We start from the raw sequence: 57,324 nt of genomic DNA, 5'->3' as shown, positions 1-57,324 counted from the left end.
CGCGGATCGACCTCGACATCGTCTCGCGCGACGACGGCCGTGCGCTCTCTCACGAGGCACTCATCGAGCTCGACGACGACCGCGCGCTCAACCTGATGCGTTACTGGATGCGCTCGCAGGGCTTCGTCGCCGCATCGAGCGCGCGTCTTGGCGACGCGCTGCGTCAACTGCGTGAAGTAGGCGCGGGCGGCGACGGACACCGCTTGCGTATCGACCACGCAGGGCACGCGTTGCGCAGCTATCGAGGACTCGTGTACTGGGAAGCCGGCGATAGCGGCGACCCCGCCGACGAGTCCGCGCTTGTCGAACGCGAGGTTAGCGAACTTGCCTGGCACGGCGAAGCGACGTGGCACTTGCCGCAATGGCGCGGCACATTCGTGTTCGAAGCGGTAGAGGCGGCTTCATCGGCTACCACTGCTTTATCCGATGCGATTCCCGTTAGCGTCTTACAGCGCGAGTTGCTCAGCGCGCGTGCGCGCAGCGGCGGCGAACGCATGCGCATGAGCGATGCGCCCGGCGCGCCCAGTCGGACGCTGAAGAACCTGTTCCAGGAACGCGGCATTCCCGCATGGAAGCGTGAAGTGCCGCTGCTGTATATCGGCGAAGAACTGCTCTTCGTGCCGTTGCTCGGCGTGAATCGCGCAGCGTTGCCGTCAACAGTGCCGCCCGACGAGGCCTGCGTAAGGATCGTCTGGCGCGAGGATCTGCTGATCGCCTGACCGGCCGGTCGGTCGCAAGGTGATCACCGTTGAGTCTCAAATAGGGCGCGAGTACCGGTTCGAACGAGGCGACGAAAAAAGGTGCTGAGGTGCGCGCTGCAAGCGTTTGCCGGCGGCGTTGCAAGCGGCGCCGCGGGCTGTGCGGCTTGTCTTTTTGCGTACGATCGGGTACGTTAACTTGTTTGCCCGACCCGCTTTTGCCGTCGCTTTTGTCGGTTTTCCGATCGTGATCCGAATTTTCCGGTAAGCCATTAGCGATCAATCACGGGCAAATCCGCGCGTGCTGCACGCGCGCTGCATTTACGCCGCCACACACTTTGCCGCCGTTCACGAGACGTTGCGCCCCTGTGCTTTTGTGCGGTCGTCGCGAGCGCGCCAGCGCGGTTTCTCCTCCAGTTCAGAACGACAATGGCACTCATCGTACATAAATACGGCGGCACTTCGATGGGCTCGGTCGAGCGCATCAAGAACGTCGCCAAGCGCGTCGCGAAATGGCATAAGGCCGGTCACAAGATGGTAGTCGTGCCGTCGGCAATGTCCGGCGAAACGAACCGTCTGCTCGGCCTCGCGAAAGAGATCACGACCCAGCCGAGCCCGCGCGAACTCGACATGATCGCCGCCACGGGCGAGCAGGTCAGTTCGGGTCTGCTCGCCATCGCGTTGCAGGAAGCCGGCGTCGACGCGGTCAGTTACGCCGGCTGGCAAGTGCCGGTCAGGACAGACAGTGCGTTCACTAAAGCGCGCATCAGCGAGATCGACGGCGAACGCGTGCTGCGCGATCTCGACGCGGGCAAGGTAGTGGTGATCACGGGCTTCCAGGGTATCGATCCTGACGGCAACATCACCACGCTCGGCCGCGGCGGTTCCGATACCTCGGCGGTCGCGGTTGCGGCTGCGTTGAAGGCGGACGAGTGCCTGATTTATACGGACGTCGACGGCGTGTACACGACCGACCCGCGCGTGGTCGAAGAGGCGCGCCGCCTCGACCGCGTGACGTTCGAAGAAATGCTGGAAATGGCAAGCCTGGGTTCCAAGGTGTTGCAGATCCGCTCGGTGGAATTCGCCGGCAAATATCAGGTCAAGACGCGCGTGCTGTCGAGCCTGACCGATCCGCTCATCCCGCTCGACGCTGAAATGAAGTCGGGCACCCTGATTACTTTTGAAGAAGACGAGACCATGGAAAAAGCAGTCATCTCGGGTATCGCGTTTCAGCGCGACGAAGCTCGCATCGCCGTGATGGGTGTGCCCGACAAGCCGGGCATTGCGTATCAGATTCTCGGCCCGGTGGCGGACGCGAACATCGACGTCGACATGATCATCCAGAACCAGAGCGTCGAAGGCAAAACGGCTTTCACGTTCACGGTGGGCCGCGGCGATTATCAGCGCGCCATGGACATTCTCACGAACCAGGTGAAGGGCCATGTTCAGGCCGAGCAGGTGCTGGGCGATCCGAAGGTGTCGAAGGTCTCGGTGGTAGGCGTGGGTATGCGTTCGCACGTGGGCATCGCGAGCACGATGTTCCGCACGCTGTCGGAAGAGGGCATCAATATCCAGATGATCTCCACGTCCGAAATCAAGATTTCGGTGCTGATCGACGAGAAGTATATGGAGCTCGCGGTGCGCGCGCTGCATAAGGCGTTCGAACTGGATCAGGCGTAGTTCGACGCAAACGGCGGGGCGTACACAAGCGCTACGGTCGTTGATGTCTGTTTGTGCGGCTGCGCGAACAAAATGGCAATTCAATGACGAGATTGGCACAAAAAGCGTTCGTCAGACATTGACCTTGGCTGTTCGGCCCGCTATTATCTTGGCTTCGTCGCGCTGACTCCCTGCGCGACCGAAAGTTTGGGAGACGTGGCCGAGAGGTCGAAGGCACTCCCCTGCTAAGGGAGCATCTGGGCCAAAACCTGGATCGAGGGTTCGAATCCCTCCGTCTCCGCCAGTGATGGTGGCGAAACCCCGTAAGTCGGAAGACTTACGGGGTTTTTGTTTTGTCGGTCGCATAATGCGCGGCTTATCGTAAGAGACGTACCCGTATGCGTTATGCCAACGTTTCGCAAGCTCGTGCATGCCACGCCAGCGTGAAGAGCGCAAAATAAGCATCCACGGGTGCCTGCATTCCAGGTGTGAAGGTCCGCATCACTCGCCAGCGTATGGTCGGAGAAATCGCCCGACACAGTGGCGCGGACATAGCAGCCGGTGTAACGCCCGGCCGCCCGTGGCACGTTCCCGGCCTCGCGTCATATAACCGCGCGAATACGGCGCCCAAAAGCCGCTTTTGGCTAGATGCGCCTGCTTGGATCCAGCACAAAGGCAAGGCAGACGATCTGGCAAACCCGTCGAAACAAGGCACTGTCAATGCTCGTCAAGGTCAGTGGCACTGAAGGCTATGCGCATGAAGCGGAAAGTCTTATCCGGCGATGGCAGAGCATCTCGTTCGCCGATCAGCACTCTCAGGTTGTACATCTGTTGCCGGACGCCCCGTCGCGCGTCCTCGACATCGGTGCGGGAATCGGAACGGATGCGGCTGCGCTAGCGGCGATGGGGCACACGGTGGTAGCCGTCGAACCGGTCGGCGAACTGCGCACTGCAGCCATCAATTTGCATCGGTCATCGCGCATCGAATGGATTGACGACAGTCTTCCCGATCTGCGCATTATTACTTCGATCAACGAAACGTTTGACGTGGTAATGCTGACCGCGGTGTGGATGCACCTCGATTATGAACAGCGGTGCCGCGCTATGCCCAACGTAAGTTCTCTTCTGCGAGACGATGGCGTGTTGATCATGTCGCTGCGTCATGGGCCCATTCCACGCGGGCGACGCATGTTTGACGTCGCGCCAGAAGAAACCATTGAGCTTGCAGGCGTTGCGGGTTTGCAAGTTTTGCTTCGTGTTGCCGCTCCGTCGATCCAACAGACGAACCGCAATAGCGGAGTGACATGGACGCGACTCGCCTTCAGGAAATGCGTCACGCCTACGAAATAGATGTGTGAGAGGCTTTTCTCCCATACACCACGACCGCGCAGTTCAACGTGCTCAGCGAAGTCGCCGCATTGCAGGCCAATCGCAAAGCGCCGGGTGGCAAGTCAACGCCTGCGCGCGCGTTCGCTCAATGCTGCACATAGAGCACCGCAGGCACCCTTTTCGCGACACGCCGCAAGCGTTGCGGACAGCGCTTGTTCGCCCAGAGGATGCATGTAGTTGGCTGTCAGAAGATCGTCGAATCGGTGTGGTGATTGCAAGTAGTCGTCCGCAGTGGCCTGGTTGTCGGATAGTCTCGTTGCAATCTGCAGAACCTCACGTTCGATCTCCTGAAGCAACGCTTCCGAACACTCGAGTTCAGGTGCATGACGCGAGAGCCAAAGCTGCACCGACTCTGTGAAATGCGCAAACGAGAGCCACTTCTGATCGATCTGCATGGACACCAGTTCGTGAGCGACGAGGTCGCTCAACAAAAACACTTTCATTGCCTGTCTCGTCTTTATGTGCGCCGGTGCGCCTGTCTGATCGACGAGTATCTGCGCGCGAGTGCGTCGCAAAAATGGGAGGATTCTCATTTAACCGAGTGCGCTCGCTATAGCGTTCTCGACTCCTGATGATCCGCCGCAGTCTGTTGATCCCTTGCGAGCCGCTTCAGATAAATCCACGGGAAGATTCCGCGGTCATGTCCGTCGTCGAACACCAGTTGCAGACCGTAGCCCGACGGCCGCGCGTCGACCAGCCTCACGTCGGGTGACGATAACGGCGTCTCTCCATCGAGCTTGCGCTTGCGACACTGTGCACACATGCATGCCGAGCGCAGCAACGCAAACGGCAACTCGCAGACCGCACCGTCCGGCCAGCGCATGGACAAGCTCGCGCTAGCCGCGTCGATCGCCACCAGCTCGGGCGCGTTCATCATCGGCGCCCGGTGATCTGGGTCAGCGCGATACGCACTGCCTTGCGTACTTCCGGGTCCGCGTCGGTTCCTGCGGCTTCAAGTGCGGTGAGCATCTGTGCATCGCTCATTTCGCCGATTTCACCGAGCGCAAGCGCGGCTTCCTTGCGCACGTTGCTAATCGGATGAGAGAGCAGGGCGGCGACGTGCGTCGCACTGGCGGCATCGCCGATCTGACCCAACGCGCGCAGCGCTCGCAAACGTACTTGCCAGTAGGCGTCGTCGAGTGCTTCGATCAGCGCATCGCGCGATTCGGCGACACGCAGTTTGCCGAGCGTCGTGGCAGCTTCTTCGCGCACCTGCCAGGCGTCGTCGTGCAGGGCGATGAGGAGCGCTGCGGTTGTCTCGGCGTGGGCCGGCGGCGCGAAGCCGAGCGCTCCTGTCGCAGCGCGCCGGATCGATGCATCCGCGTCGCCGGTCGCAACGGATGCCAACGGGCTAAGCGCAATGGAATTCTTCAGCCATCCCAACACGCCGACGGCTTCGGCGCGCACGTTGGCGTCCGCGTCGGCGAGTGCCTGCAGCGCGGGTGCGAGCGCGTCCGTCACCCGAAGTTCGCGCAGCGCGCGCAACAACGCCGATCGCACGAATGGGTCAGGTTCCTTCAACCAGTCGAGCAGTATCGCGCCAGAGGACGCCTGCTTGAGTTCCGACAGGCTCTGTGCGGCGCTCGCGCGAACCTGTGTGTCACGATCGAGCAATGCGTTGCATAGGGCGTTCACCACGTCGTCGCGCTCCCATGAAGCGAGCAAACGGGCCGCCTCGGCGCGCACCTCGGGCGAGGTGTCGCGCTGCAATGCTGCGACGATGGGCGCTATCACGCAGGCATCCTCGAGATCGGCGAGTTCGATCAGCGCAATGCGGCGCACGACGGCATCGTTGTCGGCGAGCCGTGACAGCAGGGCGGCTGCTTCTCCGGCGATAGTATTCGGCGTATCGCCCAAGTGGATTGGGTCTGTCGGATCGGTCGCGTGGGACATGGATTGACGTGAATGAGGAGGAGGAGCTTCGCGCATCGCTCAACGCAGAAGATACGGAATGGACACTTTCACGGCGCCCGTCGGACAATCCTGTTCGCAAGGCATGCAGTACCAGCACTCGTCGAACTGCATATACGCCTTGCCCTTTTTCATGTCGATTGCAAGCAGATCGAGTGGGCAAACATCGACGCATACAGTGCAGCCTTTTTCAGCAATGCACTTGCTTTCATCGATCGTGACGGGGGCTGAACTGCGCTGGAAAATATCGTGCGGCGTAAAAGACATCGGGTTACTCCGTCAGGCTGTTGCGGGGTCGAGGGCGGGCTCGCCGATACGCAGGCTGCGATAGGCGTTGCGTTCGTTTTCGTCGAGCGCGACGATATACGGCTCGACCGCACGCTTTTCGCTCGTCATGCGGCCATTGGCGTCCTTGCGCAGATGCGTATGGCAGAACCATTGCTCATCGTCACGCTGCGGATAATCCACGCGATGGTGGTAAAGACCCCAGCGGCTCTCGGTTCGAAAAAGCGACGCACGTGCGGCCATTTCCGCGCAATCCCGTATGGCTCGAACTTCTGCCGCACGCATCAGTTCGTGCGGATGTGTGGCCGATATCGATTCGATATCCTCAGTGATTTCTGCAAAGCGTTGCAGGCCGATTTCCATCTTGCGTGTAACCTTCGGCGGTTGCAGGTAATCGTTGACCATACGGCGCAACTTGTATTCGACCTGCGCGGGCGCAATACCGTTCTCGCGCTTGAGCGGTGCATAAATGCGCGCGCGTTCGGCGTCGATCTGTTCTTCGTCGACGGCGCCGTGTTCGCGGCCCAATACGTATTCTGCCGCGTTGTGGCCCGCGAACCATCCGTAGGTAAACGCACCGAGCATGTAGTTGTGCGGCACTGCGGCCATGTCGCCGGCGGCATAGAGGCCCGGCACGGTCGTCTCCGCGCGCGCGTTGACGTACACGCCCGACGCGCTGTGTCCGCTGCAAAAGCCGATTTCAGAAATGTGCATCTCGATCATCTGTGTGCGGTAATCGGTGCCTCGTCCTTCATGAAAGCGGCCGCGGCTCGGACGCTCGTTCGTGTGCAGAATCTGTTCGATCGTCTGGATCGTTTCTTCCGCGAGATGGTCGAGTTTCAGAAACACAGGCCCGTTGCCGCTTTGCAGTTCCTGATAGAACTCCCACATCATCTGGCCGCTCCAGTAATCGCATTCGATGAAGCGTTCGCCCTTGCCATTCGCGGTAAACCCGCCAAGCGGGCCGGTCACATATGCGCAAGCGGGGCCGTTATAGTCCTTGATGAGCGGGTTGATCTGGAAGCACTCGAGGTTCGCGAGCGCGGCGCCTGCGTGATAGGCCATGGCGTAGCCGTCGCCGGCATTCGTCGGGTTTTCGTATGTGCCCATCAGATAGCCCGATGCCGGCAGCCCGAGCCTTCCGGCGGCGCCGCAGCTCAGAATGACGGCTTTGGCACGCACCACGTAGAAGTCGGCCGTGCGGCAATCGAAGCCCAGCACGCCGCAAACGCGTCCTTGTGAGTCGGTCAATAGCCGCGTGGCGACAATGCGGTTGGTGATCGCCACGCGTCCGCGTTTAAGCTGCCTGTACAGCACTTTCTTGATGTCGTGACCCTCGGGCATCGGCAGCACGTACGAACCCATGTGATGCACTTTCTTCACCGCATAGTCGCCATTGCCGTCCTTTTCGAACTTGACGCCCCAGCGGTCCAGTTCCTCGATGGTCGTGAAACTATGGCGCGCATATGCGTACACGGCTTCCTGATCCACGATGCCGTCGTTTGCGATCGTGATCTCGCGTGTGTACTGTTCAGGTGTCGCATGGCCCGGAATCACGGCGTTGTTCAGACCGTCCATTCCCATCGAGATCGCGCCGCTGCGCTTCACGTTGGCCTTCTCGAGCAGCAATACCTTTAACGACGGATCGCGCTCCTTCGCCTTGATCGCGGCCATCGGGCCCGCCGTTCCACCGCCGACCACTACGACGTCATAGTCGAGTACATGTGTGTTCATCGCGCCTCCATTGCGTTTCTGCTGCTCTTTTTCGGGTCTCTTTTCAGATCTTTTTTCAGGTCGTTTGCGCGGTCGATACGCAGCCGGTACTGGAAGGCGTCGCCGCGGAAGTACAGGTATTCAAAATCGACCGGCCGACCCGACGCGTCATGCGTGAGACGCTCGATACGCAACACGGGGCTGCCTTCTTCGACGCGCAATGCATCGACGATGTCGTCGTGGGCAAGTATTGCGTCGATGGACACATCGGCATGACCTAGCGGCACACCGCAGTCGTTCTCGAGGATCAGAAATATGTCGCGTGTCGTAAGGTCCGCGTTCGCGAGGCGCTTGCCGAGCGTCAGCGGAACCCAGGTCAGTTCGAGCGATACGGGCTCGCGATTGAGCAGCCGCACACGATGAATCTCGGTGACCGGCGCGCCCTCCGCGATGTTCAGGCGCGCGGCAATGTGGCGTCCGGCTTCGACGGTTCTGCAACTGCGCAGCTGGTTGACGATTTCATGGCCCATCGACGACATGGCTTCCGCAAAACCCTGCAGCGAAGCGACGTTCTGATACGCCTTGGGCTTCGAGACGAACGTGCCCTTGCCATGCACCTTGAACAGCAAGCCTTCCTTGTGCAGATCGCCGAGTGCCTGACGCACGGTAATGCGGCTCACGTCGAACATACGGCACAGTTCGTGTTCAGACGGCATCTGCGAATGCGGCGCATAGCTGCCGTCGAGAATGCGTTCGCGCAGCACGTCCTTGATCTGCGCGTAGAGCGGACGAGGCGCGGCAGATAAGGTTGGAGAATCTGCTTGCACCGGCACGAGGGTCGTTTGCGACATTGCTCAACTTGTTATTACAAGACGATGTGCAGTCTAGTAAGACGTCGTCTCGCTTCAAACCAAGTTTTTCTGCTATGTATTTCTGGCCGCGCGGCCAGGTTATCTCGTTGGTGCGGCAGAGAAGGCGGGAAGCCGCAAAGGGCGAGGGCGCTCTGTGCTTCCGACATTTCGACCTTTCGACCTTTGCGGCTCAGAAGCGTCCCGGATGTAACGACACGTAACGTCGTGCTGTGGCTGCGATCTTATGCATCAGTTATTACAAAGTTGAAATACGCCGCTGCCGAGCTTGCGTTATATTTCCGCCAACAACACATTCTTCCAAGGGTAATCCATGAAGTCCGCTCGTTTTGTTCCACTTGTGATCGGGGTTATCGCGTTGGGCGCGTCGAGTGCCGCCATGGCCGGCGGGGTCAACATCGGGGTCAATATCGGCATTCCCGCGCCGGTTTATGTAGCGCCGGCGCCTGTCTATGCGCCGCCGCCGCCCCCTCCGCCGCCCGTCGTGTATCAGCCCGCGCCCGTCTATTACGGCGCTCCGGCTGTCGTGATCGGCTGGCACGGGGACCGCTACTGGGACGGCCGTCGCTACTGGGCGCGCGACGACTGGTATCGTCATCATCCCCCCGGCCGTTACGACTACGGTCGCGATCACTACGATCATCGTCGCGGCTGGCATTGAACGCTGCGCGAACAGTAGTGACAACAGAAACCGCCCCAATGGGCGGTTTTTTCATGCTCGCGCGCATCGCTTGACCGGATCTGCGGAGTTGCCATAAGCGCACAACGCTGCGCATCAGACGACGCTCTGAGAAAGCGTCGCGCTTGCGCGGGAAAATACCGTCGCGAAGTAAATCGCGGCATATTCACAAATCGCGCGCCGGTCGCTCAAGGTGACAGTCGCGACGTCGGTTTGCGCAGGTTTATTGGGTAGAATTCCGTGACAACGCAATTGCCCACTGATCACTAAGGCGCTTATGACAACTGGCTCGCGACGGGTTTCATCGCCTCGTGCATCTGAATGCACGTTTTTCAGGCCCTCGTGTGTCGGTCCCGCGCTCGCGTCCCGTTCTTTGCGCAAGGCCCGTGTCGCGATTTTGTGTGGCGCGCTGGCCGCTGCCGGCTGGTTCGCAGCGCCAGAGGCGCACGCGGTGTATGCGATCGCTCAGTACGGCGAGCCGAAATATCCAGCCGACTTCAAGCATTTCGACTACGTCAATCCGGATGCGCCGAAGGGCGGCACACTCGTGCTGGCCAATCCGAGCCGCCTCACCAGCTTCGACAAATTCAATCCGTTCACTTTGCGCGGCAACACCGCGCCCGGCGTCGACCTGCTGTTCGAGAGTCTGACGACCGGCAGCAGCGACGAAGTGGCTTCCGCGTATGGGCTGCTCGCCGACGATATCAAGGTCGCGCCGGACGGCTTGTCGACCACGTTCCATATCAATCCGCACGCGCGGTTCGCGAACGGCGACCCGGTCACCGCGGACGACGTCAAGTATTCGCTGGACACACTGAAAAGCCCGCAGGCCGCGCCGCAATTCATGTCGATCTTCGGCCAGATCGTCCGCGCGGTGGTTGTCGATCCGCACACCGTGCGGTTCGAATTTCAACACCGCAATCGCGAGTTGCCGTTGCTCGCCGGCGGCATGCCGGTGTTCTCGCGCAAGTGGGGAATAAAGCCGGACGGCAGCCATATTCCGTTCGATCAGTTGGCGTTCGAAAAGCCGGTCACGAGCGGCCCGTATCTAATTGAGCGCTACGACAACGGACGCACGATCACATACCGGCGCAACCCCGAGTATTGGGGCGCGGCACTGCCGGTGCGTGCGGGCACATACAACTTCGATCGCATCGTCTACAAGCTGTATTCCGATAACGTCGCGCGGCTGGAGGCGTTCAAGGCCGGCGAATACGATGCACTCGTCGAGTATGTCGCACGAAACTGGGTTCGGCGTGACGTCGGCAAGAAGTTCGACAGCGGCGAGCTGATCAAGAAGGTGTTCGCGCAACACAACGGCACGGGCATGCAGGGCTTCATGTTGAACACGCGGCGACCGTTGTTCAAGGACGTGCGCGTGCGCAAAGCGCTCGATCTTGCACTCGACTTCCAATGGCTGAACCGGCAGTTGTTCTTCAATCAGTACACACGTATCGACAGTTTCTTTGCCAACACCGATCTGCAGGCCAAGGGCCTGCCCTCGCCTGGTGAACTGGCGCTGCTCGAACCGTGGCGCGCGAAGCTCGATCCGGCGGTTTTCGGGCCGCCGCCGGAGCAGCCCGACACTGACCCGCCAGGCTCTCTACGTGCGAATCTGCTGCAAGCCCGCGCATTGTTGCAGCAAGCGGGATGGACGTACCGCGACGGTGCGCTGCGCAACGCAAAGGGCGAGCCGTTCGAGTTCGAGATACTCGACGACTCGGGGTCGGCCGCGCAAATGGAGCCGATCGTCGCGACGTTCATTCGAAACCTGAAAAAGCTCGGCATTACCGCGACATTTCGCGTCGCCGACTATGCCGTGTACCAGAAGCGGCTCGATGCATACGACTTCGACACGACGACGATCCGCATGCCCGATGTACAGGTGCCCGGCTCCGAGCAGATCGAGCGCTTCGGCAGCAAGGCGGCGGACACGAACGGCTCTGACAACATGATCGGACTGAAGTCGCCCGCGGTCGACGCAATCCTGCGCGCCCTCGTGCAGGCGCAGACGCGCGAGCAACTGCTGGACGCGACGCATGCGCTCGATCGCGTTCTGATGCATGGTTACTACGTCGTGCCGCACTGGTACAGCGCGACGCATCGCGTGGCGTTCAAACGCGGGCTTGCGTGGCCGTCCACGCTGCCCCTGTACTATGGAGCCGAAGGCTGGATTACGTCGACGTGGTGGTTCGCGCAACCGCAAGCAGCAACGCCGGCGCCACCGCAGTAACGCAGCCGGTCGATCTGGTCATCCGGTTCCGGCTATCGCTATTCATACCTCGCCCTCGCAACGGAAACACCCGCCATGTGGAGCTACATCCTCAAACGCCTGCTGCTGATGATCCCGACACTGCTCGGCGTGCTGACGCTCACGTTCGTCGTGATCCAGTTCGTGCCCGGCGGCCCCGTCGAACAGATGCAGCACGAACTGCGCAAGGGCGCGGAGGGCGCTGTGCCGTTCGGTCTGCGCGCGCATAACGGTGTCGACGCGCAGCAGGTCGCGCAACTGAAAGCCTTATACGGTTTCGACAAACCGCCGCTCGAGCGCTACGTTTTGATGCTCAAGCGTTTCTCGACGTTCGACCTTGGACAGAGCTATTTCCGCCATCAGAGCGTGTGGTCGCTGATCGTATCGAAGCTGCCGGTGTCCATCAGCATCGGCTTATGGACGTTCTTTCTCACGTATCTGATCTCGGTGCCGCTCGGCATCGCGAAAGCGGTGCGCAACGGCTCGCGCTTCGACATTGCGACAAGCCTCGTGGTGCTGATCGGTTACGCGATTCCGGGCTTTGTGCTCGGCGTGTTGCTGCTCGTGCTGTTTGGCGGCGGCACATTCCTGCAGCTTTTTCCGTTGCGCAATCTCACGTCGGATAACTGGGCGCAACTGAGCGTCGTGGGCAAGATCCTCGACTATTTGTGGCATATCGCGTTGCCGATCACGGCATCGGTAGTCGGCAGTTTTGCGGTAATCACGATGCTCACGAAAAATGCGTTTCTGGACGAGATTCGCAAGCAGTACGTGCTGACCGCGCGGGCGAAGGGTCTCTCCGAAAAAAGCGTGCTGTGGAAGCATGTGTTTCGCAACGCGATGCTGCCGCTGATCGTCGGCTTTCCGGCTGCGTTTATCGGCGCTTTTTTCACCGGCAGTCTGCTGATCGAAACGCTTTTTTCGCTCGACGGTCTCGGCTTGCTGTCGTATGAATCGGTCGTGCGGCGCGATTACCCGGTCGTACTCGGCACGCTGTACCTGTTCACGTTGATCGGTCTCGCGACGAAGCTGGTGTCCGATCTTTGCTATGTGTGGGTCGATCCCCGCATCCAATTCGAACAACTGGAGCGCTGATGAATCGAGCCCGCCTTTCAGCCGATGCAGCGGCGCGCGTCGAACCCGCGCGTGCATTCGTCTCGCCTTCACCTGCGCGCCGTGTATGGCAGCGGTTCCGCCAGCAACGTCTGGGTTACTGGAGCCTCATCATCTTCGTGGTGGCCTTCGCCGCGAGCCTTGCGGGCCCGCTCTGGTCGAACGACAAGCCGCTCGTGGTGCGCTACGACGGCCACCTGTATTTCCCGCTCTTCAGGACCTACGCGGAGAGCACGTTCGGCGGCGATTTCCCAACGCCTGCCGACTATCTGGATCCGTACATCAAGCAGCGTTTCGACGCGCCGGGCAACTTCGCCGTGTATCCGCCGAATCATTACTACTACGACACGCTGAACTATTTCTCGAAGGCTCCGAACCCGGCGCCGCCTTCGCGTGAAAACTGGCTCGGCACCGACGACCGCGGCCGCGATGTTTTCGCGCGACTGCTGTACGGCTTTCGCGTTTCAGTGGAGTTCGGTCTCGTGCTCACTTTCATTGGAACGATACTCGGCATTGCTGCCGGCGCCGTGCAAGGATATTTCGGAGGACGTACCGATATCGTGGGGCAACGTCTGATCGAAGTCTGGAGCGCGTTGCCGGAGCTCTATCTGCTGATCATTTTTTCATCGATCTTCGAACCGGGTTTCATTCTGCTGATCGTGCTGCTTTCCCTGTTCGGCTGGATCGGCTTATCCGACTATGTGCGGGCGGAATTTCTACGTAACCGGCAGCAGGATTACGTGCGCGCGGCGAGGGCGATGGGTCTGTCGAACTGGCAAATCATGTGGCGGCATCTTTTGCCCAACAGTCTTACGCCGGTGATCACGTTCCTTCCGTTTCGCATGAGCGGTGCGATTCTCGCGCTAACCAGTCTCGACTTTCTCGGCCTCGGCGTGCCTTCGCCGACGCCGAGTCTCGGCGAGCTGCTCGCGCAGGGCAAGGCGAATCTCGACGCGTGGTGGATTTCGTTGTCCACTTTTGGCGTGCTGGTCGCGATGCTGTTGCTGCTCACGTTCATGGGCGACGCGCTGCGTAATGCGCTCGATACCCGCATCTCCGATGCAATGCGCGCTGGAGGCAATCAGTGACCGCTCAAACGCAAGCGCCAGGGCAGCGCAAGGGGCGAGGGCGCGACGGCGCTGAAGCACCGAATGCCGCGCCGCTGCTGGAACTCGATCATCTGCGTGTAAGTTTCGGCGATACGGTGGCGGTGAACGACGTCACGCTGGCGATCCAGCGCGGCGAACGCGTTGCGCTCGTCGGCGAATCGGGCTCGGGAAAAAGCGTCACCGCGCTGTCGATCTTGCGTCTGCTGAGCGACGCGCAGGTCAGCGGCTCGATCCGGTTCGACGGTGAGGATCTGCTTGCGAAAAGCGAGCGTGAGATGCGCGGCATGCGCGGCTCGGACATCGCGATGATCTTTCAGGAGCCGATGACCGCGCTCAATCCGCTCTACACGGTCGGCGCGCAGATCGCGGAGACGATCGTCGTGCACGACGGCGTGTCGCCGGCGGAAGCCCGCAAGCGCGCGGTCGCGTTGCTGGGCCGCACGGGCATTCCCGAGCCGGGCAAGCGCGTGAACAGCTACCCGCACCAGCTTTCGGGCGGACAGCGCCAGCGGGCGATGATCGCGATGGCGCTGGCGTGCCGTCCGCGTCTGCTGCTTGCCGACGAACCGACTACCGCGCTCGACGTGACGATTCGCGCGCAGATCGTGGAACTGCTCCTTGAACTGCAACGCGACGAAGCGCAAAAGCGCGGCATGGCGGTGCTGCTGATCACGCACGACCTGAATCTCGTGCGCCATTTCGCTCAGCGCATCGCGGTGATGGAGAAGGGCGTGCTCGTGGAAAGCGGGCCGGTCGAGCAGGTTTTCGAGTCGCCGCAACATCCTTACACACAACGGCTGCTGGAAAGCCGGCCTCAGCGCACGGTCGTGCCGGTGCTGCCCATTTCGCCGGTGCTGCTGCAGGCCCGCGACGTTTCCGTCGATTTCAGAACCAAGGTGCCGGGATTTGCGGGCTGGTTCCGGGCCGGGCGGTTCCGCGCGGTCGCAAACGCGAGCGTTTCGGTCCGTCAGGGCGAAACGCTCGGCATCGTTGGGGAATCGGGTTCGGGCAAGTCGACGCTCGCCATGGCCTTGCTCGGGCTGCAGCGGACCGCGCACGGCGAGATCGAGTTTCAGGGCAGGGCGCTCTCCACCTACCGCGGCGCGCAGCAGACCGCGTTGCGCTCGAACATGCAGGTTGTGTTCCAGGATCCGTTCAGTTCGCTTTCGCCTCGTCAGACGATCGAGCGAATCGTCGGCGAAGGGCTGGCGCTGCACCGGCCGCAAATGACGCCGCAAGCGCGGCGCGACAGAGTGGTTGCGGTGCTGCGCGAGGTCGGAATCGACCGGACCGCGCTGCTGCGCTATCCGCATGAGTTTTCCGGCGGGCAGCGCCAGCGCATCGCCATTGCGCGGGCGCTGGTGGTCGAGCCCCAGATTCTGATCCTCGATGAACCGACCAGCGCACTCGACGTTTCGATCCAGCAGCAAGTGCTCAAACTGCTCGCCGGGTTGCAACAGAAATACAACTTGGGCTTCGTTTTCATCAGCCACGATCTGGCGGTGATCGGGGCGATGGCGCACCGCGTGGCGGTGATGCAAAACGGTTCTATCGTGGAAAGTGGAGAGGTTGAGAGAATCTTTGCGACGCCTGAGCACCCCTACACTCGAAAGCTCCTGAAAGCAGCATTGGACCGCTGATTTTTCACCCTTTCACCAATTGGGTGCGGGTCTCGATTGTATTTTTCTATTTGTTTTGACACGTGAATACTTACTGGCTAGTATCGACCAAACTTTTTTCCGTATCCCACTGATTCTTTAGCAAAAAATACCGACCAATGCAGCACAGAAATTTGACCCAGGCTTGCACGCGCGCCGTCGCCGGGATGTTCATTGGCGTCTTGATCGCAGCAGCTCCCGGCGCTTTCGCCGACGAAGTCAGCAGTTTCAATCAGAATGCCTCATTTTCGCCGAGCAACCCGGCGAATTCCTCGTCCTCCTCCAATTCGCAAACGCTCAGCAGCAATACTGACGGCGGCGCCCGTTCGTTCCTTTCCGGCATGGCCGGCAAGGCAGGCGACGTGGTTGTCGGCGCGCTGAACATGATCGGCGTTCGTTACCGCTGGGGCGGCAATACGCCGGACTCCGGGCTGGATTGCAGCGGGTTCGTGCGTTATGTGTTCCAGGACACGCTGGGCATGGCGCTGCCGCGCCGCGCTGAGGAAATGAGCCGTGTGGGCGAAAAGGTCCGCGTAAGCGACCTGAAGCCGGGCGATCTGGTGTTTTTTAACACCATGCGCCGCACGTTCTCGCATGTCGGCATCTATATCGGCGACAACAAGTTCGTGCATTCGCCGTCCACGGGCAGCACGATCCGCGTGGACGACATGGATAGCGGCTACTGGGAAAAGCGTTTCACCGGTGCACGCCGGATCGAAACGTCGTACCAGGAGGGCGAAGATCTGCGCAAACGTGTGAATGCCACGCTTGGCGGCAACAACTAATTCAGTTGCAGCGGCGCTTCAGGCAATAACAAAAAAGCCTGCTTCGTTTGAAGCAGGCTTTTGCGTTTTGGCGGGTCTGATCTCTGAGCTTACTGCGCGTGAGTAACCCTAAGCCTGCGCGCGGCTCGCGGCCAGCTTGCGTTGCAACTCCGGCATGATCTTGGAGACGGCTTCCTCACCGGCCAGAATTGCGGCATTGCGCTGCGAGAAGTCGCTGCCGCTCATGGCCGCGAGATTCGGCCGGATGACGATGTCGGCGTATTTGTCGAGCTCGTATGCCTTGATGGTCTGGCCCATGATCGTGAAGGTTTGCATGAGCACGTCGAACGAGCTGGCCGTCAGGCCGCTTTCGGGGCGCTGCGAGATATCCACGGCGATCACGAAGTCCGCGCCCATCTTGCGTGCGAACGACGCCGGCACCGGGCTCACCAACCCGCCGTCCACATACTCATGCCCGCCGATTCTGACCGGCTCGAAGATCGACGGCACGCTGCACGACGCCCGGACTGCGACGCCGGTATTGCCGCGCTGAAAGAGGATCGGCTGGCCGGTTTTCAGGTCGGTCGCGACTACGCCGAGCGGCTTCGCCATCTTCTCGATCGGGCGATTGTTGAGCGTTGTGTTCAGATAATTTTGCAGCGCGATGCCTTGCAGAAAACCGCGCGTGCGAAACGGCATGGCCCAGTCGCTAATGGAGGCTTCGTCCATGTTCAGCGCCAGTTTGTTGAGCGCGAACCCGTTCATGCCTGACGCGTAGAGCGCGCCGACCACCGACCCGGCGCTCGTGCCGGCCACCAGATCGACTTGGACATTGCGCGCTTCCAGCGCCTTGATCACGCCGATATGCGCGAAGCCGCGCGCAGCGCCGCCGCCTAGCGCAAGGGCGACCCGAATGGGCCGCTGCGGCTTGTCGAGCGGCGGCGTGTTCGTGGTGGGCGTGGCTGTGGCCGGGCTCGACGACGACACGCCGTCGATTTTGCTGCCCGCGGTGGTACAGGCGGCGAGTACCGCGGAGGCGGCCGCAAGCGAAAAATTGCGACGGCCGTAACGAGGCGACGAGGGTTTCAACGAGTTCTCCAGCAACGGCGCGTGGGGCACGTGGGGCGCGTACGGCGCGAGTAGCCACTTTTCGCCGCGCTCAGGCAAAGGTCAGGGCAAATGCAAATAGCGGTTCAATGCGCGGATGGCGGCGTCTCCGCTCCAGCGCGCGCACATCATAAATCAAAGCGGCGCGCGCGCGGCGACCGGTAATGAAACGTTGCACAGCCACTGGCCGTGGCCGTCAATAGCCCGTTCGGACGAGGGCGGGCCCCGCGCTCACGAAAGGTATAATTCGACATTCGCTTCAATTCCTTCGTGTCCATGCACGGCAGCTGTCCTGCCGTATGGGCGCGGTTCGCTGCCGCGCTTTACGGGCGATGCTTGTCCTGCGTCGGCGCCAGTTTTCGAGTAACCGCTAATGACCACCTCCGTTCGTACCCGTTTCGCACCGAGTCCCACCGGCTTCATTCACCTCGGCAACATTCGCTCCGCGCTCTACCCGTGGGCGTTCGCGCGCAAGATGAAAGGGACCTTCGTGCTGCGGATCGAGGACACCGACGTGGAGCGTTCCACGAGCGAATCCGTGGATGCGATTCTCGAAGGCATGGAATGGCTCGGCCTCGATTTCGACGAAGGTCCGTACTACCAGATGCAGCGCATGGACCGTTATCGCGAAGTGCTGAAACAGATGCAGGACGCGGGGCTCGTCTACCCGTGCTACATGTCGACGGAAGAACTCGACGCGTTGCGTGAGCGTCAGCGCGAAGCCGGCGAAAAGCCGCGCTACGACGGCACATGGCGCCCGGAGCCGGGCAAGGTGTTGCCTGAGCCGCCGGCCGGCGTGCAGCCGGTGCTGCGCTTCCGCAATCCGCTCACTGGCGTGGTGGCCTGGGACGATGCGGTGAAAGGGCGCATCGAGATATCGAACGAGGAACTGGACGACCTCGTCATCGCGCGGCCGGACGGCACGCCGACCTATAACTTCTGTGTGGTGGTCGACGATCTGGACATGCGCATTACGCATGTGATTCGCGGCGACGACCACGTGAATAACACGCCGCGGCAGATCAACATTCTGCGGGCGCTCGGCGGCGAAACGCCGGTGTACGCGCACTTGCCGACCGTGCTCAATGAGCAGGGCGAGAAGATGAGCAAGCGCCATGGCGCGATGAGTGTGATGGGTTACCGCGACGCCGGCTATCTGCCGGAGGCGGTGGTCAATTATCTGGCGCGCCTTGGCTGGTCGCACGGCGACGCGGAAATATTCTCGCGCGAGCAGTTCGTCGAATGGTTCGATCTCGAGCATCTGGGCAAGTCGCCGGCGCAATACGACCACGACAAGCTGAATTGGCTGAACGCGCATTACATCAAGGAAGCGGATAATGCCCGCCTCGCCGGACTCGCGCGGCCGTTCCTCGCGGAACTGGGCATCGACGAGGCCACCATCGCTCAAGGCGCCGATCTGACGGCAGTCGTGGGCTTGTTGAAGGACCGCGCGTCGACAGTCAAGGAGATCGCGGAGAACGCCGCGATGTTCTATCGCACGCCCGCTCCCGACGCCGACGCATTAGCACAGCATGTGACGGACGCAGTGCGCCCGGCGCTCGCCGACCTTGCCGCCGCGCTGAAGACGGTGGAGTGGACCAAGGAGGCAATCGCCGCTGCGCTCAAAACGACGCTCGGCACGCACAAGCTGAAAATGCCCCAACTGGCAATGCCGGTCCGACTGCTCGTGGCCGGCACGACGCATACACCGTCGATTGACATGGTTCTGATGCTGTTCGGTCGCGACGTGGTCGTCAGTCGTATCGAAAAGGCGTTGGCATGAGGCACGGAAGGGCCAACAAGTGGTCCTGAGTGCTTTCCCGGACGCATTGAGATTGTTTGCATGCGACTTCGGAAAAAAGTCGCATGCAATTGCTCAAAGGGTATTTACAAAGCGCAGAATGGCCTCTAGAATCTCGTTTCTGTTCTGCAAGGGGGTATAGCTCAGCTGGGAGAGCGCTTGCATGGCATGCAAGAGGTCAGCGGTTCGATCCCGCTTACCTCCACCATCAGAGCAGAAGAGCAGAGTGAAGTCGTTCCGAAGCATGGAACCTGTAGCAAAAAAGACTTCACAAGCAGCAGTATCGTAGTTAAAATAGCGGTCTTCGCAGTTGACGGAACAACTATCTAGCAGTTAGCGTTGCGCTAGTTACTCCGAATCAGCGGCGAGTAAAAGACATGTCTGAAAAGATTATGTCCCCTTCGTCTAGAGGCCTAGGACATCACCCTTTCACGGTGAGTACAGGGGTTCGAATCCCCTAGGGGACGCCAAACATCAGCGTCGCTTTAGTGTTCGGGTTAATCCCCGATTTGCAGTAAAGCAGCGCAGCTTGCAGAGAAATAACCGACGCTCGCAAGCCAGGGTGTGAAGACTGGAGTGGTAGTTCAGTCGGTTAGAATACCGGCCTGTCACGCCGGGGGTCGCGGGTTCGAGTCCCGTCCACTCCGCCAGACAAAGCCCGTTCATAAACACTTGAACGGGCTTTTTCATTAAAGGTGTAAGCAGTACGTTGTCCCCTTCGTCTAGAGGCCTAGGACATCACCCTTTCACGGTGAGTACAGGGGTTCGAATCCCCTAGGGGACGCCAGAAAATCGGCGTCGTTCGGTTGGAAGTTGAACGGTGCTGCCGGTAAGCAAGCGCAGCTTGTTTGCCTGGTGTCAAAATCTGGAGCGGTAGTTCAGTTGGTTAGAATACCGGCCTGTCACGCCGGGGGTCGCGGGTTCGAGTCCCGTCCGCTCCGCCAGATTCAAAAAGCCCACTTCGTAAGAAGTGGGCTTTTTTGTTTCCGCTGACGGTCCCGCCTGGATATGCTCGGGACAAACAGCCATTGCCAGCGTGCGCGGCCTGTTTTACCGTTGATCCGACTTCTCTTCGCCGTGCCGCCATGTTCGATCCAACCGAAGCTCCGTCATCGTTCCATCTGCGTAAAGCCAGCATGGATGATTTCGAGTTCGCCGAGGCGCTGACTCACAGCAACATGGGTGGCTATTATCAGCGCCATCATCTCGTCTGGCGCGGCGATCTGTTTCTGGGCAGTTGGCGCGAGTCGGAGAATTTCATCCTCGAAATGGATGGCAAGCCGATTGGCGTGCTGCGCATCACGCAGGAAGGCGATTCGCTTCATATCCGGGACGTGCAGATTGCCGAGGGATACCGGCGGCTCGGCGCGGGCACCTATCTGCTGGATATGTCGCACCAATGGGCGCGCGAGCGCGGACTGCGCGAACTGCAATTGCGTGTGTTCGTCGACAATCCCGCGGCGCGGCTCTATCAGCGCAAAGGCTACAAGTTGGCCGGCCCGCGGCTTGCCCAGTTGGGCGCGATCCGTCATCTCGCTCGGCGAGTTTGAGCCGCCAGGCGGCGGTTTAGCGACCCGCGTCGCTCGCCGCGTCCGCGTGGTTCCGTGCGACCGGACCGTCTACGTCGTTGATTTGCGGATCGTCACGGTCTCCTCCGTTTTCCAGTCGATGCTTCGAGCCCCGCTCGATAAACGCGCGCGGGCTTTCGCCAAACGCACGCCGGAACATCGCGGAAAAGGCGCTCTGGCTCTGATAGCCCAACTCCTGCGCGACATGCGACAGTGGCCGTCCCTGACTCAGCAGCGGAATCGCCCGCGCGAGAATCGCCTGTTGCCGCCATTGAGAGAAACTCACGCCAAGCTCCTGACGAAAGAGACGCGCGATCGTTCGCGTACTCGCTCCTACGCTCGCCGCCCACTGTTCGAGTGATTCGCCCGGCGTCGGATCCGCGATTACCGCCTCGCATAGCGCGCGCAGCCGCTTTTCGTTCGGCATCGGCACCGATAGCGGCAGTGGCTCCGAACGGGTTAGCTCATCTATCGCAAGCGCGCCAAGCAACTGCTCGCGGGCGGGCGAGATGCCTGGTGTGTCGAGCGCGGCTATCACTTCGCGCAGCAGATTCGAGACTTCGACCACGCGTGGGGCGTCTAGCCCGGCAGGCGCCGTGCTTTCGGTGATGTACAACGTGCGCAGGAACGCGTCTTCGACGGCCACGACTTCATGCGTGACATGCGGCGGCACCCAGATCGCGCGAGAGGGCGGCACCATCCACGTCGTGCCAGTTGTCGCCACCCGCAGCACGCCGCGCGATGCATACGCAACCTGCGCCCACGCATGCGTATGACGCGCGAAGTGAGAACCCATCGGCATGGGTCGCGAGCGCACGCGAATGGGATGCGTGTCGTTCGGCTGAAACTCTGGCGGAGTGTCGGTCAAGCTGACGAAGCTGGACCGGTCCGAGCCGGCGTACGGAGTCATGGCAAAAGTCGATCCACGGAACAAAACGCTGCGGGTACGAGGCCCGAACCCGAGCGGATTCTCATTGTAGAGCGTGCATGGTGTTGGACGTTGCATAATGTCCGATCGACCGACGACCTATTCGAGGAGCACCAACCACGATGCAAACCGTCTTTGTATATGGCACGCTGCGGGCGGGCGAAGTGAACGACATCCGCGAAGCCGCGGCTCGCAACGAAATAGCGGAGCCGAATCTGCTTGGCACGGCCACGGTTCGCGGGCATCTGTTCGACTTCGGTTCGTACCCGGGACTCGTTGTCGACGAACAGGGCGTAGACGTGACCGGCGATGTCTACGAAATTGACGACGAACTCGTCGCCGTGCTCGACGAGATCGAAGCGGTGTATCCCGGCGTCGAAGATCGCTTTCTGGCCCGGGAAGTGATGGTGAAAGTGGACGGCAACGTCGTGAACTGTCGCTTCTATCCGGTCACGCCTAACGCGGTGAAGGGGCTGCCGGAAATCAAGTCCGGCGATTGGGTCGAGTATCGCGCCACGCGCTGACGCGGCCGCCGCGCTTTCGTATGTGCTGATGCGCCCGTATGCGTTCCCGCGCATAAGAAACGGCCCGCCAGGCATGCGCCTGACGGGCCGTTCGCTCGATCAATCGTCGCACGCACTCGTCGTTACAACACGACAAGCGTTCGCGTTCAGATCTCTTCGTAAAGCGGCAGCGTCAGAAAGTCGGTGAACTGCTCGGCCGTCGACATCTCTTCGAAGATCTGAGCCGCGCGTTCATACGGTTTCGTATCGCCGCCGACCGCCTGCTTCACCTTGTCGAGTTCTTGCACGGCGAGTTCACGCACCAGCTCGGCCGTTACCTTGCGGCCATCGTCGAGCGTGCCCTTCGGCGAGCGAATCCACTGCCACACCTGCGAGCGCGAAATTTCCGCGGTAGCGGCATCTTCCATCAGATTGTGGATCGGCACGCAGCCGTTGCCCGCGAGCCACGAGCCCAGGTAGTGAATGCCGACGTTGATGTTGTTGCGCAGACCGGCTTCTGTGATCGGCGCTTCCGGACGGAAGTCCATCAGGTCCGTGGCAGTGACGAGCACGTCGACGCGTTGCTTGCCGATCTGGTTCGGCTTGTCGCCGAGCACCTTGACGAATTCTTCCATTGCTATCGGCACGAGGCCCGGGTGCGCAACCCAGCCGCCGTCATAGCCGTCGCCGGCATCGCGTGCCTTGTCCGAGCGCACGCCGGCCATTGCCTTCTCGTTCGCGGCCGCATCGTTCTTGATCGGAATCAGCGCGCTCATGCCGCCAATGGCCGGCGCATTGCGGCGATGGCACGTCTTCAGCAGCAACAGCGCATACGCGCGCATGAACGGCGCGGTCATCGTGATCTGCGAGCGGTCGGCCAGACAGAAGTCGCGGTCGGACTTGAACTTCTTGATCGCGGAGAAGATGTAGTCCCAGCGGCCTGCGTTCAGCCCCGAACTATGTTCCCGCAGCTCGTACAGAATTTCGTCCATCTCGAACGCGGCAAGAATGGTTTCGATCAGCACCGTCGCGCGAATCGTGCCGCGCGGCACGCCGACCGCTTCCTGCGCCGCGACGAAAATGTCGTTCCACAGGCGCGCTTCGAGATGGCTCTCCATCTTCGGCAAATAGAAGTACGGGCCCGAGCCGCGCGCGACCAGTTCCTTTGCGTTGTGCACCATGAAGAGCGCGAAATCGAAGATGCCGCCCGACACGCGCTTGCCGTCCACCTTCACGTGCTTTTCGTCGAGATGCCAGCCGCGCGGACGCACGATCAGCGTGGCAACCTTGTCGTTCAACTTATAGCTCTTGCCGTTCTGCTCGAGCGAGATGGTGCGGCGCACGGCATCTTTCAGGTTCACATGGCCGGTGATCTGGTTGTCCCAGCTGGGCGCGTTCGAATCCTCGAAATCGGTCATGTACGAATCCGCGCCCGAGTTCAGCGCGTTGATGATCATCTTGCGCTCGACCGGACCGGTGATTTCCACGCGGCGGCATTTCAGATCTTCAGGCAGCGGCGCAATGGTCCAGTCGCCGTCGCGTACGCTCTTCGTCGCGGCGAGAAAGTCGGGACGCTCGCCGGCGTCGAGCCGCTTCGTGCGTTCCGTCCGCGCCTGCAACAACTGCTGACGACGCGGCTCGAATGTGCGATGCAGTGCGGCGACGAGTTCGAGCGCTTCGCGCGTGAGGATCGCTTCATAGCCCGGCTTGATTTCAGCGGTGATTTCCATGCCCTGCGGCAGCGACAACGATGACAGCGGATTCGCCATGTTTTCTCCTTGGTCGGTCAAATTGCAAAATGCAAAGTTGAAATGCAGCGGTAGTTGATTCAGTTGATTCAGTTGATTCAGTTGATTCAGTTGATTCAGTTGATTCAGTTGATTCAATGAGTTGCGAGAAGGAGCTTCATGCGCCGGGGCTGTGGCGTATGCGGCTCGCTGTGGTGTGCGCGCGTCCGGCAGATGTGACGGTCTTCAAAAAAGCCAACAGATCGCTCATGCCCGCGCCCGTGCCGTGCGGCGTCACGCCCAGTTCTTCGAGCGGAGCGTTTTGCCGGTTGAGCCAGAACGTCGTCAAGCCGAACCACGTTGCGCCGGCGATGTCCCAGCCATTCGACGACACGAAGACGATCTCGCGCGGAAGGACGTCGAACGCCTGAGTGCCGAGCGCATAGGCGGCGGGCGCGGGTTTGTATGCGCGTACGGCATCGACGGAAAGCACATGGTCGAACAGGCCGCTCATGCCCGCGCTCTTCACCGCGACGTCGAGCATTTGAGGGTTACCGTTCGACAGAATCGCGAGGCCGGGGCGCGAACCGCCTGACGTGCCTACTGCAGAGGCCGGCCCGCGTGAGGCTCGGGAAGCTGATGCCGGCGACAGCCCGGCGGCAAGCCCGGACGCAGACACAGACGCCAAGTCCCTTAGCAAACGCAGCGTTGGCACCGCGTCGGGGAACGCGGACAGGCACGCGTATTCATCCATCAGACGCTTTTCAGCGGAACGGCCGAGGGTGAGCTGAAGTTTTTTCGCAGAGAAGCGCAGCGCGTCGAGCGTGATGTCCCAGAACGGCCGGTAGTGCGCAGCGTCGCCGCCGGCATCGGCCAGCGTGCGCAACTGCGTGTATTCGATCTGTTTCTGACGCCACAACTGCGAGAGTGCGTCGCCGTGTCCGGGGAACAACTGCTCCGCGGCAGCGATCACCGAATGCACGTCGAAAAGCGTGCCGTAGGCGTCGAAAATCACTGCTTTGGGAGAGAGTGTCGTTGTGGCCGACATTGCCGTGCGCTCCTGTCAGAGGTCAGGACGGATTGTATTAGCGCTGCTGTGCGCTAAAAAAGAGGGCAAAGATCACTTGATCTTTTACTTTCATCCACCTAATCTGACGCGCTCCGGCCAACTTCGCCGCGCTAGCGGCGTCCTTCCATGGACCGTTTCAAGCAAATCGAGACCTTCGTCACTGTGGCCGCGAAAGGCAGCCTGTCTGCCGCGGCGCTTGCCGAAGGCGTGGCGCCCGCGATCATCGGACGGCGAATCGATGCGCTCGAAGAACGCCTCGGCGTCAAATTGCTGGTGCGCACGACACGCAAGATCACGCTGACCTTCGAAGGCTCGGCATTTCTCGAAGATTGTCAGCGCATCATTCACGACATGCAGAACGCCGAGGCGAGCGTGTCGGCGGGCGGCGTGAAGGCGAGCGGCCACTTGCGGCTCTCCGCGCCGGCCGGTTTCGGGCGCCGCCACGTCGCGCCGCTGGTGCCGGCGTTCACGGTCGCGCATCCGGATGTTTCGATCACGCTCGATCTGTCGGACCGGCTCGTCGATCTCGTCAACGAAGGTTTCGATTGCGCGGTGCGGCTCGGCGAATTGCCCGATTCGTCGCTGGTGTCGCTCAAACTCGGAGAAAACCGGCGTGTGTGCGTGGCATCGCCGTCGTATCTGAGCCGGCGCGGCGCGCCGCATAGCCTTGCGGATCTTGCTCGGCACAATTGTCTCGCGCTCGGTGCAAGCGCCAACCAGCAGCGCGGCTGGATGTTCCAGCAGGCCGATAAGGTCGTATCGATCAAGGTGTCCGGCACGATGGAATGCTCGGACGGCGCCGTGCTGCACGAGTGGTGTCTCGAAGGCCACGGCCTCGCATGGCGTTCGTGGTGGGAAGTGGGCGCGGACATCGCGGCGGGGCGCCTCGTGAGCGTGCTCGACGAGTTCGCCGCGCCGCCCATCGGCATTCATGCGGTGTTTCCTCAGCGCCGCCATTTGCCGTTGCGAGTGCGGCTTTTCCTGGATTTTCTCAAGCATACGTATGGCCTTCCGGAGTACTGGGGCTGACGCGGCGCAACGGGTTTTCCATACTCGGACAGACCCTCAATAACGGTTTGCGGCAGGTCTCCACGACCTACAATTCTTTTGAGGCCAGCACGCAAAGCCTCGGCCGGCGCTGACGGATGGTCCGTTCACGAGCCTGAAAAGTGTGGCAATGCCGCGCCGAACGAAGGCGAGAGGGCAGCCGGATACGGACACGGATACGGAGGGCACATGTTCAAGCACATTCTCGTTCCGACCGATGGTTCAGATCTCTCGCGCAAGGCGATGGCCGGCGCAATCGACCTCGCGCAGGCGGTCGGCGCGCGCATCACCGCCTACGCTTGTCTGCCGCAATATCCGTATGCGCCGTTCGCCGACATCGTTGTCGAACCGCCGTCCGAGTTTCTCGAACGCAGCGAACGCGAAGCGCAACAACATCTGCGCGAAGTGGAGCTTGCCGCGAGCCGCGTCGGGGTAGTCGTCGACAGGCGCACCAGCGTGCATCCGGCGCCTTATCTCGGCATTATCGAAGCGGCGGAGCGGGGCGCATGCGACGTGATCTTCATGGCCTCCCACGGACGTCGCGGTCTCGGCAGCCTGCTGATCGGCAGTGAAACGCAACGGGTGCTCACGCATACCAAAATCCCGGTGCTGGTATACCGCTGAACTGCGGAGACGCTACGGTTTCGCAACCTTGCGGCTTCCAGCTCCAGCGGAAAACGCGCCGGCAGTCAGCCGGCGCGTCGTCCCATTCGCCGCACAATGATTTGTGCTGGCTTTCTGTCTAGCCCCCGCCATGCGAGAACCCGCCATTGCCCGGCGTTGATCTGCCGATGCGGCGATGGCGAGACTCCTCCCTGTCGACGGCGAACCCCCGGCAAAACCGCTTCGCCGTTGTTCCGCCGTCTGTCTGCCTTACGTTTCGCGATCGGGCCGCGAGGCCGTTACGCGACTTTCTTGTCGAAGAACTGTTCGTCTTCCGTCGAGCCGTGCAACGCGGTGGTCGATGCTTCGCGCTCGACCGTTTGCGTGACCGCGTCGAAGTAGCCGGTGCCCACTTCGCGCTGATGCTTGACCGCGGTAAAGCCCTTTTCCGCTGCCGCGAATTCGGCCTGCTGCATCTCGACGAACGCCGTCATCTGATTGCGGGCATAGCCGTGCGCGAGGTTGAACATCGAGTAGTTCAGCGCGTGGAAGCCGGCCAGCGTGATGAACTGGAACTTGTAGCCCATCGCGCCCAGTTCGCGCTGGAACTTGGCGATGGTCGCGTCGTCCAGGTTCTTCTTCCAGTTGAACGACGGCGAGCAGTTGTACGACAGGAGTTGATCTGGGTACTCCTTGTGGATGGCGTCGGCGAATTTCTTCGCGAACTCGAGATCCGGCTTGCCCGTCTCGCACCAGATCATGTCGGCGTAAGGAGCGTAAGCGAGGCCACGCGAAATCGCCTGTTCGAGGCCCGGCTTCGTGCGGTAGAAACCTTCGACAGTGCGCTCGCCGGTCAGGAACGGCTTGTCGTTTTCGTCGACGTCCGACGTAATCAGGTCCGCTGCTTCCGCGTCAGTGCGAGCGAGCAGCACGGTCGGCACGCCCGACACGTCCGCGGCGAGACGCGCAGCTGTCAGCTTGGCGACGTTTTCGCGCGTCGGCACCAGCACCTTGCCGCCCATGTGACCGCACTTCTTGACTGACGCAAGCTGATCTTCGAAGTGCACACCTGCGGCACCGGCTTCGATCATCGCCTTCATTAGTTCAAACGCATTCAGCACGCCGCCGAAGCCGGCTTCGGCGTCCGCGACGATCGGCGCAAAGTAGTCGATGTAGCCTTCGTCGCCCGGGTTCTTGCCTTCCGACCACTGGATCTGGTCGGCGCGCGTCAGCGTGTTGTTGATGCGCTTGACGACGAGCGGCACGGAGTTGGCCGGGTAAAGCGACTGATCCGGGTACATTTCGCCGGCCACGTTGGCATCGCCCGCGACCTGCCAGCCCGACAGGTAGATGGCTTTCAGACCCGCCTTCACCTGCTGCATTGCCTGGTTGCCGGTCAGCGCGCCGAGGGAATTGACGAACGGCTCCGTATTCACGCTATGCCAGAGCTTTTCCGCGCCGCGCTTGGCGAGCGTGTGCTCGACCTGCACCGAGCCGCGCAGACGGATCACGTCCTCGGCGGTGTAGCTGCGCTTGACGCCTTTCCAGCGCGGATCGGTTTCCCATTGCTGTTGAAGTTGGCGGGCTTGTTCTTCGCGCGTCGTCATGGATGTTCTCCTTGGTTGCCTGAAATGGATGATCAAAGCTGTCTTCGTCGAAGCGGTTGTCCTTGAAGGCGTTCCGTTTCCCGAACTCTTATATAAGAGTCTAGGCAAATCCATGGACACACAACAGCGGTCTGCGCGCGATTTTCCGATATTTATTCCCTATAAAAATCAAAAACTTATATGTTGCGTTCCGCATTAAGAAACGATTTTTCCCATCTTGCAATTGCCATGTTGTGCCGTGCAGCACGATTTTTTACGACGCAAAAAATTTTTGCACATCGTGAAATTTGGGAGGTGATGGGAGTGCGGGCGAAAAAAAACCGGTGCATGAGCACCGGTTTTTCGTTTGACACGACGACAGCGCAAGGCTGCGGGGTCTGTACAACTAGGTCTAGCTGCTGCCAGTCAGGCGCGGCTGCCGCATTGAAGCAGCCAAACCGCTTGCTGGCCGCGCGCGCTAGCGCGCTTTAGCTGCCGCGACGCGCGGTACGCGGGCCGTCGCTGCGGCGTGCGCCGTAGCCGCCGTCACGCGAGCCGCCGTAGCCTTCACGCGAACCGCCGCCGAAGCCGCCGTCACGCGAACCGCCGCCAGCCGACTTGCCGGCCCAACCGCCGCCGGTGCCGCTGCGCGAGCTGCTGCCGTTACCGGCCGGCTTGCCCGAGCCGCTGCCAAAGCGGCGACCGCCGCCATTGCCGCCGCCCGGACGGCCACGGCCGCCAAAGCCAGGACGGCCGTTACCCGACGGAGCCGACTTGCGCGGCTCGAAGCCAGCGACGACGTTGACCGGCAGCGGAGTGCGGACGAAGCGCTCGATGCGCTTCAGTGCGCCCTGTTCGGCGTGATGCACGAGGCTCACGGCGATACCCGAGCGACCGGCACGGCCAGTGCGGCCGATACGGTGCACGTAGTCTTCGGCGAACTTCGGCAGGTCGTAGTTGAACACGTGCGTGATGCCCGGAATGTCGATACCGCGAGCGGCGACGTCCGTTGCGACCAGCACGCGAACGCGACGCTCGCGCAGTGCCTTGATGGTGCGATTACGCGCGCCTTGCGGCAGATCGCCGTGAAGTGCCGCCGATTCGAAACCAGCGTCAGCAAGACGGCCGGCCAGTTGGTCCGCGTCCATCTTGGTCGCCGTGAAGACGATGGCCTGGTCGAGGCCCGCGTCGCGGAGCAGATGGTCGAGCAGACGGTCCTTGTGATCGCGGTCGTCAACGTAATGAACGGTTTGCGCGATGTTGGTGCGCTGTTCGAGGCGCTGGACGATCTCGATACGCTCCGGATCCTTCAACAGGCGGCCGGTCAGCGAACCGATCTTGCCGTCGAGCGTGGCCGAGAAAAGCATGGTCTGACGCGTGGCCGGCGTGGCCGCGACAATCGTCTCGATATCTTCGATGAAGCCCATGTCGAGCATGCGGTCAGCTTCGTCGAGCACGAGAATCTGCAGTTGCGACAGATCGATACGGCCGCGTTCCAGGTGGTCGATCAGACGGCCCGGCGTGGCAACCAGGATTTCCGGGTTCTTTGCAAGCAGCATCAATTGCTGGCCATAAGCGACGCCGCCCAGAATGCTGACGGTGCGCAGGCGCTTCAGATGCTTGCCGTACGTAGCAGCGGCAGTGGTGACCTGCATCGCGAGTTCGCGGGTCGGCGTCAGAACCAGCATGGTCGGACGGGCAACCGGTTGCGGACGGCGCGTGCGTGCGCCGTCGGCCGGACGCGGTTCGCGTGGCTGGCTGGCTTGCGCCTTCTGCAATTGCGAGAAACGTTCGATGGCCGGCAGCATGAAAGCGGCGGTCTTGCCCGAACCGGTCGGGCTCGAAACCAGCAGGTCGCGACCGGCGATGCCAGCCGGAACTGCGCGTTGCTGAACCGGCGTCGGGTTCTGGTAGCCAGCGGCGGTCAGCGCGGAGACGACATCCGCGGACAGGCCGAGCGACGCGAACGTCGGACCGGCGGGCGCGGCGGCTTCAGCGGCGACGGCCGGCGCGGCAGCGACGGCTGCGGCTTGCACGGGTGCGTCGGCGAGACCGAGGGCTTGGTCGGCGATGGCGTTCAACGGGCTGCTGGGGGTATTGCTCGAAGTCATGAGAATCCTTGAAACACAGGGAATTAAAACGTCGGCGCCAATCGGCATACCCAAGTCGTCGGATTCAGCGAGCAAAGAAGCAGCGAGCAAATCGAAAAACGGGGGCAACTCGCAACAATGAAGGCGAGTTTTTCGTTAGAAGCTGTATCGGATGCGACAGGCCAACATTGGCTTGCCGCCAGCCTGGGACATGATCGCCCGTAGGGGGCTAGGCAGGAGGGGACAGGTTCTAAACTGGATTGGAGCTAAACGCTACGAGGCGCTGCGCCGCAAAGGCCGATAATGAAAAACCGGGCAAAGCAGTGAAGCGCAGGCAACATTGTATAGGTATTTGTTGCACTGCGCCACTGTTAAGACATTTCCTGGCGCGACTCTCGCGCTTGAGATCGCGCGACGCTCCGCTGCGAGCGGCCCGGCGCCAATTGCACCTTACGCGGACGCGCCGCTCTTCAGCGATTCGACCAGTTCTACGTACTGCTGCTTGGCGGCGTCCTGCGCAGTGCCCTTGAGCGCTGCCCACGCGTCGTACTTGTATTTGCCGACGATGTCCGTGAAGCCCGGCTTGTCGCCTTGAACGTCGCCTTCGCTGGCTTGCTTGTAGAGGGCGTAGAGGCGCAGCAGTGTGAGGTTACCCGGACGCTCCGGCAGTTGTTTGACGTCTTCCTGGGCTTGGGTGAATTGCGTGTCGAGGTCCGTCATCGTCGTGCTCTCCGGCGGGATGGTTAGGTGGCCGACGATCATAGCAATTGCATGCCACGGCGTGGCCGAGGGCTTATTCCAAACGCAAGGCGCCTGCGAGCGGGGCGCGTGGACCTCGTGATCACAACGCGCGTTGCAGCCGAGACCAAACCGCATCCGCGCGCGCGGCGCCGATTACAATACGGTCCATGACTCAAACAGTGCTTCTTGCCCTCGATACTTCCACCGAATTCTGCTCGGTAGCGCTTCTGTCTGCCGCCGACGCCGGTGCAGCGGGCCACGCGCGCGCCGAGTCGCGTGTGTGGGTCCGTCACGAGCAGACGGGCGCCGTGTCCAGCACCCGCCTGCTGCCCGCAATCCGCGAACTTTTCGACGAAGCCGGCCTGACCCTCGCCGACTGCAACGCCGTTGCGTTCGGTTCAGGTCCCGGCTCGTTCACCGGCCTTCGCACGGCGACTGGCGCCGCGCAGGGCCTGTCGTTCGGCCTCGATCTGCCGGTGGTGCCGGTCAGCACGCTGCTGGTTTGCGCGGAGAGTGCGCGGCGCCGCGATCCGGCCGCTACGCGCGTGCTGGCGGCGCTCGACGCCCGCATGGACGAAATCTACTGGGCCGACTACGCGTGGGACGAGGTTGACGGCGAATGGCGCACCGTTCAACGCGCCTCGCTCGATACGCCCGAGCGGCTCGTGTTGCCCGACGAACCGTTCACGCTCGCGGGCAACGCCGCCGCAGCCTTCGGCGCGCGGCTTCCGGCGCTCGCAGCCGCCCGAACCGTCGATCATGAAGCATTGCCGCATGCGCTGCCGCTCGCGTACGCCGCGTTGCGCGCGTTCCACGCGGGCCGCACGGTCCCGGCCGATCAGGCCGCGCCCGAGTACATCCGCAACAAGGTCGCGCAAACAACGGCCGAGCGCGTCGCGGAAAAGGCCGCCAAGGCGGAGCAGGCCGCGGCGCTCGCTCATCACGCCGAGCCTCGCGAGGGACGGCAATGAGCGGCGTGCTGCTGGCGGACCGCTACATGTCGCCCATGACCGAAGGCGACCTCGACGAAGTGGCCGCCATTGAAAAGCTCGCCTATGAATTCCCTTGGAGCCGCGTCAATTTCGGCGACTCCCTGCGCAACGGCTATTTCGGCGTCTGTCTGCGGCATGTGACGGGTACGTTGATCGGCTATTGCGTGCTGATGCCGGTCGTCGACGAAATGCATCTGCTGAATCTTTGCGTGACGCCCGCCGCTCAAGGGGCGGGCGCAGGACTCGCGCTACTGCGGGAAGCCGTGCGCATTACCCGCGCCGAGAAACTCGACGGTCTGCTGCTGGAGGTGAGGCCGTCGAATCATCGCGCCATCCGGCTCTATGAGCGTTTCGGCTTCGCGTCGATCGGCCGGCGCAAAAACTATTATCCGGCGCGGCATCGCAGCCGGGAGGACGCCATCGTGATGCGTTTATCGTTTGTCAGGGAGGGCGCGGATGGCGCTGCATGAATCAGTACTGGAAGAGTTCGGGCTCGCGCCGCGCTGGGTGCGTCGCGGGATGGCCGCGACGCCGGAAGCCGCTGACGAACCCGGCGCGGAGCAGGGCGCCGACGCGCCGCGCCCCCACGGCGCGAGCGACCTCACGCGGCGCGATGCGCGCGAGCCTTCTTCGGTCGGATTGACGCCGCAGAAGTCGCTCACGCCGGCTATGCGCGCGGCAGAGCCGTCGCGACATGCCGACGACGAGCAGATGCAGACGCCGACGCAGCCGCGGATTGGAAACGATGCGCCACGTCTCGAAACACAGCGGTCCCAGCCGGGAGCGCCGCTGAATGATCCGCAGCAGGCTGAGCCGGCTGCGCGTGCGGAACAGTCCTCGCGCCGCGCAGATCAATCGGCAAATGGCGCGGAGGCGACGCAGCAGCGCGCGCCACGTGCCGCCGAAAGCCGCAATCCGGGTAGCGCGAGCGCCGAGCCGCACATGCCAGAGTCGTCGTCATTTGACGCTCCTCCCGCCGACGACTTCGCCTGGTTCGACGATCTCCCTCTTCATCCGCCGGGCGACGTTGGCGCACCGATGCACGCGCTCGGCGACACGCCTCAACCTCCCGCGATCCACACGCTCGACTGGGACGCGCTGAGCGAGCGGGTGTCAACCTGCGAGCGTTGCCGGCTGTGCGAGAAACGCACCAGGACGGTTTTCGGCGTGGGCGATCGGAACGCCGACTGGATGCTGATCGGCGAAGCGCCCGGCGAGAACGAAGACCGCGTGGGCGAGCCGTTCGTCGGCCAGGCCGGCAAGCTGCTCGACAACATGCTGCGCTCACTCACGCTGGCGCGCGACGCGAACGTGTATATCGCGAACGTCATCAAGTGCCGGCCGCCCGGCAACCGCAATCCCGAGCCTGATGAAGTCGCGCGCTGCGAACCCTATCTGCAACGCCAGGTGGGGCTCGTAAAGCCGAAGCTGATCGTAGCGCTCGGTCGCTTCGCCGCGCAAAGCCTGCTCAAGACCGACGCGAGCATTTCGTCGTTGCGCGGCCGCGTCCACGAGTACGAAGGTGTGCCGGTGATCGTCACCTATCACCCGGCCTATCTGCTGCGCAGCCTGCCGGACAAGGCCAAAGCATGGGCCGATTTGTGCCTCGCGCGCGATACGTGGCGTGCGTCCGGCGGCGCAGCGTCGAACGCGGCAAAACAGTGAGCGCGGATGAGCCGGCGGCGCGCAAAAACGTCGCCGGCGCTTACTCTGTCGGAGCGGCTGTTGGGAGCGGAGATTCCGTCGCAGCCGATGCCGACAACGCGCACGCCGTTCTTCCCACATTGCTCGACAAGTTGCGCGACTGCGCAGTTCGCGATCTCGCCTGGCTGTTGTTGAGCGCCGATTTGTTGCGTCCGCAACCGCCGGTGGGCGAACTCGCTACTCCATTCGCGTCCTTGCGGCAACTCGACGACATCGTCGACTGGCTGTGCGCGCTCGATGCAGCGCCCGCTCCGCTGCATGACGATCTCGCCGCAACGCGCATGACTCGCCTCGGCCGCTACGCCGAACGCTTGCTCGGCTGGTTCCTGCAACATGGCCCCACGGCTAGGCTGGTCGCGGCGGGCGTGCCGCTGCGACGTGGGGGGGTCACGCTGGGCGAATGCGATTTTCTGCTGCACACGCAAGAGGGTGCGCGGCTTCACTGGGAGCTTGCGGTGAAATGCTATCTGCATGCCGGCAATGTCGACGCGCGAACCGCGCCGCTATCACCGTCCGCATCATCGCTCACGTCATCTCTCACGTCATCGCAGTTATCGGACTATGTCGGCCCGAACCTCAAGGACCGCTTCGACCTCAAGCTCGCCCATCTGCTCGGTCATCAATTGCCCTTGAGCGCGCGCGAAGATTTTGCATCGACGGGTTATCCGGGACCGTGGACGCCCCAAATGTTCGTCAAAGGATGGTTGTTCTATCGGCATGGCGAGACGCCGGCAGATGCGGTCGAACTCGACCCCGCGCATGGCCGCGGCTGGTGGGTGACACGCAGTGAGTGGCCGGACTTTGCAGCGGCGCATGCGCAGCATTGGCGCGTCCTGCCGCGGCTCGAATGGCTGGCGCCCCGGCGTTATGGTCAAGACGCGGAGCAGACCCCCAGCAGGGCGTTGATCGATCCGCTAACGCTCACCGCTCGAAGCACCCAGCAAACCGGCCCGACCATGATCGCCGCATTGGCAGAAGACGCGGCGGGCCGCCTGGTTGAACGCTCGCGTGGCTTCGTCGTACCCGACGAGTGGCCTGAGCAGGCTCAGGCCTACGCAAGGCAGTAGCGCGGTCGAGTTACCACCATCGATAAAAATGATGCACGGGGCCGACGCCGTTGCCGACATCGAGCCGATCGCTCGCCTGCAATGCGCCGGTCAGGTATTCCTTGGCATCCGCGACCGCGCTCGCCAGATCGTCGCGTTGCGGCATCAGTGCTGCAATCGCCGACGACAGCGTGCAGCCCGTTCCATGCGTGTTCTTCACCGGCACACGCGGGCCGCCCAGCCGCAGCGTGCCGCTTTCCTGGATCAGCCAGTCCGGACTGTCGGTTGCGCTCAAATGACCGCCTTTCATCAGCACCGCGCGGGCGCCGAGCGCGCGCAGCGCTTCGCCTTGCTCGACCATGCCCGCTTCGTCGGCAGCCGGTTGCACGCCGTCGAGCAGTGCGGCGGCTTCAGGAAGATTGGGCGTCAGCAGATCGGCGAGCGGCAGTAGTTCTTCGCGCAATGCGGCGACCGCATCCGGCAGCAAGAGCGCATGGTTGCTCTTCGAAATCATCACCGTATCGAGGACGATGTACGTGGGCTTGTGCCGGCGCAACGCGTCGGCAACTGCACGGACAATCGACGCGTTGGCGAGCATGCCGATTTTCACCGCGTCGATGCGGATGTCGTCGAACACGGCGTCCATTTGGGCGGTGATGAAGCCCGCGTCCGGCGCGTGGATCGCGGTGACTCCGCGCGTGTTCTGCGCGGTGAGCGCGGTAATCACGCTCGCGCCGTAAGCGCCGAGCGCCGAGAAAGCCTTCAGATCGGCCTGAATGCCGGCGCCGCCGCCCGAATCGGAACCGGCGATGGTCAGCACATTGGGAATCGGTTGGGTCATCGCAAAGCGGGAAAGGGTGAAGGCGCGAGGGCGGCGGCAGAAGCGGACGCGCCCCGGCGCGTTAGTGCTTGACTTCGCCGATCAGCGCGACGGAGTCGAACGCACGCTGGTTCGCCTGGTGACGCCGCATCACGAGCCACATCATCAGGCAGACGAAGGTGCCGAACAGCACGATGACCGCCGTGACCGGCACGTCGAGCCAGACGAGCACCGCGTACAGACACAGCATGACGAGCACGGAGAGGTTCTCGTTGAAGTTCTGCACGGCGATCGAGTGACCCGCCGACAGCAACACGTGGCCGCGATGCTGGAGCAGCGCATTCATCGGTACGACGAAGAAGCCCGACAGGCCGCCGACGATCATCAGGAAGACATAAGCGACGATCAGATAACCCGGCACGTGCATCCGGCCGAAGTACAGCCCCCAGTGCGAAGGGAACAGGTTGCGTGTATAGAAGGCCATGAGCATGACGGCAAGCCCCATCATGATGCCCACCGGCAGCACCGACAGCGACTTCTTCAGCGGCACGCGCGAGGCCGCGAAGATCGCGCCGCCCGCGACGCCGACGGCCACCACGGCCTGCAGGATTGCCGCTTCGGAGAGCGACATGTTGAGCGACACTTCCGCCCACTTCAGCACGATGAATTGCAGCGTGGCGCCCGCGCCCCAGAACAGCGTTGTGACCGCGAGCGAGATCTGCCCGAGCTTGTCGCGCCACAGCACGAGAAAACAGTCCGCGAAATCGGTGACGAGTTTGATCGGGCCGCGTTCCTGCTTCGGGTAGCGCGCGCCGGTGTCGGGAATACGCAGATTGAAGAGCGCTGCAATGACGTAGATCACCATGATGACCAGCATCGCCGCTTCAGCGGGCGTGTTGACCGTGGGGATATGGTGCCGCAGGATCGGCGCAGCAATATGCGGACTGATCAGCGCGCCGCCGAGCACCGTACCGAGAATGATCGAGCCGACCGTGGTGCCTTCAATCCAGCCGTTTGCGGCGACGAGCCTGTCAGGCGGCAGCAGTTCGGTGAGAATCCCGTATTTGGCGGGCGAATACGCAGCCGCGCCAAAACCCACGATTCCATACGCAAGCAGCGGATGCGCGCCGACCAGCATCGTGATGCAGCCGAGCACCTTGATAGTGTTCGTGATGAACATCACGCGTCCTTTGGGACGCGAATCGGCGAAGGCGCCCACGAAGGCGGCTAGAACGACGTACGACAGCACAAAGAACAACTTGAGCAGCGGCGTCATCCAGTTCGGGGCGTGTAGATCTTTCAGCAGTGCGATAGCAGCGATCAGAAGCGCATTGTCGGCCAGCGACGAAAAAAACTGCGCGGCCATGATGGTGTAAAAACCTTTTTTCATCTGATGCGATGCTGTCCTCGCTGCGGTCTGTCCGCCCCGGCCGTTTGTTATGCGTCCGGGCTTATGCCGTTCGAAATGGGTTGTGCGCACGGCTTTATATCATGAAAATAGCTGCATTCAGACTAGCAGAATCCTTGATCGCACCGCCCAGCGGGCTGCCGCGCGTTGAAAACGCCCTGTAAGCCGCTGATTCGCAAGCGTCTTTACGAAAATACTCCATGCCGCGCCCCCTCTCAGCCACGATTCACACCTCCGCCCTCGCCAATAACCTCGCCGTCGCGCGCCGCTACGCGCCTAAATCGAAGATCTGGGCGGTCGTGAAGGCCAATGCGTACGGCCATGGCCTTGCGCGCGCTTTCCCAGGTTTGCGTGCAACGGACGGCTTTGGGTTGCTGGACCTCGAAGAAGCCGTGAAGTTGCGTGAATTGGGTTGGGCCGGCCCGATTCTTTTGCTCGAGGGCTTTTTTCGTCCGACGGATATCGACGTCATCGACCGCTATAGCCTGACCACGGCGCTCCACTCGGACGAGCAGTTGCGCATGCTGGAAATGGCGCGGCTCTCGAAGCCTGTGAACATCCAGTTGAAGATGAATAGCGGCATGAACCGGCTCGGCTACACGCCGGAGAAATTCCGCGCTGCGTGGGAGCGGGCGCGCGCCTGTCAGGGCGTCGGTCAGATCACGCTAATGACCCATTTTTCCGACGCCGACAGCGAGCGTGGCGTGGCTCATCAGATGGAAGCGTTCGAGCGTGGTGCGCAGGGCATCGCCGGCATGCGCAGCCTTGCCAATTCGGCGGCCACGCTGTGGCATCCGCAATCGCACTTCGACTGGGTGCGCCCGGGCATCATTCTGTACGGCGCGTCGCCGTCGGGCATGTCCGCGGCAATCCAGGGCACCGGCTTGCAGCCTGCCATGACGCTCACGTCCGAACTGATCGCCGTGCAGAACATCGCGGAAGGCCACACGGTCGGATACGGTTCGCTCTTCAAGGCGCGCGGGCCGATGCGCATCGGCGTGGTGGCGTGCGGTTACGCGGACGGTTATCCGCGTGTCGCGCCGGAAGGCACGCCGGTGATCGTCGAGGGCGTGCGCACGCGGGTCGTGGGACGCGTGTCCATGGACATGCTCACCGTCGACCTCACGCCGGTTCCCACTGCGAACGTGGGCTCGCGCGTCGAGCTGTGGGGCGCGTCGCTGCCGATCGACGACGTTGCGCGCGCCTGCGGCACGATCGGCTACGAGCTGATGTGCGCGGTCGCGCCACGCGTGCCGGTGCGTGCCGAGTAATGTCCGGCAACGCGTATTGACGCCAGGCAAAAGCGGAGCGCGCTGCTTCACCGAACGGCGCGCTCGAAACAGGAAAACCAAACAACAGTAACCAGGCAAGAACGCGTGGCAAAAGCAAAAACGTTGTACGTATGCAGTGAATGCGGCGGTCAAACGCCAAAGTGGGCGGGTCAGTGCCCGTCCTGTCAGGCCTGGAACACACTCGTCGAATCGGTCGTCGAGACACCTTCCACCCATCGTTTCCAGTCGCTTGCAAAGAGTGCGCCGGTGCGGCGTCTCGCCGATATCGAAGCCTCCGACGTGCCGCGCTTTTCCACCGGCGTGGGCGAATTCGACCGGGTCCTCGGCGGCGGCCTCGTGCCGGGCGGCGTGGTGCTGATCGGCGGCGATCCAGGCATCGGCAAATCGACGCTTCTGCTGCAGTCGCTCGCCGAGATTGCCGCCGACAAACGCGCGCTTTACATCAGCGGTGAAGAGTCGGCCGCGCAGATTGCGTTGCGCGCGCAACGGTTGTCGCTGCTGGAACCAGGCTCCAAAGCGAGCGAACTGCAATTGCTCGCCGAAATCCAGCTTGAGAAAATTCAGGCGACGATTGCGGAGCAGCAGCCTGACGTCGCGGTCATCGACTCGATCCAGACCGTCTATTCCGACGCGCTCACGTCGGCGCCGGGCTCGGTCGCGCAGGTGCGCGAGTGCGCAGCGCAATTGACGCGCATCGCAAAGCAGTCGGGCACCACGATCATCATGGTCGGCCACGTGACCAAGGAAGGCGCCCTCGCGGGACCGCGGGTGCTGGAGCACATTGTCGATACGGTGTTGTACTTCGAGGGCGACACGCACTCGTCGTTTCGCCTCGTGCGCGCGATCAAGAACCGCTTTGGCGCAGTTAACGAACTCGGCGTGTTCGCAATGACCGAGCGCGGCTTGCGCGGCGTCGCGAACCCGTCGGCGCTCTTCCTGTCGCAGCACGAGCAGTCGGTGCCGGGCTCGTGCGTGCTGGTTACGCAGGAAGGTACGCGGCCGCTGCTGGTCGAAGTCCAAGCGCTGGTGGATTCCGCCAATGCGCCGAATCCACGGCGTCTCGCCGTCGGCCTGGAGCAAAACCGGCTCGCGATGCTGCTCGCCGTGCTGCATCGGCACGCGGGCATCGCATGTTTCGATCAGGATGTGTTCCTGAACGCGGTGGGCGGCGTGAAGATCACCGAGCCGGCCGCGGATCTCGCGGTGCTGCTCGCCATTCATTCGTCGATGCGCAACAAGCCGCTGCCGAAAGGGCTCGTGGTATTCGGCGAAGTAGGTCTTGCCGGCGAAATCCGGCCGTCGCCGCGCGGCCAGGAGCGCTTGAAGGAAGCCGCCAAGCTCGGCTTCTCGGTCGCCGTCATTCCAAAGGCCAACGCGCCCAAGCAGCCGATAGAAGGCTTACAGGTTGTTGCGGTCGAACGTATCGAACAGGCTATCGACCGGGTCCGCACCCTTGAATAGACGCCGATAGCGCGCGTGGTGCGCCACGCGCGCGCCGTAATGCGCCGTAAATATCTCCAGGTTGGTTGTAACCAACAAGCCCTTCCTTTTTCCTTAAGCTGCAAAGCTATTGCATCCCTTCCGATGCCCGAAAAAGGATCGCGCCTTGAAACACTCACATGAAACCATCGCCGAAGGGCCGATACAGGTGCGCGGCTGCCGGGTCTCAGCGCCCATTCACCAGCCGTGGGGCGGCACTTGCCGGATCGTCGAGTGGATCGACAGAACGGGGCAGATTTCGCGCCGCGTGGTAGCCGGCGACGCGACTGCCGCCGAGGTGCGCGCCACCATCAATCGCCATGTGGAAGGCCGCAAGCATCTGCTGTACGACGACGAAAAGACGCCGCGTCAGACGTTGCCGCGGCAGACGGTGGTGCGCCGGTGAAGCTGCCGGCCGGCGCGAGGTGTTGAAGAGCGTTGCGCCTGGCTCGGACTTCGATTGCGCTTTGCCGGCGCTCTGGTCACGTTTCGCGCAGGTGTTGAGGTGCGGTTCAATCGTGCTCCGGTCGCGCTTCAGGGCGCGCGTCGCTTCGGGTCTTCAGATCCGTTTATGAGTTCATCCGGCTCAACATGCTCGTCGTGCTCGTCATGCGCTTGCGGATTGAACAGTGGATGCTGGGCCGCTTCGGCCGCCGTCAAGACTGGCGAGACGCAGCAATCGAGCGGCTCCAGCAACGCGACCCATTCATCGAGCGCACGCGAGCCGATGACGTCGGCGAGTTCCCGTGTGAGCGCAACGGCGTCCGGCCCGCCGATCGCCTGGCCGAGACTCCAGTGGCGCGTGGCCCATTCGGGGCGGTCGAGCGCCATGCACAGGCTTTCCCAGAACTTGAGTTCCAGCGCACCCACCGCGAGCCAGCGGCCGTCTAGCGTACGGTACAAGTTGTAGCAGGGCACGCCGCCGTTCAGCAGGCCCGCGCCTGGCCCTGTGTGTTCCGTTGCGTTTCGCGCCGTGTTCCCGGCGGCGCTGGCCGCGCTATCTCTCGCGGCATTTCCCGCGGAATCGCCATTAGCGAGCGCGACCTGCGCGATCACGTTGTGCGCATGAGTGGCATGTGTCATCGAAACGTCGACGAAACGCCCTCCGCCGCCGCGCGATACATGCCATAACGCAGCGAGGATCTGCGTAACCGCGCTGAGCGCGCCGCCGAGCAGGTCGGCAATCTGGAAATTCGGCACGATCGGCGCGCCGTCGCGGTCGGTGAGTTGATCGAGAACGCCCGCGTAGCCGATGTAATTCAGATCGTGCCCGGCATGATCGGCGAACGGGCCGCGTGCGCCGTAACCGCTGATCGCGCAGTACACAAGCCGCGGATTGGCCGCGCGCAGCGTCGCGTAGCCCACGCCGAGCCGATCCATCACTCCCGGCCGGAAGCTTTCGATCAACACGTCCGCTTCGGCCGCGAGCGCTCGCAGCACATTGCGTCCTGCTTCCGACTTGAGGTCGAGCCGCGTCTCGCGCTTACCGCGATTCACCAGCCGGTAAAACGCGCCGGGCCGTCCGGCCACGCGGTCGCTCGACGATTGCATCATTGTTCGCGTCGGGTCACCGGCGCCGGGCGCTTCGATTTTCAGCACTTCGGCGCCAAGTTCGGCAAGCCGCAGCGCGGCGACCGGGCCGGGCAACAGACGCGTGAGGTCGAGCACGCGCAGGCCTCCTAACGGAGGCGGGGCGGACGCCGCGTTCGAAGCGGAGTCGGCGGCTGAAACGGAAGATGCAGCGGAGGACATCGCAGATGACAAAGCCAACCTCTCGTCGATGCCGGCGCGGATCGCGGACAGCGTCCCGCTAGCCGATTTGTTCGAGTTCCTCGTGTGTCTCTAGCCATTCGGCTTCGAGTGCTTCAAGGCGCGCGTTCACGTCTGCCTGACGGCGAATTGCGTCCGTCAGTTTGCTCTTTTGAGCCGGCTCGTAGCTGGCAGGATCGGCGACAAATGCGTCCAGCGTCGCCTTTTCCGCGTTGAGCGCGTCCATCTCCTTCTCGATCTTCGTGATACGGCTTTGCAGCGGCTTTTTCAGGTGCGCTAGCTTCTGACGGGTTTCCGCTTCCAGCCGGCGCTGTTCCTTGCGATTCACGCCGCCGTCCGCGCCGTTGTCGCCATTGAACGCGCCGTTCGCCGCATTGCCCGCTTTCAACGCTGCGCGTTGCGCGGCCGCATGTTGCAGCAGCCAGTCGCGGTAATCGTCGAGATCGCCGTCGAATTCCTGCAAGCGGTGCTTTGCGACCAGCATGAACTGATCTGTCGTGGCGCGCAGCAAATGCCGGTCGTGCGACACGAGGATCAGCGTGCCTTCGAACTGCGCAAGCGCCATGGTCAGCGCGTGTCGTGTTTCGAGATCCAGGTGGTTGGTCGGCTCGTCGAGCAGGAGCAGGTTCGGCTTCTGCCAGATGATCAGCGCAAGTGCGAGCCGCGCCTTTTCGCCGCCGGAGAAAGGAGCGATCTTCGACGTCGCCATTTCGCCGGAAAAATTGAAGCTGCCGAGGAAGTCGCGCAATTCCTGCTCGCGCGTATCCGGCGCAAGGCGCGCGAGATGCTGCAACGGCGTGTCGTCCGCGCGCAGCGTTTCGAGCTGATGCTGCGCGAAGTAGCCGATGCGCAGACCTTTGCCTTCGCGCACGTGCCCGCCGAGCGGCGCGAGCGTGCCGGCCAGCGTCTTGATCAGCGTGGACTTGCCCTGGCCGTTTGCGCCGAGCAGCCCGATGCGCTGGCCGTTCTGGATAGACAGCATCACGCGCTCGACGATCGGAATTTCAACGCCTTCTTCGCTGTGATAGCCGCAGCGCACGTCTTCCATCACCATCATCGGGTTCGGTGCGGAATCGGGCGTGCGAAATTCGAAGGTGAACGGCGACGCAGCGTGCGCCGGCGCGATCAGTTCCATCTTCTCGAGCGCCTTCACGCGGCTTTGCGCCTGGCGCGCCTTGGTGGCCTGTGCCTTGAAGCGGTTGATGTAGCTCTGCAGATGCTCGACCGTGCGCTGCTGCTTTTCGTATGCGCTCTGTTGCAACGCGATCTGCTGCGCGCGCAGCACTTCGAACTGCGAGTAGTTGCCGCCGTAACGCTTGATCTGCTGCTGTTCGAGATGCAGCGTGACGTTGCAGACCGAATCGAGAAATTCGCGGTCGTGCGAGATCACGATCAAGGTGCCCGGATAGCGGTGCAGCCAGTCTTCGAGCCAGACGATTGCGTCGAGATCCAGGTGGTTGGTCGGTTCGTCGAGCAGCAGCAGATCCGAACGGCACATGAGCGCCTGCGCGAGATTGAGCCGCATGCGCCAGCCGCCCGAGAAGCTGCTCACCGGTTCGCGGGTCTGGTCGAGCGTGAAACCGAGGCCGAGCAGCAGCGCTTCGGCGCGCGCGGGCGCGGTGTAGCCGTCGGCGTCCGCAAAGGCTGCATGCGCGTTGGCTTCGGCCGCGCCGTCGTGCGCGGCGGAGGCGGCCGCGATCTGCGCTTCGATTGCACGCAAGGCCGCGTCGCCGTCGAGCGTATAGGCGAGGGCAGTCTTGTCCGCAGCGGGTGTTTCCTGCGCGACGTGCGCGATCTGCCACGTTGGCGGGATCGAAAAATCGCCGCCGTCCGCATGCAGTTCGCCGAGCAGCACGGCAAACAGTGTCGACTTGCCAGCGCCGTTTGCTCCCACGAGGCCCGCCTTTTCGCCGGGATTCAGGGTGAACGTGGTGTTGTCGAAGAGCGGCTTGGTGCCGCGCGCGAGGCTGAACTGGTTAAAGCGGATCACGAAGAGGCCGGCTTGAGAAAAACGCTATTTTAGACTGCCGGGGATGACACCGGGCGCTCAGCCGGCATCAGCCATTCGGCCGACTGTATCCGCCGCGCTTTTGGCATAGACTGACGGCTTTCCTGGGGAGAGCACATGACATCGATTTATTCTTTTTCGGCCCGCACGCTAGGCGGCGAGGAAGTGAGCCTCGGGCAGTACGAAGGCAAGGTCTTGCTGATCGTCAATACGGCGAGCGAATGCGGTTTCACGCCGCAATATGCGGGCTTGCAGAAGCTGTATGAGGGCTACGCCGCGCGCGGGCTTGCGGTGCTGGGCTTCCCATGCAACCAGTTCGGCAAGCAGGAGCCGGGCGACGCGGCGCAAATCGGCAGCTTCTGCGAAAAGAACTACGGCGTTACTTTCCCGATGTTCGACAAGGTAGACGTGAACGGTGCCAACGCGCATCCGCTGTTCCGCTATCTGACCGGCGAGGCGCCCGGTCTGCTGGGTCTCGAAGCGATCAAGTGGAACTTCACGAAGTTTCTCATTGGCCGTGACGGCAACGTGGTCAAGCGCTACGCGCCTTTGACCAAGCCCGAGGCGATTGTCGAAGACATTGAAAAACTGCTGTAACCGCGCCGCGCGTGCCGCGACGGCTCACAGAATTGGCGAAAACAGTCGGGCCACATGCATCAGCACGCGCCGTAATGCGCTCGCGTGGCGGTACTCGTTACGATCTATCTCACGAGATTCGGCGAAATCGGCGAGCAGCATTGCCTCGACTTCTTTCGCAAAATCGCGGTCGACCGTCATCACCATGATCTCGAAGTTCAGGCGAAACGAACGGTTGTCGAGATTGGCGCTGCCGACCGCCGCCGCCACGCTGTCGATCAGCACGACCTTCTGATGCAGGAAGCCCGGCTGGTAGCGAAAAATGCGGATGCCCGCGCGCAGCGAATCGTACGCATACAGTTTCGACGCTTCGAACACCACCACGTGATCGCGCCGGCTGGGAATCAGAATGCGGACGTCCACGCCGCGCAGCGCTGCGAGCCGTAGCGCCGAGAACACGGCTTCGTCCGGCACCAGGTAGGGCGTCGTAATCCAGATGCGCTCGCGCGCGGCATTGATCGCTTCGACGAAAAAAAGCGAGCAGGTTTCCTGCTTGTCGGCCGGGCCGCTCGGCACGACGAGGCAGTGCATGTCGTGGCCCGTTGCCGGGTGCGCGGAGTTGGCCTCGTCCGACGGCGCCGTCGGCAGATGGAGTTCAGGCAACTGCTGCGTTGCCCAGTACCAGTCTTCGGTGAACACGAACTGGATGCTGGCGACCGCCGGTCCGCGCACTTCGATATGAGTGTCGCGCCACGGCGAGAGCGGCGGCTTGCCGCCAAGATATTCCACGCCGACGTTGTGCCCGCCCACAAACGCGCGTTCGCCGTCGACAGAAACGATCTTGCGATGGTTGCGGAAGTTCAGTTGCAGCCGGTTGACGAATCGGCGATTGGTGGCGAACGGATGCGTGTCCACGCCGCCCGCGCGCAGCGACGCGACATAGCGGTGCGGCAGATCGAAGCTGCCGATGCTGTCGTAGAGGAAATACACGCGCACGCCTTGCTTGGCTTTCGCTATCAGTGCGTCTTTGAACATTTCGCCGAGCGCATCGTCGCGCACGATGAAGAACTGCACGATCACGTAATGGCGTGCGTTTTCGATGGCCTGGAAAATTGCCTCGAATGTCGCAGTGCCGTTCACCAGCGTGCGCACGGAATTGCCTGGCAGAAACGGCATGCCGCCCAGCCGTGTGAGCGAGTGGACGAGCCTGCCGCCAAGTGCATGCGCGGGGAGTTGGGCCGAAGAAGCAAGCCTGTCCCACTCTGGAGGATGCGCATGCGCGCGCAGCAATTCGTTTTCGACGCGGCGCGCGTCGGCGTAACCCGCAAACTTGCTGCGCCCGAGAAAGAGGTATGGGACGAGCGTGAGATACGGCATCGCGACCAGCGACACGGCCCACGCAATCGCGCCTTGTGACGTGCGGGTATTGAGAATCGCGTGACATGCCGCGACCACGCCGAGTATGTGGGCGAGGGCCACCAGCGTGCCGACGTGAAGCAGGTCGAATTGCATAGGCAAGCGAAGGGATGGGCGAAGCGCTGCACGGCTCGCTGGACGAACACGGCAGCTAAGCTAACAAGCTAAGGAACTAACGAGCTAACGACCTAACGGCGCCCATCTTACAGAACGCGCGCGGGTTGGGGGCGGGTTGGTATTGCCTGAAACGACGGCAAGTGCTTGCACGGCGTCGCAACGACTGCGGGGAAGCTAACCGTGACCGACGACTCAGCATCCGATGTAATCGAGTTTTTTACCGGATCGGAGCAAGCACTTTGCATGAAGTCGCAGTGAGCAGCGGAATCACTCACTGCGACTCACGACCAAGCCTCGACTCCGGCCCGGTGTCTACCCGGTTCAGACAGGCAGGTCGGCGGCCTGGATCAGGAACACGTTGTCGTCGCCGGCGCTCGTGGACAGCCACACGAGATTCAACCCGCCGAATGCCGCTTCGACATGCTGACGTTCGTTGCCGATTTCGATCACGAGCACGCCGTCTTCTGTCAGCCAGTTGCGCGCCTCGGCAATGATCCGCCGCACGATGTCCATGCCGTCGCTGCCGCCCGCGAGTGCCATTTCCGGCTCGTGCTTATATTCGGCGGGCAACTCCTGCATCGACGCGGCGTTCACATACGGAGGGTTGCTGATGATCACGTCGTAGCGGCGTTCCGCGAGCGGCGCATACAGGTCGCCTTCGAAGAGAGCGATGCGCTCGTCGAGCTTGTAGTCGTCCACGTTGCGCGCCGCGACTTCGAGAGCCGGCGCGGACAGGTCGACCGCGTCGATATCGGCATTCGGAAACGCATGCGCCGCAAGAATCGCGAGGCAGCCCGAGCCCGTGCAAAGTTCGAGCACGGCGCTGACCTGTTCGGGATCTTCAACGTAAGGTTGCAGCCCGTCCTGCAGCAACTCGCCGATGAACGAACGCGGCACGATCGCGCGTTCGTCGACGTAGAAGCGAAAGCCGTGCATCCATGCTTCCTGGGTGATGTACGCAGCCGGCACCCGCTCGGTAGCGCGACGCTCGATCACGTTGAGAACCGCGTCGATCTCAGCCGCGCTCAAGCGTGCGTCCATGAACGGATCGAGCAGGTCGAGCGGCAGATGCAGCGTGTGCAGCACCAGATAGGCGGCTTCGTCGTACGCATTGGCCGAGCCGTGGCCGAACGAGAGCCCGGACTGGTTGAAGCGCGAGACCGCGAAACGCAGCAGGTCGCGGACAGTGGAAAAGGGCAGCGTCATCGCAATAGTCCTTGGATATATCCCGGTTAAGCGATCAGTTGTTCGAGCACGCGGCGGTACACGTTTTTGAGCGGCTCGATGTGGGCGACGTCGATATGCTCGTCGATCTTATGAATGCTGGCGTTCAGCGGGCCGAACTCGACCACCTGTTGGCAGATCCGCGCGATGAAGCGGCCGTCCGAGGTGCCGCCGGTCGTCGACAGTTCGGTGCTCACGCCGGTTTCGTCCTTGATCGCTTTGGCCAGCGCGTTCGACAGATCGCCGTGGGGCGTGAGGAACGGCAGGCCGCTCACGGTCCACTGCAGGTCGTATTCGAGACCATGCCGGTCGAGGATCGCATGCACGCGTTGCTGCAATCCTTCCACCGTGCTGGCTGTCGAGAAGCGGAAGTTGAACATGACGTCCGCGTGGCCGGGAATCACGTTGGTGGCGCCGGTGCCGCTATGGATATTCGACACCTGCCACGTGGTGGGCGGGAAGTATTCGTTGCCGTCGTCCCAGCGCTCGGCGACGAGTTCTGCGAGCGCGGGCGCGAGCAGATGCACTGGATTCCTGGCCAGATGCGGATAAGCGATATGGCCTTGCACGCCCTTGACGATGAGCTTGCCCGACATCGAACCGCGCCGGCCGTTTTTCACCGTGTCGCCGAACTGCGTGCTCGAAGTCGGTTCGCCGACGATGCAATAGTCCATGCGCTCGCCGCGCGCTTGCAGCGCCTCGACGACTTTGACGGTGCCGTCGGTGGCGGGGCCTTCTTCGTCGCTCGTGATCAGAAACGCGATCGAGCCGCGATGCCGCGGGTGCGCCGCGACGAACTCCTCGCTCGCGACCACGAACCCGGCGATCGAGGTTTTCATGTCGGCTGCGCCGCGACCGTACAGCTTGCCGTCGCGATGCGTCGGTTCGAACGGCGCGGACTGCCATTGCTCCAGCGGGCCGGTGGGCACCACGTCGGTGTGACCGGCAAACGCGAGCAGCTTGCCCGCGCGGCCGTCAACGCCGCGTTTGACGGCCCACAGGTTCGTCACGCCGTTGGATTCAATGGTTTCGTGCTCGAAGCCGAGCGCGGACAGGCGTTCGATCAGGAGGCGCTGGCAATGCTGATCGTCGGGCGTGACGGAGGCGCGCGCGATCAGTTGTTCGGTAAGGGCGAGGGTGCCGGACATGGATTCGATACAAGCCACTTTGGGATGAAAAAATGCCGGCTGGCGGTGACGCACCGCAGCCGGCAACAGCTTTGACGCAACGCGGCGAAGCCGCGCTCAAGCAACACAATGCAGCGGCAGGGCAAGCGGCAGAGCGCTCACGCGAACGCCGCCATGCTCACGCAAACAGCGCTGCATATTCTTCGGGCGAAAAACCAAGCGACTTCACGCGCCCATTGATCACCAGCACGGGCCGCTTGATGACCGACGGCTTGTGGATCATCAACGCGATCGCTCCCGGCTGGGTGTCCGCCGCCGCCTTCATGTCGTCGGACAGACCGCGCCACGTCGTGCCGCGGCGGTTCAGCAATGCGTCGAGCTTGACGTCTTTCAACCAGTCCTGCACGAGCGGCTCGGTCACGCCGGCTTTCTTGAAGTCATGAAACTTGAACTCCACGCCGTGCTCTTCGAGCCACACACGCGCTTTCTTCACGGTGTCGCAGTTCGGAATTCCGTAGACGACAGTCTTGGTGCCGCGCGCCATTAGTCGCCTCGCAGGAGCTCATTCAGGCCGACCTTCGCACGTGTCTTTGCGTCGACCTTCTTGACGATCACGGCGCAATAGAGGCTGTGCGAACCGTCCTTCGACGGCAGATTGCCCGCCACCACGACCGAGCCGGCCGGAATGCGGCCGTATGTGACTTCGCCGGTTTCGCGGTCGTAGATCTTGGTGCTCTGGCCGAGGTACACGCCCATCGAAATCACCGAATTTTCTTCGACGATCACGCCTTCCACCACTTCCGAACGCGCGCCGATAAAGCAGTTGTCTTCGATGATGACCGGGTTTGCCTGCAGCGGCTCCAGCACGCCGCCGATGCCTACGCCGCCCGACAGGTGCACGTTCTTGCCAATCTGCGCGCAGGAACCGACGGTGGCCCACGTGTCGACCATCGAGCCTTCGTCGACATAGGCGCCGATGTTGGTGTACGACGGCATCAGCACGACGTTCTTCGCGATGAACGAGCCGCGGCGCGCGATGGCGGGCGGCACGACGCGAAAGCCGCCGGCGGCGAAGTCTTCAGCGGTGTAGTTGGCGAACTTCGACGGCACCTTGTCGTAGAACTGGCTGTAGCCGCCCGCGGGCATCGGCGCGTTGTCTTCGAGGCGGAACGACAGCAGCACGGCTTTCTTCAGCCATTGATTGACGACCCAGTCGCCGTCTTTCTTCTCGGCGACGCGCAGCGCGCCCTTGTCCAGTTGCTCGATGGCGTGGGCGACGGCTTCACGCACGTCGGCCGGCGCGGCTTTGGGCGACAGCTCGGCGCGGTTGTCCCAGGCGGTGTCGATAATTTGCTGAAGTTGTTGCGACATATGCGTGCTTTCTGAAGAGTTGAAGTCTGAAGAAGGGAGGCGGTGCGCAAGGCGTTCGCCGGGAAAACGGAACAGGAACAATCAGCGGCAGGCCGCGCGACGAATCTGACGACGTGCCGGCCTGGAACCCGGCAAACTCAGCCCGCCAGCCCGCGGCAAAAATCGACGATGCGTTGCGCGCCCTGCGTGCATTCGTCGACGTCGGCGACGAGCGCGAGGCGCACGAAATTGCGGCCGGGGTTCACACCATGCGCGGTGCGCGCGAGGAACGAGCCCGGCAGAACCGTCACATTATAGTCGGCGTAAAGACGCTGGGCGAACTCCGTGTCCGTGAGGCCGGTGCGCGAGACGTCGGCCCACAGATAGAACGCGGCGTCGGGCAGGCGCACGTCGAGCACCGCGGCAAGCATCGGCGTGACGGTGGAAAACTTCTGCACGTATTTCGCGCGGTTCTCGCGCACGTGCGCTTCGTCGTTCCAGGCTGCGATACTCGCGCTTTGAAACACCGTTGATAACGCCGCGCCGTGGTAAGTCCGGTACAACAGGAAGTCTTTGAGAATCGCCGCGTCGCCCGCGACAAAGCCCGAGCGCATGCCGGGCACATTCGAGCGCTTCGACAGGCTCGACAGCATGATGAGTCTGTCATAACCGCGGCCGAGCTTGTGCGCGGCTTCGAGGCCGCCGAGCGGCGCGTTGGCTTCGTCGAAATAGATCTCGGAGTAGCACTCGTCGGAGGCGATCACGAAGCCGTGGCGGTCCGAGAGCGCGAAGAGTTCGCGCCAGTCTTCGAGCGTCAGCACCGCGCCGGTCGGGTTGCCTGGCGAGCAGACATAGAGCAGTTGCGTGCGAGCCCAGACGTCGGCCGGCACCGCCGAGTAATCGCACGCGAAGTTGCGCGCCGGGTCGCTATTGACGAAATAGGGCTCTGCTCCCGCGAGAATCGCCGCGCCTTCGTAGATTTGGTAGAACGGGTTCGGACAGAGTACGATCGCAGGCTCGCCTTTCGCGTTGCGCTTCGGGTCGATGACCGTTTGTGCGAGCGCAAACAGCGCCTCGCGCGAACCGGAGACGGGCAGCACTTGGGTCGCGGGATCTACCGGCGGCAGGCCGTAGCGCTGCGTAACCCACTTCGCGATCGACTCGCGCAACGGCAGCGACCCTACGGTGGCCGGATACGCGGACAGACCGCCGAGCGAGGCGATCACGGCGTCGGTTATCAACGTGGGCGTCGGATGTTTCGGCTCGCCAATGCCGAAGCTGATATGCGGGAAGCCGGCGGCCGGCGCGACGTCTTTGAAAAGCGCGCGCAGCTTTTCGAACGGATAGGGCTGGAGGGAGTCGAGTAGCGGATTCACTGGGCGGATCGAGCCTGATCGAAGAGGGCGCGGAAAGATGCACGACGGCGCATGCGCTGGGCCGCGCCGCGCGAAAATAGCAGCGGCGGCGAGCAGGGGATTATAGCGTGCGCGAGGGTTGGCGTTGGGCGGCTGGCGGGCGTGGGCCATGGTTGAGCCTGCGGCAAGCGGGCATTGGCCACGCCGACCGGACGCCAACGAATCCTCAACTAGAAGTATCCTGGCATCAACCAGGGCACCACCACCCGCCAGGCGGCGCAGTTAATGCGCTGCAGCGGGAACGACGCGGAACGTAACAGTTCGCGCAGAAACAAGGCAGGAGCAGCAATGTATGCAGCAATCGAGGAGACGTCCGGACGAGGAGCGCGCGAAAACGCCGCAGTCCGTGACACGAACAGCACCGTCTCGCGGAGAGCGTCGCCATGACCAACTGGCTTCGCACAGGGTGGCCGACGCTCGCGATCATGCTGGGTGCGTCGGTGTGGGGAATGATCTGGTATCCGCTGCGGATGCTCGCAGCGCTCGGCGTGACCGGCACGGCCGCGAGCGCGCTCACGAGCGGCGCCGGTTGCCTGTTCGTGCTGCTGGTGCGTCATCGGGCGCTGAAAACCGTGCGCTGGCACTGGCTGCTGCCGGCGCTCGCGCTCGCCGCGGGCATCACGAATCTCGGCTTCGTGTGGGGATCGATCCACGGGCAGGTGATGCGCGTGCTTCTGCTCTTCTATCTGACACCTGCATGGACCGCGCTCTTCGCGCACTTCATCCTGCATGAACGGCTGACGTGGGCCGGCGCGGGGCTCGCCGCGCTGTCGCTGGCCGGCGCGATGACGATGCTGTGGTCGCCGCAGCTCGGCATTCCGCTGCCGGGCAATCTCGCGGAATGGGCGGGCCTCGCGGGCGGGATGGGTTTCGCAATGAGCAACGTGCTGATCCTGAAGACCAGCCGTGTATTGCCGCAGATGAAACCGGAGATGCGCACCGCGACCATCTTCGGCGGCGCGGCGATTTTCGGCGCTTGCGCGTCGCTATTCGAAGCGATGCCCGCGCCGCCCACCGGCGCACATCTCGCTACTGCCGCGTGGCTGGTGCTCGGCCTCGGTTTCCTGCTCGCGTCCAACAACATGCTCGTGCAATACGGGCTGTCGCGCGTGCCGGCCAACCGGGCGTCGATCATCATGCTGTTCGAACTCGTGGTCACGGCTATGTCCGCGTGGCTCTTTGCCGGCGAGACGCCCGGCCCGCGCGAATGGGCGGGCGGCGCGTGCATCGTGCTTGCTTCGGCGCTGTCGAGCTGGATGCATCGCACGAAGGCAATGCCGCCCGATCCCGCCAATCAGGATGCGGGCGAGGGCCCGGGCGACGACCCGGGCGTCAGGAGCGCCGCGAGCACATGCTCGGCCGACATCCACCAGCGCGACGGCCATAAGGACGGCAAGAACCGCCCACGCGCGATGGTATGATTGCCCCTCATTAGCCGGCGCATGCGCGGTGCGCGTGCAGCCGGCGCCCATGTCTCGAGGGCTGGCAAGGAGCGCGGGCCGCATCGCTGCAGCGGCACACGGCTCGTGCGGCCTTCGTGAGCCACCTATTTTTTCTCCCTTTCAAACAGCGAAATCGCCGTGCGTCTGACCTCGATCAAACTCGCTGGATTCAAGTCATTCGTCGATCCCACGCATTTCCAGGTTCCGGGCCAGCTAGTCGGCGTGGTCGGACCCAATGGATGCGGCAAGTCCAACATCATCGACGCCGTGCGCTGGGTGCTCGGCGAATCGCGCGCCTCGGAGCTGCGCGGCGAGTCGATGCAGGACGTGATCTTCAACGGCTCGACTGCGCGCAAGCCGGGCAGCCGCGCCAGCGTCGAACTCGTGTTCGACAACGCCGACGGGCGTGCCGCCGGGCAGTGGGGCCAGTATGCCGAGATCGCCGTGAAGCGCGTGCTCACGCGCGACGGCACGTCGAGCTACTACATCAACAACCTGCCGGCGCGTCGCCGCGACATTCAGGACATTTTCCTCGGCACCGGTCTTGGCCCGCGCGCCTACGCGATCATCGGGCAGGGCATGATCGCGCGCCTGATCGAAGCGAAGCCCGAAGAACTGCGCGTCTTTCTCGAAGAAGCCGCGGGTGTCTCCAAGTACAAGGAACGCCGCCGCGAGACGGAGAACCGCCTGCACGACACGCGTGAGAATCTGACGCGGGTCGAAGACATCGTCCGTGAACTGGGCACGAACCTCGAGAAGCTCGAAGCGCAAGCGGTGGTCGCCACGCGCTACAAGGAACTGCAAACCGACGGCGAAGAGAAGCAACGCCTGTTGTGGCTGCTGCGCAAGAACGAGGCGGGCAGCGAGCAGGAACGTCAGCAGCGCGCCATCGAACAGGCGCAAATCGACCTCGAAGCGCAGACAGCCAAGCTGCGCGAAGTCGAAGCGCAACTCGAAACGCTGCGCGTCGCGCATTACTCGGCGAGCGACGCGATGCAGGGCGCGCAAGGCGCGCTGTACGAAGCGAACGCCGAAGTGAGCCGGCTCGAAGCCGAAATCAAGTTCATCGTCGAATCGCGCAACCGCGTGCAGGCGCAAATCGCTGCGCTGACCGCGCAGCGTGAACAGTGGCAATCGCAGGCTGAAAAAGCGCAAGGCGATCTCGAAGACGCCGAAGAGCAACTCGCCGTCGCCGAAGAAAAGGCCGCGCTCGCCGAAGAAGAAGCCGCCGCGAAGCACGACGCAATGCCCGCGCTCGAAGCGCGCTGGCGCGATGCGCAAGCCGAACTGAATGCGGAGCGCGGCGGCATTGCGCAGACCGAACAGGCGCTCAAGCTCGAAGCCGCGCATCAGCGCAATGCCGATCAGCAATTGCAGCAGTTGCAGCAGCGTCACGAGCGGCTGAAGGCGGAAGCAGGCGGCCTCGACGCACCCGACGAAGCACAGCTCGAAGAGCTGCGCATGCAACTCGCGGAACACGAAGAAATTCTGCACGACGCGCAGACGCGTCTTGCCGATGCGCAGGAAACCCTGCCGCGTCTGGACGCCGAGCGCCGTGCCGCGCAGGACCGCGTGCAGGCGGAAAGCGCGCAGATTCATCAGCTCGACGCACGCCTTGCCGCGCTCAAGCAGTTGCAGGAAAACGTCCAGACCGAAGGCAAGATTCAGCCGTGGCTCGAAAAGCACGAGCTCGGCGGCCTGCCGCGACTCTGGAAGAAGCTGCACGTCGAGTCCGGTTGGGAAGCCGCGCTCGAAGCCGTGCTGCGCGAGCGGCTCGCCGCGCTCGAAGTATCGAATCTCGACTGGGTCAAGGCGTTCGCTACAGACGCGCCGCCCGCCAAGCTCGCGTTTTACGCACCGCCCGTCGCCGGCCAGCCGGCCGCGGCGTCGTCCGCGCTTCGGCCGCTGCTGTCGCTGGTTCGTATCGACGACGCGGGCATCCGCGCGGTGTTGAACGACTGGCTCGGCCTTGCGTTCGTCGCCGACGATCTGCAGCAGGCGCTCAGCATGCGCTCGCAATTGCCCGAAGGCGGCTCGTTCGTCGTGAAGGCGGGGCACGTGGTGACGCGCGTCGGCGTGCAACTGTATGCGGCCGATTCGGAACAGGCCGGCATGCTGGCCCGTCAACAGGAAATCGAAAATCTCGCGCGTCAGGTGCGCGCACAAGCCCTGCTCGCCGACGAAGCGAAGGCCGCCGCGATCCGCGCCGAAGCCGCGCACACGCAAGCGGCGCAGGCGCTGACCGACGTGCGTCAGCAGGCCGAGCGGGCAACCCAGCGCGTGCACGCGTTGCAACTCGACGTGCTCAAGCTCACGCAGGCGCACGAGCGTTACACGCAGCGCAGCACGCAGATTCGTGAAGAGCTCGAAGAGATCAACGCACAGATCGAAGAGCAGCGCGCGATGCGTGCGGAATCCGAAGCGAACTTCGAGCGTTACGACGGCGAACTCGCCGAATTGCAGGCGCGATTCGAAGATCACCAACTGGCTTTCGAGGCGCTCGACGAAGCGCTTACCGCTGCACGCGGCGAGGCACGCGACCTTGACCGCGCCGCGACCGACGCGCGCTTCGCCGCGCGCAACATGGCGAACCGCATCGACGAATTGAAGCGCAGCATTCAGGTGGCGCACGAGCAGAGCGAGCGCGTCGCGGCGTCGCTCGAAGATGCACGCGCCGAACTCGAAACCATCAACGAGCAGACCGCTCACACGGGCTTGCAGGACGCGCTCGACATTCGCGCGGTCAAGGAAGAGGCGTTGCACGCCGCGCGTCTCGAACTGGACGACCTGACTGCGAAGCTGCGCGCCGCGGACGAAACGCGTCTCACCGCCGAGCGCGCGCTGCAACCGCTGCGCGACCGCATCAACGAATTGCAACTGAAAGAACAGGCCGCGCGGCTGAACGGCGAGCAGTTCATCGAGCAACTGGCGGCAGCGGGCGTCGACGAGGCGGAGCTGCAGGCCAAGCTCACGCCGGACATGAAGCCGTCGTATCTGCAGGGCGAAGTCACGCGCATCAACAACGCGATCACCGCGCTCGGTCCGGTCAACATGGCCGCGCTCGACGAACTCAAGGCGGCCACCGAGCGCAAGTCGTTCCTCGACTCGCAATCGGCCGACTTGACGAGCGCGATCGAGACGCTCGAAGACGCAATCCGCAAGATCGACGCGGAAACGCGCACGCTATTGCAAGGCACCTTCGACGAAGTGAACCGTCATTTCGGCGAACTGTTCCCGCGTCTCTTCGGCGGCGGCCAGGCGAAGCTGATCATGACCGGCGACGAGATTCTCGACGCCGGCGTACAGGTGATGGCGCAGCCTCCGGGCAAGAAAAATTCGACGATCCACTTGCTGTCGGGCGGCGAAAAAGCGCTGACCGCAACCGCGCTCGTGTTCGCGATGTTCCAGTTGAATCCGGCGCCGTTCTGTCTGCTCGACGAAGTGGACGCGCCGCTAGACGACGCGAACACCGAACGTTTCGCCAACCTGGTACGCGCGATGTCGGACAAAACCCAGTTCCTTTTCATCTCGCACAACAAAATCGCGATGGAAATGGCGCAGCAACTGATCGGCGTGACGATGCAGGAGCAGGGCGTGTCGCGCATCGTTGCCGTCGACATGGAAACGGCTGCGGGTTTCGCCCAGAATATCGTTTAAGTTTTCGTTTGAATCAAGGAAGCGCGGGCGCCCGCGTTCAGCGCTGCGGCACTCGCCGCGCGATACGTGGGGCGGGCGTCAGGACGCGCAGATAAAGAATTGCTGATGGAGCATGCATGGACGAGTTGACACTCGGTTTGATCGGCGCGGGTGCCGTGGTGGTCGGGGGCGTGGTGGTGTACAACGCGTGGCAGGGCGCCAAGGTGCGCCGCAAGATGCCGCGGCCCATGCCCGCGGACGCCGCGGAGAATTTCGCGCGCGACGACCATCAGGAACAGAGCCCGTTTATCGAACCGGCTCGGCCCACAACGCGTCGCGAGCCCGTAGTGGGTGCGGAGGCATCCGCCGACACGGCGTCGGCCCGCGTCGAACCGACTTTTGGCGCGCCGGTAGGCGCGGCACCGCTTGATACGCCGGCCGACATTCAGGCAGAGACGACCACACCGAATGGCTATCTGTCGGAGGGCGATGATGCCGAGGCCGAGGGTGGCGCAAAGGCGAGCTCCGGTGCCGACGCCGGCAAGGACGCGGCGGCGGGTCAACAACCCGCGAACAACCCGTCGCGCGAAGCGGACGAACAGATCGAGCCGATTCTGCCGGCTGCCACGACGATCTCGTCCGCGCCGCCGGCTATCGTCGATCGCCGCATCGACTGCATCGTGCCGATTCGTCTGAACGGACCGGTTGCGGGCGACAAGGTGATTCCGCTTGCGCAGCGTCTGCGCCGCGCCGGCAGCAAGCCGGTACATATCGAAGGCAAACTCGAGGGCGGCGCGTGGGAATTGCTGCAAAACGGCGCGCGCTATGAAGAGTTGCGCGCGGCCGCGCAACTGGCCAATCGTAGCGGCGCGCTCAACGAACTTGAGTTCTCCGAGTTCGTGACGGGCGTACAGCAATTTGCCGACGCAATCGACGCCTCGCCGGAATTTCCCGACATGCTCGAAACAGTCGCGATGGCGCGTGAGCTCGACGGTTTCGCCGCGCAGTGCGACGCACAGTTGTCGATCAACGTGCTCTCCGACGGCGCGCCGTGGTCAGCCAACTACGTGCAAGCGGTGGCCTCGCAAGACGGCTTGCTGCTGTCGCGCGACGGCACGCGTTTCGTCAAGCTGGACGCGCGCCAGAGCCCGGTGTTCATGCTGCAATTCGGCGACACGAACTTCCTGCGCGACGACCTCACGTACAAGGGCGGTCAGATGATCACGCTGGTGCTCGACGTGCCGGTGGCCGACGAAGACATCTTGCCGTTCCGTCTGATGTGCGACTACGCGAAGTCGCTGGCCGAGCGCATTGGCGGGCGAGTGGTGGACGATGGCCGTCGCCCGTTGCCGGAGACCGCGTTGCTCGCCATCGAAAAGCAGTTGATGACGCTTTACGCGAAGCTCGAACAGGCCGGCATTCCGGCAGGATCGCCCGCCACTCGGCGTCTGTTCAGTCAATAACCCGCCGCGTTTCAAAACGCCTCGAACGGCCGCGCAATGCGCGGCCGTTATCGTTTGTGCGCCCAGCATGGGCGCACTCCTGCGGGTGCAAGTCCCGCCATAAGCTGGTCACAGCGAATGAAGTGAAGCGCAACTGCATGAGGGCGACCGAGTGTGGGGAGGAAGCGTGGA

Annotated in this window: 48 protein-coding genes and 6 tRNA genes (1 of these 54 only partly in view); 31 read left to right on the top strand and 23 right to left on the bottom strand. The window is 62.7% G+C overall.

All coding sequences use genetic code 11. The features are described 5' to 3' along the window. The 4 genes from tilS to ACTJLB_RS09575 all read left to right on the top strand — a co-directional run. Positions 1-719 carry the 3' portion of a tRNA lysidine(34) synthetase TilS gene (tilS, locus tag ACTJLB_RS09590; RefSeq protein ID WP_440783123.1) on the top strand. The gene continues 730 nt to the left of window position 1, outside the view, so the window shows 719 of its 1,449 coding nt (coding positions 731-1,449); its start codon lies off the left edge, out of view; it ends in the stop codon at positions 717-719. A gap of 408 nt (positions 720-1,127) precedes the next feature. Then, positions 1,128-2,378, top strand: coding sequence for an aspartate kinase (locus tag ACTJLB_RS09585; protein ID WP_020065575.1), 1,251 nt, complete (start codon positions 1,128-1,130; stop codon positions 2,376-2,378). Between the two features lie 189 nt (positions 2,379-2,567). Beyond that, positions 2,568-2,661: transfer RNA gene (locus ACTJLB_RS09580), tRNA-Ser, on the top strand. A gap of 416 nt (positions 2,662-3,077) precedes the next feature. Further along, complete coding sequence (locus tag ACTJLB_RS09575) at positions 3,078-3,707, top strand: class I SAM-dependent methyltransferase (RefSeq protein WP_440783122.1); 630 nt, start codon at positions 3,078-3,080, stop codon at positions 3,705-3,707. Between the two features lie 101 nt (positions 3,708-3,808). On the opposite strand, the gene ACTJLB_RS09570 is transcribed toward ACTJLB_RS09575, so the two are convergent. The 6 genes from ACTJLB_RS09570 to ACTJLB_RS09545 all read right to left on the bottom strand — a co-directional run bounded on the left by ACTJLB_RS09570 (position 3,809) and on the right by ACTJLB_RS09545 (position 8,506). Continuing rightward, positions 3,809-4,189 carry a hypothetical protein gene (locus tag ACTJLB_RS09570; RefSeq protein WP_440783121.1) on the bottom strand — a complete coding sequence of 127 codons (381 nt, stop codon included), beginning with the start codon at positions 4,187-4,189 and terminating at the stop codon, positions 3,809-3,811. 107 nt (positions 4,190-4,296) lie between these two features. Then, a complete protein-coding gene (locus tag ACTJLB_RS09565) occupies positions 4,297-4,620 on the bottom strand; it encodes a gamma-butyrobetaine hydroxylase-like domain-containing protein (protein ID WP_440783120.1) in 324 nt (107 codons plus the stop codon). Next, complete coding sequence (locus tag ACTJLB_RS09560) at positions 4,620-5,639, bottom strand: HEAT repeat domain-containing protein (protein ID WP_440783119.1); 1,020 nt, start codon at positions 5,637-5,639, stop codon at positions 4,620-4,622. The genes ACTJLB_RS09565 and ACTJLB_RS09560 overlap by 1 nt, the downstream gene beginning before the upstream one ends. 39 nt (positions 5,640-5,678) lie before the next feature. Beyond that, on the bottom strand, positions 5,679-5,924 hold the full coding sequence (locus ACTJLB_RS09555; protein ID WP_020065580.1) for a 4Fe-4S dicluster domain-containing protein: 246 nt from the start codon (positions 5,922-5,924) through the stop codon (positions 5,679-5,681). Positions 5,925-5,936: 12 nt separating this feature from the next. Continuing rightward, a complete protein-coding gene (locus ACTJLB_RS09550; RefSeq protein WP_440783118.1) occupies positions 5,937-7,676 on the bottom strand; it encodes a fumarate reductase/succinate dehydrogenase flavoprotein subunit in 1,740 nt (579 codons plus the stop codon). Beyond that, on the bottom strand, positions 7,673-8,506 hold the full coding sequence (locus tag ACTJLB_RS09545; protein WP_440783117.1) for a GntR family transcriptional regulator: 834 nt from the start codon (positions 8,504-8,506) through the stop codon (positions 7,673-7,675). Before ACTJLB_RS09545 ends, ACTJLB_RS09550 begins: the two co-directional genes overlap by 4 nt. Before the next feature lie 331 nt (positions 8,507-8,837). On the opposite strand from ACTJLB_RS09545, the gene ACTJLB_RS09540 reads away from it, so the two are divergent. The 6 genes from ACTJLB_RS09540 (at position 8,838) to ACTJLB_RS09515 (ending at position 16,119) form a co-directional block, all read left to right on the top strand. Next, entirely contained in the window at positions 8,838-9,185 is a 348-nt protein-coding gene (locus ACTJLB_RS09540) for a hypothetical protein (RefSeq protein ID WP_027775371.1), read from the top strand. A gap of 295 nt (positions 9,186-9,480) precedes the next feature. Next, positions 9,481-11,436, top strand: coding sequence for an extracellular solute-binding protein (locus ACTJLB_RS09535; RefSeq protein ID WP_440783115.1), 1,956 nt, complete (start codon positions 9,481-9,483; stop codon positions 11,434-11,436). A gap of 75 nt (positions 11,437-11,511) precedes the next feature. Beyond that, positions 11,512-12,549, top strand: a complete 1,038-nt coding sequence (locus ACTJLB_RS09530; protein ID WP_204520569.1) for a microcin C ABC transporter permease YejB — start codon at positions 11,512-11,514, stop codon at positions 12,547-12,549. Continuing rightward, the gene (locus ACTJLB_RS09525) at positions 12,549-13,655 is read left to right on the top strand and encodes an ABC transporter permease (RefSeq protein WP_440783114.1); all 1,107 of its coding nucleotides are present in this window, start codon (positions 12,549-12,551) and stop codon (positions 13,653-13,655) included. The genes ACTJLB_RS09530 and ACTJLB_RS09525 overlap by 1 nt, the downstream gene beginning before the upstream one ends. A gap of 74 nt (positions 13,656-13,729) precedes the next feature. Then, positions 13,730-15,316: an ABC transporter ATP-binding protein gene (locus ACTJLB_RS09520; protein ID WP_440783332.1), complete on the top strand. Its 1,587-nt coding sequence runs from the start codon at positions 13,730-13,732 to the stop codon at positions 15,314-15,316. A gap of 137 nt (positions 15,317-15,453) precedes the next feature. After that, on the top strand, positions 15,454-16,119 hold the full coding sequence (locus ACTJLB_RS09515) for a C40 family peptidase (protein ID WP_027775367.1): 666 nt from the start codon (positions 15,454-15,456) through the stop codon (positions 16,117-16,119). Positions 16,120-16,227: 108 nt separating this feature from the next. On the opposite strand, the gene ACTJLB_RS09510 is transcribed toward ACTJLB_RS09515, so the two are convergent. Then, entirely contained in the window at positions 16,228-17,187 is a 960-nt protein-coding gene (locus ACTJLB_RS09510; protein ID WP_392392983.1) for a patatin-like phospholipase family protein, read from the bottom strand. Between the two features lie 391 nt (positions 17,188-17,578). On the opposite strand from ACTJLB_RS09510, the gene gltX reads away from it, so the two are divergent. From gltX to ACTJLB_RS09475, 7 genes are all read left to right on the top strand, one after another. Then, entirely contained in the window at positions 17,579-18,988 is a 1,410-nt protein-coding gene (gltX, locus tag ACTJLB_RS09505; RefSeq protein ID WP_310065408.1) for a glutamate--tRNA ligase, read from the top strand. Positions 18,989-19,138: 150 nt separating this feature from the next. After that, a tRNA-Ala gene (locus ACTJLB_RS09500) sits at positions 19,139-19,214 on the top strand. Between the two features lie 186 nt (positions 19,215-19,400). Then, a tRNA-Glu gene (locus ACTJLB_RS09495) sits at positions 19,401-19,476 on the top strand. A gap of 103 nt (positions 19,477-19,579) precedes the next feature. Next, positions 19,580-19,656: transfer RNA gene (locus tag ACTJLB_RS09490), tRNA-Asp, on the top strand. A gap of 61 nt (positions 19,657-19,717) precedes the next feature. Further along, a tRNA-Glu gene (locus tag ACTJLB_RS09485) sits at positions 19,718-19,793 on the top strand. Between the two features lie 80 nt (positions 19,794-19,873). Next, positions 19,874-19,950, top strand: a tRNA-Asp gene (locus tag ACTJLB_RS09480). Between the two features lie 141 nt (positions 19,951-20,091). Next, complete coding sequence (locus ACTJLB_RS09475) at positions 20,092-20,556, top strand: GNAT family N-acetyltransferase (protein ID WP_020065592.1); 465 nt, start codon at positions 20,092-20,094, stop codon at positions 20,554-20,556. 16 nt (positions 20,557-20,572) lie between these two features. Here ACTJLB_RS09475 and ACTJLB_RS09470 read toward each other — a convergent pair whose 3' ends face one another. Beyond that, on the bottom strand, positions 20,573-21,484 hold the full coding sequence (locus tag ACTJLB_RS09470) for an AraC family transcriptional regulator (RefSeq protein ID WP_440783113.1): 912 nt from the start codon (positions 21,482-21,484) through the stop codon (positions 20,573-20,575). 140 nt (positions 21,485-21,624) lie between these two features. Here ACTJLB_RS09470 and ACTJLB_RS09465 point away from each other — a divergent pair, with 140 nt between their 5' ends. Beyond that, entirely contained in the window at positions 21,625-22,026 is a 402-nt protein-coding gene (locus tag ACTJLB_RS09465; RefSeq protein ID WP_087751072.1) for a gamma-glutamylcyclotransferase family protein, read from the top strand. Between the two features lie 146 nt (positions 22,027-22,172). Here the strand turns inward: ACTJLB_RS09465 and aceB are convergent, their stop codons facing one another. Next, complete coding sequence (aceB, locus tag ACTJLB_RS09460) at positions 22,173-23,774, bottom strand: malate synthase A (RefSeq protein ID WP_440783112.1); 1,602 nt, start codon at positions 23,772-23,774, stop codon at positions 22,173-22,175. Positions 23,775-23,910: 136 nt separating this feature from the next. Then, positions 23,911-24,780, bottom strand: coding sequence for a (S)-2-haloacid dehalogenase (locus ACTJLB_RS09455; RefSeq protein WP_440783111.1), 870 nt, complete (start codon positions 24,778-24,780; stop codon positions 23,911-23,913). Between the two features lie 147 nt (positions 24,781-24,927). Here ACTJLB_RS09455 and ACTJLB_RS09450 point away from each other — a divergent pair, with 147 nt between their 5' ends. Next, the gene (locus tag ACTJLB_RS09450) at positions 24,928-25,830 is read left to right on the top strand and encodes a LysR family transcriptional regulator (RefSeq protein ID WP_020065597.1); all 903 of its coding nucleotides are present in this window, start codon (positions 24,928-24,930) and stop codon (positions 25,828-25,830) included. Between the two features lie 207 nt (positions 25,831-26,037). Then, positions 26,038-26,472: a universal stress protein gene (locus ACTJLB_RS09445; protein WP_440783110.1), complete on the top strand. Its 435-nt coding sequence runs from the start codon at positions 26,038-26,040 to the stop codon at positions 26,470-26,472. Between the two features lie 278 nt (positions 26,473-26,750). Here ACTJLB_RS09445 and aceA read toward each other — a convergent pair whose 3' ends face one another. The 3 genes from aceA to ACTJLB_RS09430 form a co-directional block, all read right to left on the bottom strand. Beyond that, a complete protein-coding gene (gene aceA / locus ACTJLB_RS09440) occupies positions 26,751-28,058 on the bottom strand; it encodes an isocitrate lyase (RefSeq protein WP_027775357.1) in 1,308 nt (435 codons plus the stop codon). A gap of 467 nt (positions 28,059-28,525) precedes the next feature. Next, positions 28,526-30,148 (bottom strand): DEAD/DEAH box helicase, encoded by a 1,623-nt coding sequence (locus ACTJLB_RS09435; protein ID WP_020065600.1) that lies wholly within the window; start codon positions 30,146-30,148, stop codon positions 28,526-28,528. A 429-nt stretch (positions 30,149-30,577) separates the two neighbouring features. Next, positions 30,578-30,847 carry an acyl-CoA-binding protein gene (locus ACTJLB_RS09430; protein WP_027775355.1) on the bottom strand — a complete coding sequence of 90 codons (270 nt, stop codon included), beginning with the start codon at positions 30,845-30,847 and terminating at the stop codon, positions 30,578-30,580. Positions 30,848-31,035: 188 nt separating this feature from the next. Between ACTJLB_RS09430 and tsaB the strand changes: the two genes are divergently transcribed. From tsaB to ACTJLB_RS09410, 4 genes are read left to right on the top strand one after another with little or no spacing between them, the layout of a single operon-like run. Continuing rightward, positions 31,036-31,839, top strand: coding sequence for a tRNA (adenosine(37)-N6)-threonylcarbamoyltransferase complex dimerization subunit type 1 TsaB (gene tsaB / locus ACTJLB_RS09425; RefSeq protein WP_440783109.1), 804 nt, complete (start codon positions 31,036-31,038; stop codon positions 31,837-31,839). After that, a complete protein-coding gene (rimI, locus tag ACTJLB_RS09420) occupies positions 31,836-32,330 on the top strand; it encodes a ribosomal protein S18-alanine N-acetyltransferase (protein WP_020065603.1) in 495 nt (164 codons plus the stop codon). The genes tsaB and rimI overlap by 4 nt, the downstream gene beginning before the upstream one ends. Then, positions 32,317-33,525 carry a uracil-DNA glycosylase family protein gene (locus ACTJLB_RS09415; protein WP_440783108.1) on the top strand — a complete coding sequence of 403 codons (1,209 nt, stop codon included), beginning with the start codon at positions 32,317-32,319 and terminating at the stop codon, positions 33,523-33,525. The genes rimI and ACTJLB_RS09415 overlap by 14 nt, the downstream gene beginning before the upstream one ends. Further along, the gene (locus ACTJLB_RS09410) at positions 33,480-34,631 is read left to right on the top strand and encodes a DUF1853 family protein (RefSeq protein ID WP_440783330.1); all 1,152 of its coding nucleotides are present in this window, start codon (positions 33,480-33,482) and stop codon (positions 34,629-34,631) included. The genes ACTJLB_RS09415 and ACTJLB_RS09410 overlap by 46 nt, the downstream gene beginning before the upstream one ends. A gap of 10 nt (positions 34,632-34,641) precedes the next feature. On the opposite strand, the gene thiD is transcribed toward ACTJLB_RS09410, so the two are convergent. Together thiD and lplT are read right to left on the bottom strand one after the other, a co-directional pair. After that, complete coding sequence (gene thiD / locus ACTJLB_RS09405; RefSeq protein ID WP_020065606.1) at positions 34,642-35,451, bottom strand: bifunctional hydroxymethylpyrimidine kinase/phosphomethylpyrimidine kinase; 810 nt, start codon at positions 35,449-35,451, stop codon at positions 34,642-34,644. A gap of 61 nt (positions 35,452-35,512) precedes the next feature. Next, a complete protein-coding gene (lplT, locus tag ACTJLB_RS09400) occupies positions 35,513-36,820 on the bottom strand; it encodes a lysophospholipid transporter LplT (RefSeq protein WP_020065607.1) in 1,308 nt (435 codons plus the stop codon). Between the two features lie 218 nt (positions 36,821-37,038). Here lplT and alr point away from each other — a divergent pair, with 218 nt between their 5' ends. From alr to ACTJLB_RS09385, 3 genes are all read left to right on the top strand, one after another. Next, positions 37,039-38,109, top strand: a complete 1,071-nt coding sequence (gene alr, locus ACTJLB_RS09395; protein ID WP_020065608.1) for an alanine racemase — start codon at positions 37,039-37,041, stop codon at positions 38,107-38,109. Positions 38,110-38,214: 105 nt separating this feature from the next. Further along, positions 38,215-39,591 carry a DNA repair protein RadA gene (gene radA, locus ACTJLB_RS09390; protein ID WP_020065609.1) on the top strand — a complete coding sequence of 459 codons (1,377 nt, stop codon included), beginning with the start codon at positions 38,215-38,217 and terminating at the stop codon, positions 39,589-39,591. A gap of 145 nt (positions 39,592-39,736) precedes the next feature. Continuing rightward, on the top strand, positions 39,737-40,015 hold the full coding sequence (locus ACTJLB_RS09385; protein ID WP_408472089.1) for a DUF2866 domain-containing protein: 279 nt from the start codon (positions 39,737-39,739) through the stop codon (positions 40,013-40,015). A gap of 128 nt (positions 40,016-40,143) precedes the next feature. Here the strand turns inward: ACTJLB_RS09385 and ACTJLB_RS09380 are convergent, their stop codons facing one another. After that, positions 40,144-41,361, bottom strand: a complete 1,218-nt coding sequence (locus ACTJLB_RS09380) for a CaiB/BaiF CoA transferase family protein (RefSeq protein ID WP_440783106.1) — start codon at positions 41,359-41,361, stop codon at positions 40,144-40,146. A gap of 58 nt (positions 41,362-41,419) precedes the next feature. Continuing rightward, positions 41,420-43,369, bottom strand: coding sequence for an ATP-binding cassette domain-containing protein (locus ACTJLB_RS09375; RefSeq protein ID WP_440783105.1), 1,950 nt, complete (start codon positions 43,367-43,369; stop codon positions 41,420-41,422). A gap of 135 nt (positions 43,370-43,504) precedes the next feature. On the opposite strand from ACTJLB_RS09375, the gene ACTJLB_RS09370 reads away from it, so the two are divergent. After that, the gene (locus ACTJLB_RS09370; protein ID WP_020065613.1) at positions 43,505-43,984 is read left to right on the top strand and encodes a glutathione peroxidase; all 480 of its coding nucleotides are present in this window, start codon (positions 43,505-43,507) and stop codon (positions 43,982-43,984) included. A gap of 24 nt (positions 43,985-44,008) precedes the next feature. Here the strand turns inward: ACTJLB_RS09370 and cls are convergent, their stop codons facing one another. The 6 genes from cls to dapC form a co-directional block, all read right to left on the bottom strand. Next, positions 44,009-45,475, bottom strand: a complete 1,467-nt coding sequence (gene cls, locus ACTJLB_RS09365) for a cardiolipin synthase (RefSeq protein WP_288823470.1) — start codon at positions 45,473-45,475, stop codon at positions 44,009-44,011. Between the two features lie 342 nt (positions 45,476-45,817). Continuing rightward, complete coding sequence (prmB, locus tag ACTJLB_RS09360; protein ID WP_020065615.1) at positions 45,818-46,702, bottom strand: 50S ribosomal protein L3 N(5)-glutamine methyltransferase; 885 nt, start codon at positions 46,700-46,702, stop codon at positions 45,818-45,820. Between the two features lie 26 nt (positions 46,703-46,728). Continuing rightward, complete coding sequence (dapE, locus tag ACTJLB_RS09355) at positions 46,729-47,868, bottom strand: succinyl-diaminopimelate desuccinylase (protein WP_410799942.1); 1,140 nt, start codon at positions 47,866-47,868, stop codon at positions 46,729-46,731. Positions 47,869-48,025: 157 nt separating this feature from the next. Further along, entirely contained in the window at positions 48,026-48,391 is a 366-nt protein-coding gene (locus ACTJLB_RS09350; protein WP_440783104.1) for an ArsC family reductase, read from the bottom strand. After that, positions 48,391-49,218 (bottom strand): 2,3,4,5-tetrahydropyridine-2,6-dicarboxylate N-succinyltransferase, encoded by an 828-nt coding sequence (gene dapD / locus ACTJLB_RS09345; RefSeq protein WP_027775340.1) that lies wholly within the window; start codon positions 49,216-49,218, stop codon positions 48,391-48,393. Before dapD ends, ACTJLB_RS09350 begins: the two co-directional genes overlap by 1 nt. 137 nt (positions 49,219-49,355) lie before the next feature. Then, positions 49,356-50,573, bottom strand: coding sequence for a succinyldiaminopimelate transaminase (gene dapC / locus ACTJLB_RS09340; RefSeq protein WP_027775339.1), 1,218 nt, complete (start codon positions 50,571-50,573; stop codon positions 49,356-49,358). Between the two features lie 422 nt (positions 50,574-50,995). On the opposite strand from dapC, the gene ACTJLB_RS09335 reads away from it, so the two are divergent. The 3 genes from ACTJLB_RS09335 (at position 50,996) to ACTJLB_RS09325 (ending at position 57,153) form a co-directional block, all read left to right on the top strand. Beyond that, a complete protein-coding gene (locus tag ACTJLB_RS09335; RefSeq protein WP_088174707.1) occupies positions 50,996-52,033 on the top strand; it encodes a DMT family transporter in 1,038 nt (345 codons plus the stop codon). Between the two features lie 159 nt (positions 52,034-52,192). Next, positions 52,193-55,711 carry a chromosome segregation protein SMC gene (smc, locus tag ACTJLB_RS09330; protein ID WP_310355617.1) on the top strand — a complete coding sequence of 1,173 codons (3,519 nt, stop codon included), beginning with the start codon at positions 52,193-52,195 and terminating at the stop codon, positions 55,709-55,711. A gap of 116 nt (positions 55,712-55,827) precedes the next feature. Further along, complete coding sequence (locus tag ACTJLB_RS09325) at positions 55,828-57,153, top strand: cell division protein ZipA C-terminal FtsZ-binding domain-containing protein (RefSeq protein ID WP_440783103.1); 1,326 nt, start codon at positions 55,828-55,830, stop codon at positions 57,151-57,153. The last annotated feature ends 171 nt before the right edge of the window (positions 57,154-57,324 follow it).

Origin of the sequence: Paraburkholderia sp. 22098 (assembly GCF_052045935.1) — a bacterium.
GTDB lineage: Bacteria > Pseudomonadota > Gammaproteobacteria > Burkholderiales > Burkholderiaceae > Paraburkholderia > Paraburkholderia caledonica.
The sequence above is the reverse complement of the archived record's forward strand: the minus strand, read 5'-3'. Positions and strand labels throughout refer to the sequence as shown.

Bases quoted from the DNA above. Each gene is read 5' to 3' on its own strand.
- ACTJLB_RS09585 (WP_020065575.1), top strand. From the start codon at position 1,128: ATGGCACTCATCGTACATAAATACGGCGGCACTTCGATGGGCTCGGTC.
- ACTJLB_RS09575 (WP_440783122.1), top strand. From the start codon at position 3,078: ATGCTCGTCAAGGTCAGTGGCACTGAAGGCTATGCGCATGAAGCGGAA.
- ACTJLB_RS09570 (WP_440783121.1), bottom strand. From the start codon at position 4,189: ATGAAAGTGTTTTTGTTGAGCGACCTCGTCGCTCACGAACTGGTGTCC.
- ACTJLB_RS09565 (WP_440783120.1), bottom strand. From the start codon at position 4,620: ATGAACGCGCCCGAGCTGGTGGCGATCGACGCGGCTAGCGCGAGCTTG.
- ACTJLB_RS09560 (WP_440783119.1), bottom strand. From the start codon at position 5,639: ATGTCCCACGCGACCGATCCGACAGACCCAATCCACTTGGGCGATACG.
- ACTJLB_RS09555 (WP_020065580.1), bottom strand. From the start codon at position 5,924: ATGTCTTTTACGCCGCACGATATTTTCCAGCGCAGTTCAGCCCCCGTC.
- ACTJLB_RS09550 (WP_440783118.1), bottom strand. From the start codon at position 7,676: ATGAACACACATGTACTCGACTATGACGTCGTAGTGGTCGGCGGTGGA.
- ACTJLB_RS09545 (WP_440783117.1), bottom strand. From the start codon at position 8,506: ATGTCGCAAACGACCCTCGTGCCGGTGCAAGCAGATTCTCCAACCTTA.
- ACTJLB_RS09540 (WP_027775371.1), top strand. From the start codon at position 8,838: ATGAAGTCCGCTCGTTTTGTTCCACTTGTGATCGGGGTTATCGCGTTG.
- ACTJLB_RS09535 (WP_440783115.1), top strand. From the start codon at position 9,481: ATGACAACTGGCTCGCGACGGGTTTCATCGCCTCGTGCATCTGAATGC.
- ACTJLB_RS09530 (WP_204520569.1), top strand. From the start codon at position 11,512: ATGTGGAGCTACATCCTCAAACGCCTGCTGCTGATGATCCCGACACTG.
- ACTJLB_RS09525 (WP_440783114.1), top strand. From the start codon at position 12,549: ATGAATCGAGCCCGCCTTTCAGCCGATGCAGCGGCGCGCGTCGAACCC.
- ACTJLB_RS09515 (WP_027775367.1), top strand. From the start codon at position 15,454: ATGCAGCACAGAAATTTGACCCAGGCTTGCACGCGCGCCGTCGCCGGG.
- gltX (WP_310065408.1), top strand. From the start codon at position 17,579: ATGACCACCTCCGTTCGTACCCGTTTCGCACCGAGTCCCACCGGCTTC.
- ACTJLB_RS09475 (WP_020065592.1), top strand. From the start codon at position 20,092: ATGTTCGATCCAACCGAAGCTCCGTCATCGTTCCATCTGCGTAAAGCC.
- ACTJLB_RS09470 (WP_440783113.1), bottom strand. From the start codon at position 21,484: ATGACTCCGTACGCCGGCTCGGACCGGTCCAGCTTCGTCAGCTTGACC.
- ACTJLB_RS09465 (WP_087751072.1), top strand. From the start codon at position 21,625: ATGCAAACCGTCTTTGTATATGGCACGCTGCGGGCGGGCGAAGTGAAC.
- aceB (WP_440783112.1), bottom strand. From the start codon at position 23,774: ATGGCGAATCCGCTGTCATCGTTGTCGCTGCCGCAGGGCATGGAAATC.
- ACTJLB_RS09455 (WP_440783111.1), bottom strand. From the start codon at position 24,780: ATGTCGGCCACAACGACACTCTCTCCCAAAGCAGTGATTTTCGACGCC.
- ACTJLB_RS09450 (WP_020065597.1), top strand. From the start codon at position 24,928: ATGGACCGTTTCAAGCAAATCGAGACCTTCGTCACTGTGGCCGCGAAA.
- ACTJLB_RS09445 (WP_440783110.1), top strand. From the start codon at position 26,038: ATGTTCAAGCACATTCTCGTTCCGACCGATGGTTCAGATCTCTCGCGC.
- aceA (WP_027775357.1), bottom strand. From the start codon at position 28,058: ATGACGACGCGCGAAGAACAAGCCCGCCAACTTCAACAGCAATGGGAA.
- ACTJLB_RS09435 (WP_020065600.1), bottom strand. From the start codon at position 30,148: ATGACTTCGAGCAATACCCCCAGCAGCCCGTTGAACGCCATCGCCGAC.
- ACTJLB_RS09430 (WP_027775355.1), bottom strand. From the start codon at position 30,847: ATGACGGACCTCGACACGCAATTCACCCAAGCCCAGGAAGACGTCAAA.
- tsaB (WP_440783109.1), top strand. From the start codon at position 31,036: ATGACTCAAACAGTGCTTCTTGCCCTCGATACTTCCACCGAATTCTGC.
- rimI (WP_020065603.1), top strand. From the start codon at position 31,836: ATGAGCGGCGTGCTGCTGGCGGACCGCTACATGTCGCCCATGACCGAA.
- ACTJLB_RS09415 (WP_440783108.1), top strand. From the start codon at position 32,317: ATGGCGCTGCATGAATCAGTACTGGAAGAGTTCGGGCTCGCGCCGCGC.
- thiD (WP_020065606.1), bottom strand. From the start codon at position 35,451: ATGACCCAACCGATTCCCAATGTGCTGACCATCGCCGGTTCCGATTCG.
- lplT (WP_020065607.1), bottom strand. From the start codon at position 36,820: ATGAAAAAAGGTTTTTACACCATCATGGCCGCGCAGTTTTTTTCGTCG.
- alr (WP_020065608.1), top strand. From the start codon at position 37,039: ATGCCGCGCCCCCTCTCAGCCACGATTCACACCTCCGCCCTCGCCAAT.
- ACTJLB_RS09380 (WP_440783106.1), bottom strand. From the start codon at position 41,361: ATGTCCTCCGCTGCATCTTCCGTTTCAGCCGCCGACTCCGCTTCGAAC.
- ACTJLB_RS09370 (WP_020065613.1), top strand. From the start codon at position 43,505: ATGACATCGATTTATTCTTTTTCGGCCCGCACGCTAGGCGGCGAGGAA.
- cls (WP_288823470.1), bottom strand. From the start codon at position 45,475: ATGCAATTCGACCTGCTTCACGTCGGCACGCTGGTGGCCCTCGCCCAC.
- prmB (WP_020065615.1), bottom strand. From the start codon at position 46,702: ATGACGCTGCCCTTTTCCACTGTCCGCGACCTGCTGCGTTTCGCGGTC.
- dapE (WP_410799942.1), bottom strand. From the start codon at position 47,868: ATGTCCGGCACCCTCGCCCTTACCGAACAACTGATCGCGCGCGCCTCC.
- ACTJLB_RS09350 (WP_440783104.1), bottom strand. From the start codon at position 48,391: ATGGCGCGCGGCACCAAGACTGTCGTCTACGGAATTCCGAACTGCGAC.
- dapD (WP_027775340.1), bottom strand. From the start codon at position 49,218: ATGTCGCAACAACTTCAGCAAATTATCGACACCGCCTGGGACAACCGC.
- ACTJLB_RS09335 (WP_088174707.1), top strand. From the start codon at position 50,996: ATGACCAACTGGCTTCGCACAGGGTGGCCGACGCTCGCGATCATGCTG.
- ACTJLB_RS09325 (WP_440783103.1), top strand. From the start codon at position 55,828: ATGGACGAGTTGACACTCGGTTTGATCGGCGCGGGTGCCGTGGTGGTC.